This window comes from Bradyrhizobium sp. CCBAU 11386 (assembly GCF_028128955.1).
In the GTDB taxonomy this organism is placed as follows: Bacteria; Pseudomonadota; Alphaproteobacteria; order Rhizobiales; family Xanthobacteraceae; genus Bradyrhizobium.
This window is the reverse complement of sequence record NZ_LBKA01000211.1, coordinates 1-42,647: the sequence shown is the minus strand read 5'-3', so window position 1 is coordinate 42,647 and position 42,647 is coordinate 1. Positions and strand designations below refer to the sequence as shown.

At 64.1% G+C, this 42,647-nt stretch carries 39 protein-coding genes and 1 pseudogene; 22 read left to right on the top strand and 18 right to left on the bottom strand.

Annotation, left to right across the window (positions count from 1 at the left end; genetic code table 11):
• The first annotated feature begins 122 nt into the window (after positions 1-122).
• Positions 123-578 (top strand): TfoX/Sxy family protein, encoded by a 456-nt coding sequence (locus tag XI09_RS16880; protein WP_271567821.1) that lies wholly within the window; start codon positions 123-125, stop codon positions 576-578.
• A 2-nt stretch (positions 579-580) separates the two neighbouring features.
• Here XI09_RS16880 and fabA read toward each other — a convergent pair whose 3' ends face one another.
• From fabA to XI09_RS16865, 3 genes are all read right to left on the bottom strand, one after another.
• Positions 581-1,111 (bottom strand): bifunctional 3-hydroxydecanoyl-ACP dehydratase/trans-2-decenoyl-ACP isomerase, encoded by a 531-nt coding sequence (gene fabA / locus XI09_RS16875; RefSeq protein WP_271567820.1) that lies wholly within the window; start codon positions 1,109-1,111, stop codon positions 581-583.
• Between the two features lie 112 nt (positions 1,112-1,223).
• Positions 1,224-2,291 (bottom strand): GGDEF domain-containing protein, encoded by a 1,068-nt coding sequence (locus XI09_RS16870; protein ID WP_271567819.1) that lies wholly within the window; start codon positions 2,289-2,291, stop codon positions 1,224-1,226.
• 179 nt (positions 2,292-2,470) lie between these two features.
• Positions 2,471-3,985 carry a DEAD/DEAH box helicase gene (locus XI09_RS16865; protein ID WP_271567818.1) on the bottom strand — a complete coding sequence of 505 codons (1,515 nt, stop codon included), beginning with the start codon at positions 3,983-3,985 and terminating at the stop codon, positions 2,471-2,473.
• A gap of 421 nt (positions 3,986-4,406) precedes the next feature.
• Here XI09_RS16865 and XI09_RS16860 point away from each other — a divergent pair, with 421 nt between their 5' ends.
• The gene (locus XI09_RS16860; protein WP_271567817.1) at positions 4,407-6,275 is read left to right on the top strand and encodes a lipase/acyltransferase domain-containing protein; all 1,869 of its coding nucleotides are present in this window, start codon (positions 4,407-4,409) and stop codon (positions 6,273-6,275) included.
• A gap of 1 nt (position 6,276) precedes the next feature.
• Here the strand turns inward: XI09_RS16860 and XI09_RS16855 are convergent, their stop codons facing one another.
• Positions 6,277-7,320 carry a helix-turn-helix transcriptional regulator gene (locus tag XI09_RS16855; RefSeq protein WP_271567816.1) on the bottom strand — a complete coding sequence of 348 codons (1,044 nt, stop codon included), beginning with the start codon at positions 7,318-7,320 and terminating at the stop codon, positions 6,277-6,279.
• A gap of 208 nt (positions 7,321-7,528) precedes the next feature.
• On the opposite strand from XI09_RS16855, the gene XI09_RS16850 reads away from it, so the two are divergent.
• On the top strand, positions 7,529-9,043 hold the full coding sequence (locus tag XI09_RS16850; RefSeq protein ID WP_271567815.1) for a caspase family protein: 1,515 nt from the start codon (positions 7,529-7,531) through the stop codon (positions 9,041-9,043).
• A 28-nt stretch (positions 9,044-9,071) separates the two neighbouring features.
• On the opposite strand, the gene XI09_RS16845 is transcribed toward XI09_RS16850, so the two are convergent.
• Positions 9,072-9,347, bottom strand: a complete 276-nt coding sequence (locus XI09_RS16845) for a hypothetical protein (RefSeq protein WP_271567814.1) — start codon at positions 9,345-9,347, stop codon at positions 9,072-9,074.
• A gap of 120 nt (positions 9,348-9,467) precedes the next feature.
• Between XI09_RS16845 and XI09_RS16840 the strand changes: the two genes are divergently transcribed.
• Both XI09_RS16840 and XI09_RS16835 read left to right on the top strand, forming a co-directional pair.
• Complete coding sequence (locus XI09_RS16840) at positions 9,468-10,703, top strand: FAD-dependent oxidoreductase (RefSeq protein ID WP_271567813.1); 1,236 nt, start codon at positions 9,468-9,470, stop codon at positions 10,701-10,703.
• A 179-nt stretch (positions 10,704-10,882) separates the two neighbouring features.
• Positions 10,883-11,656 carry an outer membrane protein gene (locus tag XI09_RS16835; RefSeq protein WP_271567812.1) on the top strand — a complete coding sequence of 258 codons (774 nt, stop codon included), beginning with the start codon at positions 10,883-10,885 and terminating at the stop codon, positions 11,654-11,656.
• Between the two features lie 97 nt (positions 11,657-11,753).
• Here the strand turns inward: XI09_RS16835 and XI09_RS16830 are convergent, their stop codons facing one another.
• Both XI09_RS16830 and XI09_RS16825 read right to left on the bottom strand, forming a co-directional pair.
• The gene (locus XI09_RS16830; RefSeq protein WP_271567811.1) at positions 11,754-12,524 is read right to left on the bottom strand and encodes an SDR family NAD(P)-dependent oxidoreductase; all 771 of its coding nucleotides are present in this window, start codon (positions 12,522-12,524) and stop codon (positions 11,754-11,756) included.
• Between the two features lie 21 nt (positions 12,525-12,545).
• A complete protein-coding gene (locus XI09_RS16825; protein ID WP_027542625.1) occupies positions 12,546-12,731 on the bottom strand; it encodes a hypothetical protein in 186 nt (61 codons plus the stop codon).
• 140 nt (positions 12,732-12,871) lie between these two features.
• Here XI09_RS16825 and XI09_RS16820 point away from each other — a divergent pair, with 140 nt between their 5' ends.
• Positions 12,872-13,510, top strand: coding sequence for a hypothetical protein (locus XI09_RS16820; RefSeq protein ID WP_271567810.1), 639 nt, complete (start codon positions 12,872-12,874; stop codon positions 13,508-13,510).
• A 72-nt stretch (positions 13,511-13,582) separates the two neighbouring features.
• On the opposite strand, the gene XI09_RS16815 is transcribed toward XI09_RS16820, so the two are convergent.
• Positions 13,583-14,365 (bottom strand): outer membrane protein, encoded by a 783-nt coding sequence (locus XI09_RS16815; RefSeq protein ID WP_271567809.1) that lies wholly within the window; start codon positions 14,363-14,365, stop codon positions 13,583-13,585.
• A gap of 427 nt (positions 14,366-14,792) precedes the next feature.
• Positions 14,793-16,835 carry a DNA topoisomerase IV subunit B gene (gene parE / locus XI09_RS16810; RefSeq protein WP_271567808.1) on the bottom strand — a complete coding sequence of 681 codons (2,043 nt, stop codon included), beginning with the start codon at positions 16,833-16,835 and terminating at the stop codon, positions 14,793-14,795.
• A gap of 273 nt (positions 16,836-17,108) precedes the next feature.
• Between parE and XI09_RS16805 the strand changes: the two genes are divergently transcribed.
• The 5 genes from XI09_RS16805 to XI09_RS16785 all read left to right on the top strand — a co-directional run bounded on the left by XI09_RS16805 (position 17,109) and on the right by XI09_RS16785 (position 21,983).
• Positions 17,109-17,639 (top strand): DedA family protein, encoded by a 531-nt coding sequence (locus XI09_RS16805; protein WP_271567807.1) that lies wholly within the window; start codon positions 17,109-17,111, stop codon positions 17,637-17,639.
• 381 nt (positions 17,640-18,020) lie between these two features.
• Complete coding sequence (locus tag XI09_RS16800; protein ID WP_271567806.1) at positions 18,021-18,689, top strand: FMN-binding negative transcriptional regulator; 669 nt, start codon at positions 18,021-18,023, stop codon at positions 18,687-18,689.
• The gene (gene argC, locus XI09_RS16795) at positions 18,686-19,669 is read left to right on the top strand and encodes an N-acetyl-gamma-glutamyl-phosphate reductase (RefSeq protein WP_271567805.1); all 984 of its coding nucleotides are present in this window, start codon (positions 18,686-18,688) and stop codon (positions 19,667-19,669) included. Before XI09_RS16800 ends, argC begins: the two co-directional genes overlap by 4 nt.
• Positions 19,670-19,912: 243 nt before the next feature.
• Positions 19,913-21,346 (top strand): outer membrane protein, encoded by a 1,434-nt coding sequence (locus XI09_RS16790; RefSeq protein WP_271567804.1) that lies wholly within the window; start codon positions 19,913-19,915, stop codon positions 21,344-21,346.
• 43 nt (positions 21,347-21,389) lie between these two features.
• The gene (locus XI09_RS16785; protein ID WP_271567803.1) at positions 21,390-21,983 is read left to right on the top strand and encodes a class I SAM-dependent methyltransferase; all 594 of its coding nucleotides are present in this window, start codon (positions 21,390-21,392) and stop codon (positions 21,981-21,983) included.
• Between the two features lie 33 nt (positions 21,984-22,016).
• On the opposite strand, the pseudogene XI09_RS16780 reads toward XI09_RS16785, so the two are convergent.
• From XI09_RS16780 to XI09_RS16770, 3 genes and pseudogenes are all read right to left on the bottom strand, one after another.
• Positions 22,017-22,882: pseudogene (locus tag XI09_RS16780) on the bottom strand (ornithine carbamoyltransferase).
• Positions 22,883-22,912: 30 nt separating this feature from the next.
• Positions 22,913-23,311, bottom strand: a complete 399-nt coding sequence (locus XI09_RS16775) for an MAPEG family protein (RefSeq protein WP_271567802.1) — start codon at positions 23,309-23,311, stop codon at positions 22,913-22,915.
• A 61-nt stretch (positions 23,312-23,372) separates the two neighbouring features.
• Positions 23,373-25,181 carry a PHA/PHB synthase family protein gene (locus XI09_RS16770; RefSeq protein ID WP_271567801.1) on the bottom strand — a complete coding sequence of 603 codons (1,809 nt, stop codon included), beginning with the start codon at positions 25,179-25,181 and terminating at the stop codon, positions 23,373-23,375.
• A gap of 254 nt (positions 25,182-25,435) precedes the next feature.
• Here XI09_RS16770 and XI09_RS16765 point away from each other — a divergent pair, with 254 nt between their 5' ends.
• From XI09_RS16765 to XI09_RS16745, 5 genes are all read left to right on the top strand, one after another.
• Positions 25,436-25,711, top strand: a complete 276-nt coding sequence (locus XI09_RS16765; protein WP_049823187.1) for a hypothetical protein — start codon at positions 25,436-25,438, stop codon at positions 25,709-25,711.
• A gap of 215 nt (positions 25,712-25,926) precedes the next feature.
• Positions 25,927-27,147 carry an LL-diaminopimelate aminotransferase gene (locus XI09_RS16760; RefSeq protein WP_271567800.1) on the top strand — a complete coding sequence of 407 codons (1,221 nt, stop codon included), beginning with the start codon at positions 25,927-25,929 and terminating at the stop codon, positions 27,145-27,147.
• A 29-nt stretch (positions 27,148-27,176) separates the two neighbouring features.
• Complete coding sequence (locus tag XI09_RS16755; RefSeq protein WP_271567799.1) at positions 27,177-28,493, top strand: homoserine dehydrogenase; 1,317 nt, start codon at positions 27,177-27,179, stop codon at positions 28,491-28,493.
• 115 nt (positions 28,494-28,608) lie between these two features.
• Complete coding sequence (gene glpX / locus XI09_RS16750; protein ID WP_271567798.1) at positions 28,609-29,610, top strand: class II fructose-bisphosphatase; 1,002 nt, start codon at positions 28,609-28,611, stop codon at positions 29,608-29,610.
• 135 nt (positions 29,611-29,745) lie between these two features.
• On the top strand, positions 29,746-30,465 hold the full coding sequence (locus tag XI09_RS16745) for a haloacid dehalogenase type II (protein WP_271567797.1): 720 nt from the start codon (positions 29,746-29,748) through the stop codon (positions 30,463-30,465).
• Positions 30,466-30,500: 35 nt separating this feature from the next.
• Here XI09_RS16745 and XI09_RS16740 read toward each other — a convergent pair whose 3' ends face one another.
• The 4 genes from XI09_RS16740 to XI09_RS16725 form a co-directional block, all read right to left on the bottom strand.
• Positions 30,501-30,923, bottom strand: coding sequence for a cupin domain-containing protein (locus XI09_RS16740; RefSeq protein WP_271567796.1), 423 nt, complete (start codon positions 30,921-30,923; stop codon positions 30,501-30,503).
• A gap of 41 nt (positions 30,924-30,964) precedes the next feature.
• Complete coding sequence (locus XI09_RS16735) at positions 30,965-31,708, bottom strand: SDR family oxidoreductase (RefSeq protein ID WP_271567795.1); 744 nt, start codon at positions 31,706-31,708, stop codon at positions 30,965-30,967.
• 265 nt (positions 31,709-31,973) lie between these two features.
• Positions 31,974-32,945: an MBL fold metallo-hydrolase gene (locus XI09_RS16730; RefSeq protein ID WP_271567794.1), complete on the bottom strand. Its 972-nt coding sequence runs from the start codon at positions 32,943-32,945 to the stop codon at positions 31,974-31,976.
• Positions 32,946-33,280: 335 nt separating this feature from the next.
• Positions 33,281-33,946 carry a GntR family transcriptional regulator gene (locus XI09_RS16725; protein WP_271567793.1) on the bottom strand — a complete coding sequence of 222 codons (666 nt, stop codon included), beginning with the start codon at positions 33,944-33,946 and terminating at the stop codon, positions 33,281-33,283.
• A 118-nt stretch (positions 33,947-34,064) separates the two neighbouring features.
• Between XI09_RS16725 and XI09_RS16720 the strand changes: the two genes are divergently transcribed.
• The 6 genes from XI09_RS16720 (at position 34,065) to XI09_RS16695 (ending at position 40,486) form a co-directional block, all read left to right on the top strand.
• Positions 34,065-34,859 carry an enoyl-CoA hydratase/isomerase family protein gene (locus XI09_RS16720; protein ID WP_271567792.1) on the top strand — a complete coding sequence of 265 codons (795 nt, stop codon included), beginning with the start codon at positions 34,065-34,067 and terminating at the stop codon, positions 34,857-34,859.
• A 9-nt stretch (positions 34,860-34,868) separates the two neighbouring features.
• On the top strand, positions 34,869-36,128 hold the full coding sequence (locus XI09_RS16715; protein ID WP_271567791.1) for a CaiB/BaiF CoA transferase family protein: 1,260 nt from the start codon (positions 34,869-34,871) through the stop codon (positions 36,126-36,128).
• Between the two features lie 51 nt (positions 36,129-36,179).
• The gene (locus XI09_RS16710) at positions 36,180-37,172 is read left to right on the top strand and encodes a Bug family tripartite tricarboxylate transporter substrate binding protein (RefSeq protein WP_271567790.1); all 993 of its coding nucleotides are present in this window, start codon (positions 36,180-36,182) and stop codon (positions 37,170-37,172) included.
• Between the two features lie 277 nt (positions 37,173-37,449).
• Complete coding sequence (locus tag XI09_RS16705) at positions 37,450-37,932, top strand: tripartite tricarboxylate transporter TctB family protein (protein ID WP_271567789.1); 483 nt, start codon at positions 37,450-37,452, stop codon at positions 37,930-37,932.
• Between the two features lie 11 nt (positions 37,933-37,943).
• Complete coding sequence (locus tag XI09_RS16700) at positions 37,944-39,485, top strand: tripartite tricarboxylate transporter permease (RefSeq protein ID WP_271567788.1); 1,542 nt, start codon at positions 37,944-37,946, stop codon at positions 39,483-39,485.
• Positions 39,482-40,486 (top strand): 4-hydroxythreonine-4-phosphate dehydrogenase PdxA, encoded by a 1,005-nt coding sequence (locus XI09_RS16695; protein ID WP_271567787.1) that lies wholly within the window; start codon positions 39,482-39,484, stop codon positions 40,484-40,486. The genes XI09_RS16700 and XI09_RS16695 overlap by 4 nt, the downstream gene beginning before the upstream one ends.
• 50 nt (positions 40,487-40,536) lie before the next feature.
• Here XI09_RS16695 and XI09_RS16690 read toward each other — a convergent pair whose 3' ends face one another.
• Together XI09_RS16690 and XI09_RS16685 are read right to left on the bottom strand one after the other, a co-directional pair.
• Entirely contained in the window at positions 40,537-40,998 is a 462-nt protein-coding gene (locus XI09_RS16690) for a transposase (RefSeq protein ID WP_442869601.1), read from the bottom strand.
• Between the two features lie 197 nt (positions 40,999-41,195).
• Complete coding sequence (locus tag XI09_RS16685; protein ID WP_271567785.1) at positions 41,196-42,272, bottom strand: hypothetical protein; 1,077 nt, start codon at positions 42,270-42,272, stop codon at positions 41,196-41,198.
• Positions 42,273-42,647 lie beyond the last annotated feature (375 nt).

Here is a 42,647-nt window from a genome sequence, read left to right as displayed (position 1 = left end):
TGATCTCTCGATAGGGGGAGATGTTCGTACCGCGTGGCGTGACTTCCAGTCTTCGCTAAACTACTCCCTGGGATAATGGGTCCTGGCTTTCGCCAGGACGACCATGCGGAGAGAGCACGCCCATGGACCGCGAATTCCTGATCGACCTGTTCGCTGATTTCGGCCCTGTCACCATCCGCAAGATGTTCTCCGGCTACGGCATCTCCGCCGACGGCACCAATTTCGCGCTCGCCTTGCGCGCCGGCCTGTTCCTCCGCGCCGACGAATTGACCATCCCGGACTTCGAGGCAGAAGGCTCGAAGCCGTTCCAGTATTCGACCCGCGCCAAGACCGTGACGGTCAACTCCTATTGGGAGCTGCCCGCGCGGCTGTTCGACGATTCCCAGGAGCTCGCGCAATGGGCGAGGGCGGCCCTTGCCGCCGCCCAGCGCGCCAAGGTGAAGCAGCGGCCCAGGGGTAAGAAGGCGGCGAAGAGGGCGGCGACCAAACCGGCGAAGAAAGCCGTCAAGCCTGCGAAAGCGCCGAAGAAGGCGAGCAAGAAGAGCCCGGTTCGCAAGCGCGCCAGGCGAAGCGGCTGAGTTCAGTCCGCGGCCTTGGTGAGGCCAACCCTCATGTCCTTGGCCATGAAGACGCAGGTGCCGTCGGCAAGCACCCGACCGTCGGCAATTCCCAGCACCAGCTTGCCGCGCCGGACCATGCGCATGGCGACCTCGTAGCGCACGCGCTGCGCGGTCGGTGTGATCTCGCCCGTGCACTCGACTTCGCCGACCCCGATGGCGCGGCCCTTGCCGGGTGAGCCCGACCAGCCGAGCCAATAGCCGATCATCTGCCACATGGCATCGAGCCCGAGAGAGGACGGCATCATCGGATCGCCGCGAAAGTGGCAATCGAAGAACCAATGGCCCGGTACAATATCGAGTTCGCCGACGATATGGCCCTTGCCGAACGCGCCGCCGTCCAGGCTGATCTCGGAGATGCGGTCCATCATCAGCATCGGCGGTGCCGGCAATTGCGCATTGCCGGGGCCGAAATAGCCGCCTTCGCTCGATCGCAGCAACTCGTCCCTGGTGTAGGACGGTTGCGGGCTGTGAAAATCATGAGGGTTGGGCAAGACGACAAGTCCTCTGGCCGCTCGCGGTCAGGCACCGTAAGGCGGCGAGGAAGATGTTGCTCGTCGGGAGAGAATGTCAAGCGCGCATGGTCTTCTGCGCGCAGCGTCCGCGTCACGCCACGCGACTGTGGCTCTCGATGGCAAATTCCGGATCGGCTTCGCAGATCACGCGGTTGCGGCCGTTGCGCTTGGCGGCGTAGAGGCAGGCATCGGCGCGTTCGATCAGCGCGTCGGTGTCGTCGCCCGGCTTGAGCATGGAGACGCCGACGGAGATGGTGACGCGGCCGAGGATCTCGCCGGTGGATTTCTTCTTCAACTCCTTCGCCATGACGGCGCGGCGGATGTGATCGGCGACCGTGAGGGCCTGGCGCAGCGCGGTGTTGGGCAGCAGCACGGCGAACTCCTCGCCACCATAGCGCGCGGTGATGTCCTGGCCCTTGATGGTCTGCTTCATGGACAAGCCGACCAGGCGCAGCACCTGGTCGCCGGTGAGATGGCCGTAGGAATCGTTGAACGACTTGAAGTGGTCGATGTCGAACAGCAGCAGCGACAGCGGCTCGCCACTGGCTAGCGCGCTCTGTACGGCCATGCCGATCATGCGGTCGAAATATTTGCGGTTGCCGAGGCCCGTCAGCGGGTCGGTCAGGCTCTCGGCGCGGATCGCCTCCAGGCTCTGCTGGAGATTGCTGATCTCGTTCTTGGACAGCGTCAGCCGGTCTTCCAGCGCCTTGTTGGTCTCCCGCATCTCGCTAGTCGAGCGCACCAGCGTCTCGACGATCGCCTTGATCTGCTCGCGGCTCTTGGCCGACGACAGCCTTTCGGTCGCGCCCGACAGGCTGGCGTCATAGGAGCCGGTCATGCCGAGCGCATCGCTCAGCACCTTCATCACGTCGTCGATCTCGCCGATGACGCGCGCGCCGACCTTGTCGATGCGGTCGGTGGTCTTGATGTGGGAGAGATAGGTCTCGTAGATCTGCTCGAGATCGGCTTCGGTCAGCCTGCCGTGGCGGGCCAGCGTCTCGTTGATGATCTTGTTGAGCGGCGCGTTGTAGCCGGTGGCGTAGACGTACCAGATCTCGTAATTGCGGGGAATTGCGGTTTGGCGGAGCGAGCGGATCTGACCGAGCGCCACCTCGGCGAACGCCATTGTGCGTTCGTGTTCGTCGAGCACCTTGACCACGGAACATACCCCACAGCGGTCGGTGCGCCATCGACCGCAGCAATGCTTAAATTATGTTCGTAGGCTAACGGACGATCGTGAACACCCCGTAAATATACGTTCACGAATGCGTCTGAAAACGTGTGCGTCTGAAAACGTGTGCGGCAGTCTGTCTCAACCGACCTGAAGCGCGTCGCGCTTCAGGCGCCGGCGGGGGAGCGGACCGGCCGCAACAGAAACGCCGGAAGGTGCGAATGATCGCCCGGCTCGGTGTCGACCTCGCGCTGGCGGCGCGGTTCGGGACGGCCGATCGACGGCACATGCGACGCATTGGCCTGCGGGCGCGCGCCGTGACGTGGCTCGGATGATTGCCTGGCTTCGCGCGGAGGCCTTGCCTCGCGTGCGGGCCTCGCCTCGGGAGCGGGCCGTGCTTCGGCTGAAGGCCGCGCCTCGCCACGCGCCTCGCGCGGCTCGTGGCTGCGCTCACGGTCGCGGCCGCGTTGCGGCTTGCCGCGTCCGCCGCGCGAACGTTCGCGGCCGCGCTGCTCGCGCGGACGGTCGGTCGCATCGCCGGCTTCTGCGTGGACTTCGTAGTCGCCCTCGGCGCGCGGAATGCTCTGGCCGATCAGCTTTTCGATCGCGACCATCGACTTCTGGTCGAGCGGCGTGACGATCGAGATCGCCGTACCGCTGCGGCCGGCGCGGCCGGTGCGGCCGACGCGATGGACATAGTCGTCGGGATGGTGAGGGACGTCGAAATTGAAGACGTGGCTGACCTCGGGAATGTCGAGGCCGCGGGCGGCGACGTCGGAGGCGACCAGCAACGGCAGCTCACCCTTGCGGAACTGCTCCAGCGCGGCCATGCGGGCCGGCTGGTCCATGTCGCCGTGCAGCGCGCCGACGCTGAAGCCGTGCTTCTGGAGCGATTTGTGAACGATCGCGACTTCGCGCTTGCGATTGCAGAAGATGATCGCGTTCTTGAGATCCTTGGCCTCGCGCAGCAGGCGGCGGAGCAATTCGCGCTTTTCATGCGCCTCGCGCCCGGCCGGAACCTGGGACTGCGTGACGGTGACGGCGGTAGTGGCGGGCTTGGAGACTTCGACCTTCTGCGGGTTGTGCAGGAAGGTCTCGGTGATGCGCCGGATTTCCGGCGGCATGGTCGCGGTGAAGAACAGGGTCTGCCGCGTGAACGGGACGAGCTTGCAGATGCGCTCGATGTCGGGAATGAAGCCCATGTCCAGCATGCGGTCGGCTTCGTCGATGACGAGCAGCTCGACGCCGGTGAGCAGGAGGCCGCCGCGCTCGGTGTGGTCGAGCAGGCGGCCCGGGGTTGCGATCAGCACGTCGACGCCGCGCGTCAGCTTGGCATCCTGGTCGCCGAACGAAACGCCGCCGATCAGCAGCGCGACGTTGAGCTTCTGGCCGGCGCCGTAGCGGTCAAAATTCTCTTTGACCTGTGCCGCGAGCTCGCGGGTCGGCTCCAGGATCAGGGTGCGCGGCATGCGCGCCCGGGCTCTGCCCTTTTCGAGAATGGTGAGCATCGGCAGCACGAAGGCCGCGGTCTTGCCGGTGCCGGTCTGGGCGATGCCGAGGACGTCCTTGCGTGCGAGGACGTGGGGGATCGCCTGTTCCTGAATGGGGGTGGGGGTGGTGTAACCGGTGGCCGCCACTGCGGCTAGGACTTTTTCGGATAGTCCGAGATTTGAAAAGGACATTGAGCCTCTGGTCGAAACCGCCGTTCGGAATCGAGGGTAATAAGGCTGGTCGCGTTCCACCCCGAAACGGCGCGCTCTCAAGGAAGCTGGGGGTGCTGACTCACGCGAACAAAGCGCAAGGCTCAAGAATCGCTCTTCGATCTGAGCTGCGTCGCTCCGGAACATAGGCGGGAATTGGCCAAAGTCAATGGAGCAGGCGCGGGAAGACCGTAAAAACCCTAAGGTTTTACCCAAATAGCGGGCGTGGCTGGGGTTTTCCGCCCGGATGGCAGGGGCGCGCGTCTAAGAGGTTCCGGGGCGAGGGCAACTCACGGAATTGTTCTGATTTCAAGATTCGCCCCAGAGTTGAGGGTAGGTAAACTCACAGCCAGTGTTGAAGTGGTGTCGGCATCTCGGATATTCTGGAGAGGGGGAGAAGCCCATGTTGCTGATCAAGTACATCCGTGGTCCGCTTTTGATCGTTGCAATGCTGGTGCAAGGGCACACCGCCGGTGCCGATCCAGTCAGCCTTCGCCTCCCCGCGGGGAGCGAGATCCGGGCTGCCATCAAGCAACTGCCGGACTCGCAAAGATCGGTGATGGAAGCGGCCGCTGCCGAAACCTTTCCACTGTTTATCTTTGTCCCGGGGGTCATGGGGTCGCGTCTGACCAAGATGCTGCCGAACGGCAAGACGGCTCTGATCTGGGGGCGGGCAGACGGGGTCTTTTCCACGCCAAACAAGCTTCTGCTGTATGATGAAACGGATCAGGTCACCGCTGAGCCGTTGGAGGATTACTACGTCTTCAACAAGGCATTCGACGTCTACGGAAGAGCCGTTGCCAAGCTCGCATTCCTGGATCTTTCTGCAGGCAACAGCTTGCGCAAGTTCGGCTACGATTGGCGTCAGCCAAATGCTCGGAGCGCGAAGAAGTTTGCAGCATGGATGTGTGACAATAAGGCCGAGTTCGCAACGCGGCCGCTCGTGCTCATAGCGCACAGTATGGGCGGACTGGTCGTCAAGTCGTGGCTGAAGGATCTGTACGAATCGTCGGGGTGTTCGCAGGGAGAAACGTTTGCCAGTTGGGCAAAGATCAAGCGCATCATCTTCGTGGGAACACCCCACTATGGAGCGCCGAAGGCAATCACTGCATTCGCCGACAATTATTCTCTGTTCGTTGACCGCGACGACACAACGTTGAATGCAATCCTGGGCTTCGCGGATTCAACGACCTTCTCGAAGTCGCTGAATGCCTTTGGCGCAACCTTCCCGAGTGCCTATGAACTGCTGCCGATCGTCAACACGAACAAGTGCTTCGTCGACCCAAAATGGCCGTCGCAGGTTTTTGTCAAATCGACGAATGGCAGTACGTCCTCGCAAATCGATCTGTTCGAACCCAGTACATGGAAGCTGTTTCGCTGGCCTAAGATTATCGATCCGTCGATCGATCGGGGTGGTTTCGTGGACAAGCAGTTGCCGAAGCTGCTGAGTTCGGCCCGCGAATTTGCCTGCGAGATCAGTCACTACCGGCCCGAGCAGAAGTTTGATGTGGTCTGGCTTTCGGGGATGCGTCGCAAGACCATTTGCGAGGTGACGATCAACCAGCCGGCTACCCTGAACGAGACTGCGACGATTGACACGAAGCTGTGTGACGACGGCGACGGAACTGTACCGAAATGGATAGCGTCGGAACGCATGTACTCCACGGCAAATACGTCGCGATCGACCGGCGAGGGACACCTTCACCTGGTCGGATCGGACGAATTCATGGATTATCTCGACGACTATCGCGATGAGTTACATCGTGAGATGCAACGGAAATTTGCCGCCAAGGCTGGAAATGTCGATGGCCTTATCACTCTTTACGCGTCCCTGCATGCCGCCGTTCCCTCGCTCCCCGGCGATCCGAACGACGTAACGGTTAGAACGACACAAGGTGTGCTTGCGGCGCTAAACGTTCAACCGGACGATCTCTTCGCGACGGCAATGACGGACAAGGATCCGCTTGCGCGTGCCAGCGCATACCGTTTGTTCGCCGACGTTGCGCAGAAGGGCGACCAGCGTCGGGCCTGGGCGTTCAACAATTCGGCGCACATCTACCTCAATCGAAACGACTCAGTGTCAGCGTTCAGTTTCGGTAAGCGCGCGCTGGCGGCAGGCGCTGCAAGCAAGGCGGGTGACGACCTGATGCGGAAATCCGGATCAATCTCCGCTTATGCTGCCGAGCAGCTTGGCGAATGGGACTCAGCCAAGTCGCTGCGGGCCCTTTCGGCTGGAAAAGTTGACTACCTCACGATTGAGGGAAAAATCTAGCTCATGGTTCCCGCGTGGAGCGCGAGCCGAGCAGAGCGAATTCCTCCTGATAGCGCCCTTCGGACCCCCGGGCCCGGAAGTCGCCGGGGGCCATGCCATAGGCGGCGTTGAAGACCCGGTAATAGGTCGCCAGGCTCTCGAAGCCGCAGGAGGTCGCGATGTCGGCGATCAGCCGCTCCGGCGTCTCGCGCAGCAGGCGGCGGCTTCTCTTCAGGCGCTCTTCGGTCACGGTCTGCGAGAAGCTCTTCTCGGCGGCCTCGAACAGCATGTGCAGGTGACGCACGGAAACGCCGAGTAGATCGGCCACCATCGCCGGCGCCAGATCCGGGTTTTCCAGGTGACGCGCGATCAGGCGCCGCGCCTGCGAGAGACGGGCGGTCCGCAGCGCAGCCTGTCCGAGCCGGCTGCCGGGGCGCACGATGCCGCGCTCGATCAGCGCCAGATGGGCCAGGGCTTGAACTAAGGAGGCTTGAACTAGGGAGGCTTGAACTAGGGAGCTCGCGTCGGCCGCGCCGTCATCACCAGCTGCGGCCTCGCCGAGATCGGCAAAGCAGGCCGCGAGCAGAGGCGCCAGAGCGTGGTCATTGAAGGTCTTCGGCGCGAGTTCGCGGATGCGCCTGTCCTGCGCCGGGATGTGGCTCACGGGGATCTTCAGGATGCGCAGGTGGAAGCCCCCGGCGCCGAGCGGCGCGGTGCGGTAGGGCAGGTCGGTATGGCTGGTGGCGAAGCTGCCATTGGCGATCGCGAAGTCGTTTCCGCGCATGCCGCCGAACCAGCCGCCGCTGCCGAGCTGCTGATAGACGCAGATGCTGTCGCCGGGCGCGTAGGCGATGTCGGAGGTGCTGCGCTCGACCGTGTAGTGCGAGGCCTTCAGCTCGACGAGACCGCCGCCGCCGAGCTGGCGCAGCGAGAATTCGCCGAAGAAGTCCGCGCGCCGCTCGCGCTCGAGTTCGGCGGTGACGCCGAACAGGCCCTTGGCGCGCACCTCGCGCCAATAGTCGAAGCGGTCATGCGGCTCGACCTCGTCGGTGCACCAGCGATACACGATAGCCCCTCGTCCCCGAACGGAATTACGCCTAAGAAAAAGCAGATTCCAGCTGTTCTTGCCATAGGGCCCGGACGATGGAACCGGTGGCCCATGCCGGTTGAACCGCCGCTATGGCTGGACCGACTATGACAACAACGGCCGAAGATCGCCAATGGACTGTACGACGGGCGCCGGCGGTAAGCCGTTCTGCAACGGGAATTTTTCGATGACGCGTCGGCTTTTCAGAATTCTGGCGACCCTTGGCCTCGCGGCGAGCCTGGCCGGCTTCGCGCTTCCTGCTCATGCCGAGAAGCGCGTTGCGCTCGTCGTCGGCAACAACGACTACAGGAACGTCCCGAAACTGCTCAAGGCGGTCAACGACGCCCGCACCATGGGCGACACGCTGAAGCAGCTCGGCTTCTCGGTGATGGTCGCGGAGAACCAGAGCCGCCAGCAATTCTCCGAGACGCTGCTCGCGTTCGACCGGGCGATCGAGCCCGGCGACACCGCGTTCTTCTTCTATGCCGGCCACGGTTTCGAGATCGCGGGCCAGAACTACCTGCTGCCGACCGACGTGCCGGCGGCGACGGAAGGGCAGGAAGAGCTGGTGCGCGACGCCTCCATCCTGGCGGACCGCATCGTCGAGCGCCTTCAGAACAAGAAGGCGCGGACCTCGATCCTGGTGTTCGATGCCTGCCGCAACAATCCGTTCGAGCGCAAAGGGACCCGCGCGGTCGCCGGCGCCGGCGGGCTCGCGCCGATGACGCAGCTGCCCGAAGGCGTGTTCTCCGTGTTCTCGGCCGGTCCCCGCCAGACTGCGCTGGATCGCCTCTCCAACGACGACGCCAATCCCAATTCGGTGTTCACGCGCACCTTCGCCAAGGAGCTGCTGCAACCCGGCGAGAACCTCGTGCAGGTGGCGCAGCGCACCCGCCGTCTCGTCAGCGAGATGGCCGACACCGTCAAGCACAGGCAGGTGCCGGTCTATTTCGACCAGATGGTCGACGACGTCTTCTTGAGCGGCGTCGCGAAGGATGCGGCGGCACGCCCGGCCGATCCGCCGCCGCAGAAGCTTGCGGCGCTGCCGCCGGTGTCGGTGCCGCGTGTGCCGAAGGAGGAAACCACCAATGCGCCGATCGCGAGCTTCTCGCGCCACAATGGCGGCTGGAGCGTGGTGTTCTCCTTCGCCGATCCGACGCTCGGCATTTCCTGGCGCATGGCCGGCAATGGCGATTTCCGCGAGACCGGATTCATCGACACGCTCGATCCGCGCACGCGCAAGCGGATGCCGAACCCGTCGATCGAATTGCCGCCGGATGCGCAGGCCGGCACCATCGAGGTCCGCTATGTCGATCAGTCCGGCGACATGCAGGGGCCGTTCCCGATCAGGTTCGATCCCGAGGCCGCGCTGATCCGCGACCAGCGCAAGATCCTGGACATGACGGCGACGAGCTGGCTGTCATTCCGCGAGTTCAACGGGCTGCTCGTCTACTACACGCACCTCGTGTCCTACCGCTGCGCCATCCGCGAGGTGCGCATCGGCATCGACACCGCCGTTCCCAACCAGGTGCTGAAGATGCCGGGGTGTGACATGCGCGACCCCAGCGCGATCACCGCCGGCATGCCGCTCTACATGAAGCTCGCGCCGGCGACGCAGTTCGTCTCGGTGGAGCTGACCTATCGCGACGGCAGCGTGTCGGAGATCAAGAGTTTTCGCGCGGCGAACCGCAGCAACAACTGAGGTGTCGAGCAGGCGGCGTCCGCCGCCGCTACGCGCGGCGCTTCCTGATGAGGCGCTTGACGGACTCGACGGCTTCGATCAAGGGGGGAGCCAGCGAGAAGAACGTGCCCATCGCGATCGAGATGATGACGTGGCGCAGCAGGAGCTTCTCCTGCTCCTCGAACGGATAGCCGTTCTGGTTGATGGGCACCGGCGCAAGCGTGCCGGTCTGCCGTGGATGCGACTTTCGCGGCGGGATCATGATCACGACGAAAAGCACGTTGATCAGGATCCAGACGCCGAGCAGTATGAGGATCGTCCGCACTGCACTTTCCTGAAAGAAATCGAAATTTGCTGCGACGCTAACGGGCATTCACAGCTGCGGCAAATTAAACCTGCTTGCTGCACCGCACAGAAAACTTAAGTCGTAAACGGGGACTCTGCCGTGACACCAGATACGCCCGTAAAAGTCCGGTGTTGCATCGTCGGCGGCGGACCCGCCGGGATGATGCTCGGCTACCTCCTGGGGCGCGCGGGCATCGACGTCGTGGTGCTGGAGAAGCATGCGGATTTCTTTCGCGACTTTCGCGGCGACACCGTGCATCCCTCGACGCTCCAGGTGATGGACGAGCTCGGCCTGATCGACGGCTTCCTGAAGCTGCCGCATCAGCGCTTGCAGAAGATGGACGGCCTGTTCGGCGGTACGCCGGTGCGGATCGCCGATCTGAGCCGGCTGCACACGAAGTACCCGTTCATCGCCTTCATGCCGCAATGGGATTTCCTGAACTTCCTGCGCGAGGCGGGCAAGCGCTTCGCCTCGCTCAAGGTGATGATGAACACGGAAGCCGTCGACCTGATCCGCCGCGGCGAGACGATCGCCGGCGTGCGGGCAAAGACGCCGGAGGGACCGATCGACATCGAGGCGGATCTCACCATCGCCTGCGACGGCCGGCATTCGACGGTGCGCGAGCGCGCCGGTATCGAGGTCGAGGAAATCGGCGCACCGATGGACGTGCTGTGGTTCCGCGCCGGCCGCAAGGCGGACGAAACGGAAAACGTGTTCGCGCGCGTCGAGCCCGGCAAGATGATGGTCACCTTCGACCGCGGCGACTACTGGCAATGCGCCTATGTCATCGCCAAGGGGCAGCACGATGCGGTGAAGGCGAGGGGATTGCAGGCGCTGCTCGACGATGTCGTGCGGATGGCGCCGATCCTCAGAAACGGCATTGCGGACGTGAAGAGCTTCGACGACGTCAAGCTGCTCACCGTCGCGATCAACCGCCTGGCGCGCTGGACGCGGCCGGGCCTGCTGCTCATCGGCGACGCCGCGCATGCGATGTCGCCGGTCGGCGGCGTCGGCATCAATCTCGCCGTGCAGGATGCGGTCGCGACCGCCAACCTGCTCGCGGACAAGCTTCGGCACGGCTGCCCGTCCGAGGATGAGCTCGACGCCGTGCGCCGCCGGCGCGAGTTCCCGGTGAAGGTGACGCAAGCCATGCAGGTGACCGTGCAGAACAACATCATCAGCGGCGCCTTGCAGGGCGGCGACCGGCCGCTGAAGGTGCCGCTGATCGTGCGCCTCATCACCGCGCTGCCATGGCTCCAGGGCATTCCGGCGCGCCTGCTCGCGCTCGGCGTGCGGCCCGAGCACGTGCAGTCGAAGGCCGCGCCGGCATCGTAGCGCTGCAATTCGGTAGGGATAACGTCGCGTTAAATCGCGCGCGGCGCGTTGCGGGCGCGCAACAGCGCAAACGGATTCACGGACCGCAACCTGCCAATCCGGCGTCTTAACTCTGTTGATTCAAATTTGAGTAAGAACTGCGTGTGAGCGTGCGCCCATCAAAGGACACGGGGTGTACCATGCGTAACAAATTGATTGCCGCCTTCGCCTGCACGACCGCTCTGGTTTCGACCGGCGCTGCGTCCGCCGCCGATCTCGGTGCGCGCTACACGAAGGCGCCGGCCTATGCCGAGCCGCTGTTCAACTGGACCGGTTTCTATGTCGGCGGCCACATCGGTGGCGCCTGGACCAACGAGCAGTTCATCAACAACGGGACCGGTGCGCCGTTCGCGGATCTTTCGCCGGGCCAAGGCTTCCGTCAGCGCAATTCGGGCATCATGGGCGGCGCCCAGATCGGCTACAATTGGCAGGCCAACAACTACGTGTTCGGCATGGAAGGCACGATCTCCGGCCTCGACAACAAGGGCTCGTTCACGAACACCGTGTTTGGTGTCGGCCTCGACGATCAATTTAGCTGGCGCGCCAACGTGCTCGCGACGGTCGTCGGCCGTGCGGGCTTTGCCGTGCAGAACAACCTGTTCTACTTCAAGGGCGGCTATGCCGGCGTGAACAATCGTCTCTCGGTGATCGACAATGTTGCGAACCCGTCCACGGGCTCCGGCGGTCAGACCCATTGGCACAACGGCTGGACGGTCGGCGCCGGCTGGGAATACGGCGTCACCCGCAACTGGATCGTCGGCCTCGAATACAACTACGCGGCCTTCGGCAGCCAGACCTATCAGCTCGGCGGCACCTCGGGCAACTACACCTTCGATGCCAAGCCGCGCGACATCCAGTGGGCCGTCGTGCGCGCGAGCTACAAGTTCGACGCGCCGGTCATCGCGCGCTACTGAGCAACGAACGACCAAGCAGCAAAAAAAGACGATCACTGACAAATTTAAAGCCCCGGCATCGCCGGGGCTTCTTTTTTGCGTGCAGCGCGTGTGCGTCTCAGGCCATCACCGAGAACCCGCCGTCGACGGGGATCGCGGTGCCCGTGACGAAGTTCGAGGCGGGCGAGGCCAGGAACACCGCGATGCCGGCGAAGTCGTCGATGTCGCCCCAGCGCCCCGCAGGCGTGCGCGCCAGCACGCGCTCGTGCAGTCCCGACACTTGCTGCCGCGCGCCGCGGGTAAGGTCGGTGTCGATCCAGCCGGGCAGGATCGCGTTGACCTGGATGTTGTCGGGCGCCCAGGCATTGGCGCAGGCGCGCGTGTACTGCACGATGCCGCCCTTGCTCGCCGCGTAGGCCGTCGCGAAGCTGGCGCCGAAGATCGACATCATCGAGCCGATATTGATCACCTTGCCGTTGCCGGACGCCTTCAGCGCCGGATAGGCCAGCTTCGAACACACGAAGGCGCTGGTGAGGTTGGTGTCGATCACCTTGTTCCACTCGTCGAGCTCGAGCTCGTGCGGCGGCTTGCGGATGCTCATGCCGGCATTGTTGATGAGGATGTCGATGCGGCCGAACTCCTTGACGACGCGGTCGATCATGGCTGCGACCGCCGCCTGGTCGGTCACGTCGGTGGTGACGGCGATCGCCTTCACGCCGCGCTGCCCGAGATCGGCGATTGCAGCAGCCGACTTGGTTTCGTTGCGCCCGACCACGGCGATATTGGCGCCGGCATCGGCGAGCCCGTGCGCCAGGCCGAGCCCGATGCCGCCATTGCCTCCTGTGACGATCGCGACCTTGCCGCGCAGATCGAACCGGCTGGATGTCATGCTTTCACTTCCTGGTTTCTTCTATTGGTTGCTTTGCCAGATCAGGACCAGCCCGAAACCGGCCATGGCTGCGCCATAGCCGGCCCATTGCAGCTGGTTGACCATGAAGCTCGATCGCGGCCAGGGAACCGTGCCCGTGCCCTGTCCGATCCAGAGCAGCCCGACGGCGAGGACAAACAGGCCTGCGATCAGCAGAAATCTGCGCATGCGTTCCTCCCCGTTGGTCTGCTTCGTCGCGGCCCACGGGCATGAACGTTTGCCGCGGCCACGAAAACTTCCGGCCAGACTAGCCGTAGCTTCGGTCCGGATACAATGGCCGTGGATGCAAGACTGCCGGGAGAGGACGCATGCTCGTGCGCAAGATGATCCTGGGGATCGCGGCTGCGGCCGCGCTGGTTGCGGCCTATGCCGTCATTCCGCGTCATGCGGATCTGCGGGCGTTCGATCCGGCCGAAATGGCGCGGCTGGAGACCGCGATGTGGCGCGACTATTACGACAAGCGCTATGGCGCGTTGTTCTACCATCTCTACGAATCGACGCGGACGCAGTTCGGCTTTTCTCCGCTTCAAAGCCTGCATGTCGCGTTCAGCGCGGCCGAGGCCGCCAGGACGTTCCAGCCGACGCGGTCGCGCCGGGAGGCCGATGCGGCCCTGCCGGCCCTCGTGGCGTACTACCGCAACTTTGCGTCGGCCGCGTCTGGGGCATTCGACGTCGAGGAGGCCGCCCGTCTCGAACTCGACTGGTGGCAGGCGCGCCGCGAAGCGGTGGCTCCGCGCGACTATGGCCTCACCATCGCACGCGTGGCCGCGCTGACCTACGGCAGGAGCGCCGATGATTCCGGCATCAGACGGTTCGGCATCGCCCGGGCGGAAGCCATGGCGTTTCGCGATGCGCGGGGTGAGGCGATCAACGATGCCGACTGGACGAGGATCGAGAAGCAGCTCGGGGAGGCGTATCGGACGCTCAAGGCAAGCATCGGCCGCTAGACCCCGGGAGCATCGCACAACGAAAAAGCCCCGGACGATGCCGGGGCTTTGACGTCTGAACTTGCGTTCGGATCAGTACTTCGCGACGACCGGACCGGTCCAGTTGAAGCGGTAGACCAGCGAGGTCGAGATCGTCTGGTTCCAGCTGTTGGCGCGGATGCTGTTGACCAGCGGAACGTTGCCGGCGTCGAGCAGCTCGGTCTGGGTCTTGGCATTGTAGAAGGCCGAGCGATACTCGGTCTTCATGAACCAGCCGGGCGAGGTGATGCCGAAGATATTCAGGCTGTTCTCGACGCCGCCACCGACGAACCAGCCGTTGCGGTTGTAGCTGGCGAGATGAACGCCGACGGGCACGCCTGCGAGGTTCGTGAAGTTGGTCTGGCCGAAGTGAGCGCCGGAGTAACCGCCATTGACGTAGGAGAGAACGTTCGGGGCGACCAGCCAGCCGAGGCGCACGCCCGCGGCCCAGGAGTCTTCCAGCTTCTGGTTGCCGGTGATGCCGAAGATCGGATCCTGGATCGTGGCGCGGATGCTGCCGAACTGACCGTCAGCGAACACACCGGCGACCCAGGTGCTGTTGAACTGCCAGTCGTAGCCGAGACCGACGGTGCCGAACCAGCCCGAGCCACCTTGGCGCTGCGTGATCGTCAACGGCGTGCCGGTTACCGTATCAACGACGCTCTGGTCAGCGTTCGACAGGCCACCGCCGCCACCGCCGAAGATGTAGAAGCCGGTCCAGTTGGCGACGGGCGCCGCCACCGGGGCCTTCACGTAGGGACGGGCCGCAAGGTCAGCCGCCGAGGCCGAACCGGTCATCGCCGCAGCTGCGGTCAGAGCCAGCAAAATCTTCTTCATGATAAAATCCCCAACCTTGGTCTGTAGCAGGCGCGAGCGCACTGAAGTTCGTGTCATCTGATGCCCGGACTATAGACGGTTCTCGCCGAAATGCTGTTGCCGGGCAGGCACACTCGCCGGAAAACGCCCGCCGGTTGGGTTTGTAAGCGGTTACGCCCGAACCGCAAAAAGTTGTGTTATTTCAATTTCTTGCCGGAATTTCCAAATCGCCGACTAGGGTAAGGTTTCGTTAGTGAATTCAGCTTTGTCCGAAACGGAGGCAGTCCTGCCTCAGCCTTGGCGGCTGTGAGTCGCTGGCCGAGTCGCGGGCTGGCGTGCGGCGTGCCGCGGCGGCGTGGCGCATGAAGCGCCGGGACAGGGCGGTATCGTCTCCACAAATGAAAAAGCCCCGGACTTGAGCCGGGGCTTTTGACAGGGGCGCGCGAGGTCAGACGTCCAGCAGATCCTCATTGGCAAACTCGGCCTTGTCCGAGATGAACGCGAAGCGCGCCTCGGCCTTGGTTCCCATCAGGCGCTCCACCGAATCCGCCGTGGTGTCGCGGTCGTCGGCCAGCAGGACCACCTTCAGCATGGTCCGCTTGGCCGGATCCATGGTGGTCTCCTTGAGCTGCGCCGGCATCATCTCGCCGAGGCCTTTGAAGCGGTTCACCTCAACCTTGGCGTTGGCGTTGAACTCGCTCTTGATCAGCGCCTCCTTGTGTGCGTCGTCGCGGGCGTAGACCGACTTGGAGCCGTGCGTGAGCTTGTAGAGCGGCGGCACCGCCAGGAAGAGGTGGCCCTGGTCGATCAGCGGCCGCATCTGCTGGTAGAAGAAGGTGATCAGCAGCGAAGCGATGTGGGCGCCGTCGACGTCGGCGTCGGTCATGATGATGATGCGCTGGTAGCGCAGATCCTCTTCGCGATACTGCGCGAGCATGCCGCAGCCGATCGCCTGCACGAGGTCGGAGAGCTGGGCGTTCGCCGCCAGCTTGTCCTTGCCGGCGGAGGCGACGTTGAGGATCTTGCCGCGCAGCGGCAGCACGGCCTGGGTCTTGCGGTCGCGTGCCTGCTTGGCGCTGCCGCCGGCCGAGTCGCCCTCGACGATGAAGAGCTCGGAGCCTTCGGTGCCGGCGTCGCTGCAGTCGGCGAGCTTGCCGGGCAGGCGCAGCTTCTTGCCCGCGGTTTTCCGCGCGGTCTCTTTCTCCTGGCGGCGGCGCAGGCGCTCCTCGGCGCGGTCGATCACGAAGTCGAGCAGCTTGTTGGCCTGGTTCGGATTGCCCGACAGCCAATGGTCGAACGGATCCTTCATCGCCTGCTCGACGATGCGCTGCGCTTCCGCGGTGGCGAGCCGATCCTTGGTCTGGCCCTGGAATTCAGGCTCGCGCACGAACACCGAGAGCATCACCGCCGCACCCACCATCACGTCTTCCGACGTGATGGACGAGGCGCGCTTGCCCTGGCCGACGCGCTCGGCGTGATCCTTCAGGCCGCGCAGCAGCGCGCTGCGCAGGCCTGATTCATGCGTGCCGCCATCGGGCGTCGGCACCGTGTTGGTGTAGGAGGAGAGGAAGCCGTCGGCATCCGCGGTCCAGGCGACCGCCCATTCGCAGGCGCCATGCGCGCCGTTGCGGCCCGACTTGCCGGAGAAGATGTCGGGATGCACCAGCGTGTCGGCGTGGATCGCGGCGGCGAGATAATCCTTCAACCCGCCGGGGAAGTGGAACGTCGCTTCCGCTGGCACGTCCTCGATGCCCTTGAGCAGCTCGGGCGCGCAGTTCCAGCGGATCTCGACGCCGCCGAACAGATAGGCCTTGGAACGCGTCATCTTGAACAGGCGCTGCGGCTTGAACGCGGCCTTGGCGCCGAAGATGTCGGTATCGGGCTTGAAGCGCACGCGCGTGCCGCGGCGGTTGTTGATCTTGCCGAGATCCTCGAGCTTGCCCTTGGGGTGCCCGCGCTCGAACGTCATGCGGTAGAGTTTCTGGCTGCGCGCGACCTCGACCTCGAGAAGGGAGGAGAGGGCGTTCACCACGGAGATGCCGACGCCGTGCAGGCCGCCCGAGGTCTCGTAGACCTTGCTGTCGAACTTACCGCCCGAGTGCAGCGTGCACATGATGACTTCGAGTGCCGACTTCTTCGGGAACTTCGGATGCGGATCGATCGGGATGCCGCGACCGTTGTCAGTGACGGTGAGAAAGCCGTCCGCGCTGAGTTCGACGCCGATGAAGGTCGCGTGCCCGGCCAGCGCCTCGTCCATCGAGTTGTCGATGACTTCGGCGAACAGGTGATGCAGCGCCTTCTCGTCGGTTCCGCCGATATACATGCCGGGCCGGCGCCGCACCGGTTCCAGGCCTTCGAGCACCTCGATGTCCGCCGCGGTGTAATCGGCTTCCGCGCCGCCCGCGCGTGGCGCCGCCTTGGCGGCGCGGGGCTTTGGCTCGTCGCCACCGAAAAAGTCGTCTTTTGCTTTGGGTTTCAACTGCTTGGACATGAATCTTGATGTGTTTTGAGGGCCGCGCTGGCGGCGAATCGGTTCGGGCGACTATGACACGGCTGGCCTGGAAAGGTCACCGCAGGGCCGGCCGGCGCAGGGGTTGGGAGCTAATCCCGGCGATTTTACGCCGCGGGTCGCTCAGTTGCCGGCAATTTGACAGCGAGGTCCACGCTCAGCCGGGCTTTGTGACTTGATGTCACACAAGTCCCTGGCTTACCAGTCTTTTTCACTGAACAGGACCTTGAGACGGGGCGGGAAGGCTATTCTGGCATGGAGCAGTTTGCGCACGCACTGGCCGACTTCGTGCGCGCACACGAGGCTTGGGCGGCTCCGATCGTCTTCCTGCTGGCGTTCGGGGAGTCGCTCGCCTTCATCTCGCTGCTGATCCCGGCCTGGGGCGCATTGGTGGCGATCGGCGCTCTCATCGGGGTGAGCGGCATCAGCTTCTATCCGGTGTGGATTGCCGGCGGCATCGGCGCGGCGCTCGGCGACTGGGTCTCCTATTGGTTCGGCTACCGCTACAAGGAGAAGGTCGCGCAGATGTGGCCGCTCTCGCGTTACCCGGAACTCCTGCCCAGGGGCGAGGCCTTCGTGCGCAGCTGGGGCGTGCCCAGCATCTTCATCGGCCGGTTCTTCGGCCCCTTGCGCGCCTCCGTGCCGCTCGCCGCCGGCATTTTTGAGATGCCCTATTGGAGCTTCCAGGTCGCCAATTTCGTCTCGGCGCTGGTCTGGTCGGCGGCGCTGCTGCTGTTTGGCGACGTGATCGCCAAGCTGATGGAATGGATCTGGCGCGTGATCTAATCGTAGTCATTCCGGGGCGCTCGCAAAGCGAGCGAACCCGGAATCTCGAAGTTGCGGCGCGAGATTCTCGGGTGCGCGAGGGCGCACCCCAGTTCGATGCGGAGCCTGTCATCGGGCCGGCCGAAGGCTGGACCCGGTGGCATCGCCCCGGAACGACAACGGTCGCCTTGACGGGAACCAGATCTGGCCTTATAGCCGCGCGCCATGATCAACGCCGCGACCATCCTGTTCGCCCGTCGCCGCCGCCGCTCTTTAGCGGTTTGGGCGGTCGATCGCGTTTGAGATCATCGTCTTTGCCGCTGGACCCGATCCGCGGCATCCTCTCTCCTGTCAGCGCGATCTGATCCGGCGGCCCCCAAGGAGGCCCAGCAGGAGACCACGATGTACATCCCACCCTTTTTCAAGCAGGACCGCGCCGCGAGCCTGAAATTCGCGGGCGAGCGCGGCTTCGGCACCATGTGCGCCTTCGACGGCCACAAGCCGCTCGCCTCGCCGCTGCCGTTTTACCTGACCTATGCCGCCGACGGCACGCCGCAGGCCGCCTTTCATGTCGCCCGTCACAATCCGCTGCTAAAGCTTGCGGACGGCGCGACCTCCTGGCTGCTCGTGGTCAACGGCCCTGATGCCTATGTATCGCCGGACTGGTACGTCTCGCCGGACCAGGTGCCGACCTGGCTCTACCAGTCGGTGCATCTGACCGGGCCGGTGCGGCTCCTGTCGGATGACGAGCTGTCGGTGCAGATCGATACGCTCAGCGACAAGTTCGAGAGCTGGCTGCTGCCGAAGAAGCCGTGGACGTCGGGCAAGATGACGGCGGGCCGGCTTGAAGCAATGAAGAAGGGGATCGTGGGCCTGGTGATGACGGTTGAAGAGGTCGAGGGCAGCTTCAAGCTCAACCAGCACAAATCGGACGCCGACTATACGGCGATCGCCAACGCGCTCGGTGCGCAACCCGCCGCCGACGCCAGACAGATCGCGCAACTGATGCAGGACGTGAGGCCGGAAGCCTTCGCGGCCGAAACCAACAAGCTCGAAAGGAGCGTGCCATGAGCCTTACTGAAACCAAACAGGCCCCGAAGGCGGGCGCTGCCACCAAGCCCGCCACCGTCTTCGTCGACGGCGGCTCCGGCACCACCGGGCTCGGCATCAACGAGCGGCTGAAGCTCCAGAGCGACGTTGTCGTGAAGACGATCGCCGACGACAAGCGCAAGGATCCCGCGGCGAAGAAGGCGCTGATGGAGGAGGTCGATCTCGTCATCCTCTGCCTGCCCGACGAGGCCGCCAAGGAGACGGTTGCGCTCATCGACAGCATGGGGCCGTCGGGCCCGAAGGTGCTGGACGCCTCGACCGCCTACCGGGTTGCGCCCGACTGGGCCTACGGCTTTCCGGAGCTGACGCCGGATCAGCCCGCCAGGATCAAGGCCGCGAAGAAGGTCTCCAATCCCGGCTGCTATCCGACCGGTGCGATCGCGCTGTTGCGGCCGATCGTCGATGCCGGGCTGCTGCCATCAGACTATCCCGTCACGGTGAACGCGGTGAGCGGCTATTCCGGCGGCGGCAAGTCGATGATCGCGAGTTTTGAAGACGGCAGCGCGCCGTCCTTCGAGCTCTATGGCCTCGGCTTCGAGCACAAACATCTGCCGGAGATGCAGCTCTATTCGAACCTGACGCGGCGGCCGATCTTCATCCCCTCGGTCGGCAACTACCGGCAGGGCATGCTGGTCTCGGTGCCGCTCCAGCTCGACATGCTGCCGGGCAAGCCCAGCGGTGCCGATCTCCAGGCTGCGCTGGCAAAACGCTACGCCGGCTCGACATACGTCTCGGTGATGCCGCTCCAGAACGAGGCGACCAAGGGCGGCCGGCTCGAGCCGGAGGCGCTGAACGAGACCAACATGCTCGAGCTCTACGTCTTCGCCAGCGACAAATATCACCAGGCCGTGCTGGTCGCGCGGCTCGACAATCTCGGCAAGGGCGCCTCGGGCGCGGCCGTGCAGAACATGCGCCTGATGCTGGGATTGCCGGAGGAGTAGCCGCTGCTCTCGCGAGGCGTCATGGCCGGGCTTGTCCCGGCCATCCACGCGTTGCCGCGATCGAGGAAGAACGTGGATGGCCGGGACAAGCCCGGGCATGACCGCTAGGAGCTTCATTCATCCGCGCCAAAATTGGTGCGAGTGTGTCGCGCCCGCTACAGCCATTTTGTGTGCCCCAAAGCACGTTGCGTCTACTGACTCACTCGCAATTCGGTGGGTAGGCATTTGGGGTTCGGAATGGCAATGAAGAGAATTCTACTGGCGACGGCGTCCGTCGTGACGCTCGGTGTTGGCCCAGTCTTCGCAGCTGATCTTGCCCCCAGACGCTACACCAAGGCGCCACCCCTGGCCGCCGTGTACGACTGGACAGGCTTCTATGTCGGCGTCAACGTCGGCGGTGGCGTCGGGCGCAACCGCACGCTGAATGACCCGTTTGGGTTCGGGGCTCCTTATTCGTTCTACCTCCAGCCCCAGGGCCTGATTGGCGGCGCGCAGGTCGGATACAACTGGCAGACAAGTTCCGTGCTGGGCCCACTCGTCTTCGGCGTCGAAGCCGACATTCAGGGCAGCGGGCTCAAGGATGACCGTACCAACACTAACTTTGGCGGTCTCGGCTTCACGAGCTACGGCCAGAAGCTCGATTGGTTCGGTACCGCGCGTGGGCGTGTCGGCTTGGCGAATGGTCCGGTGCTGGCCTACGTGACGGGTGGCCTCGCCTACGGAGGCGTCAAGGACACCGTTTCTCAGACGGTCGCCGGTGTCGCGCTCCCGACATTCACGTCGGACCGCACCCAGGTGGGATGGACCATCGGCAGCGGCGTCGAGGCAGCCTTGGGCGGCAATTGGACCGGGAAGATCGAATATCTCTATCTCAACCTCGGCAACCGCACCGACGTTGGAGCCGCGGCGGTGGGTGCCACCAACCTCCTGACCGAGGTGAAGCAGAACATCTTTCGCGCGGGCCTGAACTACCGGATTGGCGGGTCGTCGAACTACCAGCCGGTGGTCGCGGCCAATTGGGCCGGGTTCTATCTGGGCGGCAATTTGGGATCGGCAACCGGCCGGGACCGAAGCTCTCTGAACGTGCCCATCGGTCCTTTCGCGGACGCATTCAATCTCGCGCCTGACGGCATCATCGGCGGCGCTCAGGCCGGCTATAACTGGCAGGTGGCCAACTGGGTGTTTGGTGTCGAGACGGATTTCCAGGGATCAAGCCAGAAAGACAACAAGACCTGCGTTTTGACCTGCGGCGGGCCTGCCGCTGGCGGCGTCCTTGCGGCCTACGACGCCACCTTGCCGTGGTTGGGCACCGTCCGCGGCCGCTTCGGCTATTCGGTCGGATCGACCCTGTTCTACGTCACCGGCGGCTACGCCTACGGTGACGTCAAGACCAAGGTCACGACGAATTCGTTCGTCGGCATTGTCACGACCACGTTCGACTCGACGAAGAGCGGCTGGACGGCAGGCGCGGGCATCGAGAGCCCGTTCACGCTGCTCGGATTGCTCGGGCCGAACTGGACGACCAAGACCGAATATCTCTATGTCGATCTCGGCACGCGGGCGGACAATTTCATCATCGGCGCGGTGCCGGCAACGACGACGCGCTCGGTCACCGAGCACATCTTCCGCACCGGCCTCAACTATCACTTCAACTCGCCGGTCGTCGCGAAGTATTGAGTGCCGGTTCGAGGCCGCGTGATCGGTCGCTGCGAGTGACGCCATGGACGAGCCCACGCTGCAATTCTATCGGCAGAATGCCGAGGCCTATGCCGGGTGGGCAAAGGCGCCCTCGGCGCGGCTGGGCGGCTTTCTCGCTTTGCTGCCGCCCGCAGGCGCGATCCTCGAGCTCGGCTGCGGCGCCGGCAATCATTCGGCGGTGATGCTGGCCGAAGGTTTTTCGGTGCGTGCGACCGACGGCTCGCCCGAAATGGCAGAGATCGCCTCGCAGCGACTCGGTCATCCCGTCGAGGCGATGCGGTTCGACGAACTGGATGCGCACGATGCCTATGACGGCGTCTGGGCGAGCGCCTGTCTTCTGCATGTGCCGCGCAACGAGCTCGCCGGCATTCTTGCGCGGATTCATCGTGCGCTCAGGCCATCAGGCGTGTTCTACGCCAGCTACAAGATGGGTGAGGGCGACGGCAGGGACAGCCTCGGGCGCTACTACAACTATCCGCCGCGAGATTGGCTCGAGACGACTTACGCCAGCGCAGGTCCGTGGATCACGCTGTCATCCGACACCAACGTGATCCAGAGTTTCGACGAGACGCCCGCCAACATGCTGAATCTCGTCGTTCGCAAGGTTGCATCCTGATCGTTCGGACGTCCTGAAGATCGCCGGCGCCAACTACGCTGCGGTCCATTCCAGCAGCGCGTTTTGCGCGTGCAGAAGGTACGCCTTCGCCGCCGTGCTCTGGCAAGTGCAGTGGCTCATCGCGTCGGCCGTGACTTCCTCGCCCCTGGTGACGGCGGGCAGGGGAGGAAAATCGCATCCGGGCGGCATTTGTCGAGGAGCGAGGCAGATATCCGGTAGCTTCCGAGTTGCTCGTCATGCGCTCCGCCGGGCCAGCAGTCCGTGATGATCACGTCCGCATCGTACAATGCGTCCAGATCGGTACTGACGGAGAATCCCGGACTTGCGATGTCGCGGATATGCCAATCCACCGGATAGGCCTGGGTGACCTTGACCGGCAAGGCGATGGACGCTTCAACCCAGGAGCGGAGGATGTTGGCATCGGGGGCCACGCCAACGACCTTCAAGCCTTCGAGCGTTCCGCGCCTGCTCTTGACATAAGCGAGATCGCCCAGCGTCTCGCAGGGATGGTTCGATCGCGTTCTCGCATTGACGACCGGCGCGGTCGCGTTCGACGCAAGCTCGTGCAAGGTCGACAATTCGGGGGTGCGCACGATCAGGATGTCGAACCAGTTGTCGAGGTATTTGGCGAGATCAGCCGTTGTCTCACGGACGTTGAACCTGACCGGGGGCTGGACGCAGATGCCTCCCATGGCCTTCACGCCAAGATCGAAGGCGGTCGTATTCCGCCATCCACCGTCGTCAGCGATAACGGCCACGCGCTTGCCGGCGAGGCTCTGAGGCATGGCACGGTCGTGCCAGGCCTTCGCCAGGACCTGCGTCCGGTCGATGATCGACAGGATCGTGTCCGCGCCGAGGTCGTGGAATTGGAGGAAATCCCGACTGGCTTCGCTATGCATTGCGCCGCATTGCCGCCCGCCCGGAGGCCTTCAAACCACCTTGAAGATCGCCAGTGCCAGCACGGCCTGCGCGAGGAAGCCGACGGTGAAGGCCAGCGTGCGGAACACCGGGATTCCCATCGCGTAGACGATCAGATGTGCGACGCGCGACCAGAAATAGATGGCGCAGGCGAGCACGGTCCATTTCGTGGAATAGTCGATCGCGTTCAGGATCAGCACCAGCGGTGCGAAGAGCACGAGGTTCTCGACGGCGTTGTCATGCGCGAACATCAGCCGGTTCGCCCATTCCGACTGCGGCTTGTCGCCGCGCGAGGGATTGGCCAGCGCGCCACTGAGACCTCGAACCTGGCAGCGGTTGATGGTGTAGGGAATCCAGAGGATCCCGGTCAGGATCACCGTCAGTGTCAGCCAGAACAATTCGCGCGTCATGGTGCGTCCCCTCTCTCGTCGCAGTGCTGAAGGCGAGCTTATACAAGCGCAGGAGATTCCGCTATGCGCGAACCCTGACATAGCTGCCGGGCGCATCCTCGATCGGGGGGAGCGCCTCGCTGCCGACTGCGCGCGCCGGGACTTCCTCGGGATCGAGCTCGCCCAGCCATTGCCGCCAGTCCGGCCACCACGAGCCCTTGTGCTCGACCGCGCCCTTCATCCACTCGGCGACGTTGACGTCCTTGATGTTGTCGTTGGTCCAGTACTGGTACTTGTTCGAGGCGGGCGGGTTGACCACGCCGGCGATGTGGCCCGAGCCGGACAGCACGTATTTCACCGGGCCACCGAAGAACTGCGAGCCGTACAGCACCGACTCGGCCGGCGCGATGTGGTCCTCGCGGGTGGCGAGGTTGTAGACGGGCACCTTGACCTTGGAGAGATCGAGCAGCGTGTTGTCGAGCACCATCGTGCCGGTCGACAGCCGGTTCTCCAGATAGCAATTGCGCAGGTAATAGGAATGGTTCGACGCGGTCATGCGCGTCGCATCCGAATTCCAGTGCAACAGGTCGAACGCGCTCGGCTGCTGGCCCTTCAAATAGTTGCTGACGACATAGGACCAGATCAGATCGTTGGAGCGCAGCATGTTGAAGGCCATCGCCATCTTCGAGCCTTCGAGCACGCCGGCGGTCTTCATGTCCTGCTCGAGCGATGCGATCTGATCCTCGTCGACGAACACGAGGAGATCGCCGGCATGGGTGAAGTCCACCTGCGCCGCGAAGAACGTGGCGGACGACACGCGCTGGCGGCGCTTCTCGGCGAGCCAGGCCAGCGTGGTCGCGAGCATCGTGCCGCCGACGCAATAGCCGGCGGTGTGCACCTTCATCTCGCCGGTGACCTTCTCGATCACGTCCATTGCCGTGAGCGGGCCTTCCTTCATGTAGTCTTCCCAGCTCTTGTTGCCGAGCCGCTTGTCGGGATTGACCCATGAGATCACGAACACGGTGATGCCCTGATCGACGCACCACTTGATGTAGGATTTCTCCGGCTTGAGATCGAGGATGTAGAACTTGTTGATCCAGGGCGGCACGATCAGGAGCGGGGTGCGCAGCACGTTCTCCGTGGTCGGAGAATACTGGATGAGCTGCATCATCTCGTTCTGGTAGATCACCTTGCCCGGCGTCGTCGCCATGTTGACGCCGACGACGAGATTGTCCGGGTTGGACTGGCGGATCTTCAGCATGCCCTTGCCGGCGGCGATGTCCTCCGCCAGCATCTTCAGGCCGCGCGCGAGATTTTCGCCGCTGCTCGCCACCGTCTCGCGCAGCACCTCCGGATTGGTCAGCACGAAATTCGAGGGCGACAGCGCGTTGGTGACCTGCTGGACGTAGAACTCCGCCTTGCGGCGCGTCTGCGGATCAAGCCCGTCGGCGTCACGCACCAGCTCCTGCGCCCATTTGGTCGTGAGCAGATAGAGCTGCATCACGAAATCGAAGAACTGGTTCGACTTCCATTCCGGGTCGGCAAAGCGCTTGTCGCGCGGCGAGGGCGCGATCGCGGGCGGGGCCTCCTGACCGGCCATGCGGCGCGCCGCCGAACCCCAGAGGTCGAGATAGTCCTTGGCGAGCTTGGTCTGGAGATCGGAAGAGCGGGACGTGTCCGACAGCCAATATTCGGCGACCGAGGTGAAGGTCTTGACGACTTCGGCAAGCTCGGCCGGCGGACGGTCCTGCACCTCGCCGCTCTCGCGCGGCTTGAGGAAGGCGGCCAGCGCCTTGCCGCCGCTCTCCATCGCCCGCGCGACATTCATCGCGAAGGCTTCCGCATCGAACTTCGTCTCGGGTTTGGGCGTGTCGGTCGTGGCCATACTCATGGGCAGAACAGTAACGATTCATTCCGTATTCGTCACCGCGAAGCTCGCATGTTTGACGTTAAACACTCTCGAAGATGTGTTGCACTGCGACAAATTTTCTTGGTTCCGTCACAATCGAGCCGCACCGCTCGGTTTGGTGGTCCCGGGCTGTTTTCTCGCTCGCACCATTTGGGCAGCAATGGTTTGAGCTTGGGCGTGGTCTTGGGTAAGGTTGCCCGGGGCCGTGCTTTGGGACGAGTAGGGGATTTTCCCAAGTGTTGGCGTTGAGGGACCTGCAAAAGTCGCTGCTGATCGGTGGCGCGCTGCTGAGCGTGGCGTTCGCGCTGGGCGGCTGTTCGAGTCAGCTCGCGGATATGACGCCTGCGGATGCGCAGGCGCATCCCCGGGAGCCCGGCAGCTATTTGCCGGTGCATGATCTGCCGCCGGAGCGCGATCAGGCGGTCATTCCGCCGGACCAGCGCGCCAAGATCGAGGCCGAGCTTGCGGCTGCGCGCGACCGCCAGGCGGTCGCCGCCAAGGACGCCAAATGAGGCGGTGCAAGGTAATCGCTGGCGCGACCGCCTTGCCGTGCTAAAAAGACCTCAGTTCAGCCGAGAGTCAGGGCGAACGACTTCAGCCTCCGTCGTCGAAAATTACTCTAAGCATTTGATTTTGAGTAATTTTCGCGAAAGGGGCGGCTCGTCTTCGAACGGCCGTCCCAGCCTGTCGATTCTGTCCTGACCGGGTGCCCGGAGCCCAGAGAGCCATGGAAGAGTTTTACCGCATCCGCCGCCTTCCGCCTTACGTGTTCGAGCAGGTCAACCGGGCCAAGGCGGCCGCGCGGAACGCCGGCGCCGACATCATCGACCTCGGCATGGGCAATCCGGACCTGCCGGCACCGCCGCACGTGCTGGAGAAGCTCAAGGAGACGCTCGGCAAGCCGCGCACCGACCGCTATTCGGCCTCCCGCGGCATCCCTGGCTTGCGCAGGGCTCAGGCCGGCTACTACGCCCGCCGCTTCGGCGTGAAGCTCAACCCCGACACCCAGGTGGTGGCGACGCTGGGCTCGAAGGAGGGCTTTGCCAACGTGGCGCAGGCGATCACCGCGCCGGGCGACGTCATCCTCTGCCCCAACCCGAGCTACCCGATTCACGCCTTCGGCTTTTTGATGGCGGGCGGCGTGATCCGCTCGGTGCCCTCCGAGCCGACGCCGCAGTTCTTCGAGGCGGTGGAACGGGCGATCGTGCATTCGATCCCGAAGCCGCTGGCGCTCGTGGTCTGCTACCCCTCGAACCCGACCGCCTATGTCGCGAGCCTCGACTTCTACAAGGACCTCGTCGCCTTCGCGAAGAAGCACGAGATTCTGATCCTGTCCGATCTCGCCTATGCCGAGGTCTATTTCGACGAGAACAACCCGCCGCCCTCGGTGCTCCAGGTGCCCGGCGCGATCGACGTCACCGTCGAGTTCACCTCGATGTCGAAGACCTATTCGATGGCCGGCTGGCGCATGGGCTTTGCGGTCGGCAATGAGCGCGTGATCGCGGCGCTCGCCCGCGTCAAATCCTATCTCGACTACGGCGCCTTCACGCCGGTGCAGGTCGCCGCGACCGCCGCGCTGAACGGCCCCGACGATTGCATCAAGGAGATGCGCGACACCTACCGCAAGCGCCGCGATGCGCTGGTGGAATCGTTCGGCCGCGCCGGCTGGGAGATTCCGCCGCCGGAAGCCTCGATGTTCGCCTGGGTGCCGCTGCCGGAAGCGTTCCGCAGCGTCGGCAGCATGCAGTTCGCGACCCTGATGGTGGAAAAATCCGGCGTCGCGGTGTCGCCCGGCGTCGGCTTCGGCGAGCATGGTGAAGGATATGTCCGCATCGCCATGGTGGAAAACGAGCAGCGGATCAGGCAGGCCGCGCGCGGCGTGCGTCGCTTCCTTGAAAGCGGCATCGAAACGTTGCACAACGTCGTTCCGCTCGCCAACCGGCGCTAATTCTCTTCGACAGGTTTTCTGAAGGCATCATGGTCGCACCCCTGAAAGTGGGCATAGCGGGGCTCGGCACCGTGGGTGCCGAAGTCGTCCGTTTGATTGAAACACAGGGACGCGTGCTCGCGGGCCGCAGCGGCCGCGGCATTCGCGTCGTCGCCGTCACCGCGCGCTCGAAGGCCAAGAAGCGCGGTGTCGACCTGCGCGGCGTCGAATGGGCGAAGGATCCGATGGCGCTGGCCACGCATCCGGAGGTCGACTGCTTCGTCGAGTTGATGGGCGGCGCCGGCGATCCCGCGCTCTCCGCGGTCGAGGCCGCGCTCAATGCCGGCAAGTCCGTCGTCACCGCCAACAAGGCGCTGCTGGCCAAGCACGGCCTGAAGCTCGCCAAGGCCGCCGAAAAGCACGGCGGCGCGCTGAATTTCGAGGCAGCCGTCGGCGCCGCGATCCCCGTCATCAAAACGTTACGCGAGGGCCTGGCGGGAACCGGCATCAACCGCGTCTACGGCATCCTCAACGGCACCTGCAATTACATCCTGACGCGGATGGAGCAGGAGGGCCTGTCATTTGCCGAATGCCTCAAGGACGCGCAGCGGCTCGGCTATGCCGAGGCCAATCCGTCCTTCGACGTCGACGGCCACGACACCGCGCAAAAACTCGCCATTCTCGCCAGCCTCGCTTTCGGCACGAAAGTTGCTCAAAGCGCGGTGTATGTCGAAGGTATCTCCTCCATTGCGCCGGAAGATCTTCGCGCGGCTGCCGATCTCGGTTACCGCGTCAAGCTGCTCGGCGTTGCGGTCCGCACCGCCAAGGGCATCGAGCAGCGCGTGCATCCGACCATGGTTCCAAAATCCTCCTCGATCGCGCAGGTGATGGGTGTCACCAATGCGGTCACGATCGATGGCGAGGGCATTCCGCCGATCACGCTGGTCGGCCCCGGTGCAGGTGGTGCTGCGACCGCATCCGCCGTCGTCGCCGACATCGCCGACGTCGCGCGCGGCATCCGCGCCAATCCGTTCGGCCGGCCGATCTCGCACCTGCGCGACACCAGGAAGGCGCCGATGGAGCGGCACGAGGGCGGCTACTACATCCGCCTCCTGGCGCGTGATTTCCCGGGCACTGCGGCTGCGATCGCGACCCGGCTGGCAGAACAGAAGATATCGATCGAGTCGATCGTGCAGCGCCATCCCAATGGCGGCGCTGCGTCGGCGAACGGCAAGGCGGTGCCCGTGCCCGTCATCCTGATCACCTACGCGACGCACGAAGACGCCGTGCGCCGCGCGCTCGCCGCCGTGCAGCGCGACAAGGTGATCAGCGGACGGCCGCAGGTGATCCGGATCGAGAAGAACTAGAGCATGCTCGAATAGAAGAGCAGGAAACACGGAGCGCGGTTCGAACGAACCGCTGATGTTGCGAGTTGATGTGGACGGAGATTTCCGTCCAAAACTGTCTTGAAGGAGTGAGCCGATGTCGACCCATATTTCAGTCCCGCCGCATGCGTTGCTCGAGCGCATTCTCACGCTGGAGATCGTGCGCGTGACGGAGCGGGCGGCGGTGTCTTCGGCGCGACTGCGCGGGCACGGCAATGAGAAGGCGGCCGACCAGGCCGCGGTGGACGCGATGCGGCGCGAGCTCAACAAGCTGCCGATCGAGGGCACCATCGTGATCGGCGAGGGCGAGCGCGACGAGGCGCCGATGCTCTTCATCGGCGAGAAGGTTGGCATGAACGCCGGCCCGCAAGTCGACATTGCGGTCGACCCGCTCGAAGGCACCACGCTGTGCGCCAAGAACATGCCGGGCTCGATTGCCACCATGGCGATGGCCGACGGCGGCACGCTGCTGCACGCGCCCGACGTTTACATGCAGAAGCTCGCGATCGGCCCCGGTTACGCCAAGGGTGTCGTCGATCTCGATGCGACGCCGGCTGACAACGTCCGCCGCCTCGCCAAGGCCAAGGGTGTCCAACCGGACGGCATCACCGTTCTCGTACTCGACCGTCCGCGCCATGCCAGCATCATCGAGAGCGTGCGCTCGACGGGTGCCGCCGTGCGCCTCATCACCGACGGCGACGTCGCCGGCGTGATCCACTGCGCCGACCCCGACAACACCGGCGTCGACATGTATCTCGGCACCGGCGGTGCGCCGGAAGGCGTGCTCGCGGCCGTGGCGCTGCGCTGCATCGGCGGCCAGATGCAGTGCCGCCTCATCCTCGATTCCGACGAGAAGCGCGAGCGCGCCGCCAAGATGGGCGTCAACGATCCCAAGATGATCTACGGCATCGAGGACATGGCGCGCGGCGACTGCCTGTTCGCCGCCACCGGCGTCACCACGGGCTCGCTGCTCTCGGGCGTCAAGTTCCGCAAGGACGGCGTGATCGAGACCGAGACGGTGGTGATGCGCTCCGTCACCGGCACCGTGCGCTACATCAAGGCCGAGCACCGCGAGCTGGCGAAGTTCCACCTGGACTAAGAAGTCTGTCATTCCGGGGATCGCGCAGCGAGAGCCCGGAATCCATCGGGCGGCAGAGTCCGAGGTGAAATGGATTCCGGGCTCGATGCTGCGCATCGCCCCGGAATGACAACAAGAACAATCAGGGAAGCGCACATGTCCGATCTCTCCGCCGTCAAAGCCCTGGTCTTCGACGTGTTCGGCACCGTGGTCGACTGGCGCACCAGCCTGATCACCGACTTCATGTGGTGGAGCAAGCAGCGCGGCATCAGCGCCGACTGGACCGCACTGGTCGACGGCTGGCGCGGCATGTACATGGCCTCGATGGACGACGTGCGCAAACATCCCGAGCGCGGCTACGTCATGCTCGACGATCTGCACCGCCGCTCGCTGGAAAAGCTGGTCGCGCAATTCTCGATCAAGGGCCTCACCGACGCCGATCTCGATTACCTCACCAAGGGCTGGCATCGCCTGCATCCCTGGCCCGACAGCGTCGCGGGGCTAACGCGGCTGAAGTCGAAATTCGTCATCTCGCCGCTGTCGAACGGCAACGTTGCGCTGCTCACCAACATGGCGAAGTTCGCCGGCCTGCCGTGGGACCTCGTCATGTCCGCGGAGCTGTTCGAGCACTACAAGCCCGATCCCGAGACCTATCTCGGCGCCGCGCGCCTGCTCGGCCTCAAGCCGGGCGAGGTGATGATGGTCGCCGCCCACAACGGCGATCTCGCCGCCGCGCAGAAGAACGGGCTGAAGACCGCGTTCGTGGCGCGGCCGACCGAGTACGGGCCGCTTCAGAAGGTGGACTTCGAGGCGACTGGCAATTGGGACATCGTCGCCAGGGATTTTGGCGGCATCGCCGACAAGCTCGGCTGCTGATATCTTGCGCTGAAGCGGGGACGACGGCCCGCGCTCTACTTCGCGATCGGCGTTGTCAGCTCTGTATCGGTTGTGTCCACCACGAAGACGGCCAGCAGCTTCGCCGGCTCGGTATCGCTGGCGTTGGTGCTGACGGCATGGCGATCGCCGGGCTTCTCGAAGAAGTTCTCTCCCTTGTGAAAGACCTTGGCGGGCTCGTCATTGACCTGACTTCGAATGGCTCCCTCCAGCACCGTGGCATAGATGAACGCGGAGCGCGCGTGGGTGTGAGCAGGTGAGGAGCCTCCGGGACCATACTCGACCAGCACGCCCTTCATGCTCTTGCCGGGAGCGTTCGGCAGGACCTGGTCCAACACGACGGTCACCTTGGCCGACTTTGCGGCCGGCTGCGTCTCGGCTGCATGGGCCGCGAGGAGGAATGCGGCGTAAGCCGCCGTTGCGATCAGCAATCTGCGCATGGGATTTCCTTCATTGCCGTGGTTGCCGCGACCTTGGGACCTCAGGCCGTCGCGAGCCATGTTGCGAGCGGTGTTTTCCCGAGCCGCGCCTCGCCGAGCGGGACCAGCGAGGTATCCGCGATGGGAGAGCCGTAATACGGCGCCTTGGCGTCGCCCACCACCGGACGGCTATCGCCGGACGCTTTCAGGCGGCGCGCAACGAACTCGTTGAAGGGGGCTTTTTCCGGTCCCGCGATATCGATCGTGCCGTTGAGCGGACGTCCCGTCGCGACTTCCGCGAGGGAAGCGACCACGTCGTCGGATGCGATCGGCTGAAACAACGCCGATGGCACGACGATCCGGCCGTCGGCCGCGCCCGTCTCCGCAATGGCGCCGAGGAATTCAAAAAACTGCGTGGCGCGAACGATCGAGTAGGGGACCGGAGATGCCTTGACGATGGTCTCCTGCGCGAGCTTGGCACGAAAATAGGCGATGTCGGGCGAGCGATCGGTTCCCACGATCGACAGCGCGACATGATGCTTGACGGAAGCTGCAGCCTCGGTCGCGGCGAGGTTTTGGCTCGAACGCTGGAAGAATTCGAGCACGGCGGCGGGCTCCCAGGACGGCGCGTTGGCGACGTCGACCACGACATCCGCACCCGCCAGCGCGGCAGCGAGGCCTTCCCCGGTCACGGCGTTCACGCCTGTTTTCGGGGAGGCCGCGATGACCACGTGGCCTTGCTGCTTGAGCCTCGCAACGAGCTTGGATCCGATCAGTCCGCTGCCGCCGATCACGACGATCTTCATGGCATGTCTCCTGAGCATTTTGCGAGCGTGAGCGGCGTAAGACCAAAGCGGCGTCACGCGCTCACGTCGATGAATGTGATGCGAAGGGACTCTTACCCGAGCAGTGAGGCGGGCTCTTGCCTGGAACGGGCCTGCCTTGCCGGAAAATGCTCCAGAAGTGTCGTTGCGCCGCGACAGGAACCGGTCAGGGATCATTCCCCTCCGTCGGGTAGATCAAGCGACCGGCCCGGGCCGCACATGCGCGACCCGGGCTTGATGTCGCCGACTACAACGTCATCTGCATCGGTTCGGGATAGTAGTGGAAGCCGTCGCCGGCCTTGGCGACGTGGCCGTAGCCGGGCCAGGCGAAGTGATAGGACATCACGGGCGTCTTGTTGGCCGCCAGCATGGTGAGCAGCTTGACGCGTGACTCGGCTGCCTGTTTCGGGTCGGTGTCGTAGGAGAATTCCATCCGCGGCCGCTCCAGCAGCAGCACGGAATGGTGCGAGAGGTCGCCGAGGAAGGCGAAGGACTTGCCAGCCGAGCTGACCATGAAGATGGTGTGGCCGACGGTGTGACCGGGCGCCGCGATTGCCTGCACGCCGGGCAGGAATTCCTGGCCGTCCCTGAAGAACACGATGCGGTCGCGGACCGGCAGCAGGTTCTTGCGGGCGTGCACGACGAAGTCCTTGGCCGGGCTCGCCATCTTGCCTTCATCGGTCCAGAAGTCGAAATCGGTCTGGGAGATGTAGATCTGCGCGTTCGGAAACAGCGGCTTGTTGTTGGCATCCACGATGCCGCCAATGTGGTCGATATGCGCGTGCGAGCAGACCACGGCATCGATGTCCTCCGGCTTGATACCGGCTTCCGCCATGCTCTTCTGTTGGCGGCCGGTGGTGGCGCCGAACATCTTGGAGCTGCCCATGCCGGTATCGAACAGGATGAGCTTGTCGCCGGTGTTCACGATCGGGGAGTTCTGCTCGAGCACGACGTTGTCCGGCGACAGGAAATTGTCGGCGAGCATCTTCTTCACCTCTTCCTTCGGGACGCCGGTGAAGGTGCCGGAGGGATCGCCGAGCGGCAGCGGCCCGTCGGAGACGACGGTCACCTCGGTGTCGCCGAGAACGAAGCGATGCCAGTAGGGTGTCTGGGTGCCGAGCTTGGGAGCGCGTGCCATCGCACTGCTGCCGAGCATTGTGCTGGCGCCAAGGCCGGCACCGAGTGCGAGCAGGGATCGACGTGAGACATCAAGTGTCATTCGTTTCCTCCATTCTTCTTTTTGAGCTGCGCGATTGTATCGCGCGTGATGTTCGGCCTGAGGCCAGCAGTGGAATGCTGCGCCGGTTCAGGCAAGCTAGCAAGTGGAATTGGTTTGCGAGCAAGCGCGGCTTGTCAAAGTGAGCAGCGCAATTCCGGAGCGAGACAAAAACCATCGCTTGCCGACATTGCTCTGGTCAGCACGATCCAGCCGGGTGGTGCCGCAATGCAATCAACGATTGTGTCGCGATTGTGTCTCCTGACCGCGCGACGCGGCGGGACTGCAAGAATCTTTTTGCGTCAGCATCGAGCGCAGGGGATAGGCCTGACGTGATCTCACGCGATCCGCAGCGCGAGGTCGCTTGCTTCCGTCTCGGCAAAGCCCGCCTGCAAGACCTCTTCGCGCTTGTGACGGAGATGCGCACGCAGGATGTGCGAGAGGCCGGCACCGTCGCGCCGCTGCAGCGCGTTCAGGATCGCCTCGTGCTCCATCACGGCGAACGCCCAGCGTTGCGGCGTCATCGGCGTGACGTAGCGCGCGCGGCGAATGCGCGCGGTCACGGAGGCGTAGAGCCCGGTCAGTGCGGGATTTCCGGCCGCGGCGACGATGGCTTCGTGAATGGCGCGGTTGCCGCGATAATACTGGATCAGGTCGCCCTCGCGATAACGCTGCACCATGTCCGTGTGCGCAGCGGCGATCTCGCCGATCTCGGCGTCGGTGATGCGCTCGCAGGCGAGCTCGCCGGCGAGGGCTTCGAGGCCCTGGCAGACTTCGAACAGGTCGCGCATGTCCTTGTCGGTCAGCTTTGCCGCGCGCGAGCCGCGATGGGGCAGGAGCTGCACGAGGCCTTCGGCCGCGAGCACCTTGAGCGCTTCGCGCAGCGGCGTGCGCGAGATCTGGAGCCGGTCGCACAGCTCGCGCTCGGGAATCCGCGCGCCCGGCGGGATTTCGCCGTCGAGCAGGATGGCGCGGATGCGGCCGACGACCTCCTCATGAAGCATGGCACCGTCGCTCCAGTTTGAATGCAAAAACGAAGTAATCAGTCGAAATATGGAAATTCCAGCTTGCTAATCCCAAATTTTGCATTCAAAAATGTAAAAAACAAGAGGAGATGAGGAAATGGACCTGGCTGCGGAGGCGGACGACCTCGTTTTTGAATGCAACGACGGCATCGGGCGGATCACCTTCAACCGCCCGCAGGCGCGCAACGCCTTCACCTTCGCCATGTACGAGCGCCTCGCGGCGATCTGCGAAGAGGCCAACCGCGATCATTCGCTCAAGGTGCTGGTGTTGCGTGGGGCCGGCGACAAGGCCTTCGCCTCGGGCACCGACATCAACCAGTTCCGCGCGTTCAAGACGCCGCAGGACGCGATCGATTACGAGAACCGCATCGACCGCGTGCTCACTACGCTCGAGCAGTGCCGGGTCCCGACCATCGCCGCGATCAACGGGTTCTGCACCGGCGGCGGGGCGGGCATCGCCGCAGCCTGCGACCTGCGCATCGGCACCAGAAGCGCCAAAATCGGATTTCCGATCGCCCGGACGCTCGGCAACTGCCTCTCGATGTCCAATGTCAGCCGTCTCACCGCGCTCATCGGCGCCGCGCGCGTCAAGGATCTGATCTTCACCGCGCGTCTCATTGACGCCACCGAAGCCGTCGGCGTCGGGCTGCTCGGCGAGGTCGTCGAGGATCTTGCCGCCCTCGACAGGCGCGCCGACGAAGTAGCCCGGCTGCTGGCCGGTCACGCACCGCTGACGCTGACCGCGACCAAGCAGGCGGTGGCCCGCCTGCAAAGGCGGCTGACGCAGGACGAGGGCGAAGACCTCATCCTGATGTGCTACACGAGCCAGGATTTTCGCGAAGGGCTCGATGCTTTCCTCAACAAGCGCGCGCCGCAATGGCGCGGCCAATAGGACGGGCCGATGCAAAGCGATCGATCGCAATCCACCTCTCGCCGTTCGGGACCGCTCGCCGGCCTCAAGGTCATCGATCTCACCCATGTCATGGCGGGGCCGACCTGCACTTTGATGCTCGCCGACATGGGCGCTGATGTCATCAAGATCGAGAAATGGCCGAACGGCGACGACACCCGCCATTCGGTGCCGCCGAAGATCGGCGAGGAGGCGGCCTCCTTCCTGATGATGAACCGCAACAAGCGCGGCATCGTGCTGGACCTCAAGACGGATGGCGGCAAGAAGGTGCTGCGGCGGCTGATCGCGGACGCCGACGTGCTGGTCGAGAATTTCGCGCCGGGCGCCATGGAGCGCCTCGGCTTCGGCTACGAGGAGCTGCATGAGCAGTTTCCGACGCTGATCTACTGCTCGCTGTCGGGTTTCGGCCGCACCGGCCCCTACAAGCACCGCCGCGGCTTCGATCTGGTCGCGCAGGCGATGAGCGGCATCATGAGCTTCACCGGTGAGCGTCCGGATGGGCCGCCGGTGAAGTGCGGCCCGCCGTTGTCCGACATCACCGCCGGCCTGCTCGCGAGCATGGGCATCCTTGCCGCCTATACGCATCGCCTGAAGACCGGCGAAGGGCAGTGGGTCGAGACCTCGCTTTACGAGGCGGCCCTGGTGCAGACCTACTGGCAGTCCACGATCGCGCTGGCCGCAGGCACCGCGCCGCGCGCGATGGGCTCGGCCCATCCGCTCAACGCGCCGTATCAGGCCCTCGAGGCGTCGGACGGCTGGCTGGTGGTCGGCGGCGCCAACAAGAAGCATTGGCTCCTGATGCTCGAAGCGCTCGGTGCAAGCGAGCTTGCCGCCGATCCGCGCTTCGTCACCGGGGCCGACCGCATGGCGCATCTGAAGGAGCTCGAGGCCGTCCTGAGCGAGCGCTTTCGCACCCGGTCGCGGGCACATTGGCTCGCGGCGCTCGACGAGAAGGGCGTGCCGTGCGGCCCCGTGCACGACATGCTGGAGGCGCTCCGCGATCCGCAGACGCTGGCGCGCGAGATGGTCGTCGAGGTCGAGCATTCCACGCTCGGCCCCGTGAAGACGATCGGGCTTCCGGTCAAGTTTTCGGAGACCCCAGGCAAAGTGCGCATCGGCGCGCCGGTCTACGGTGAGCACACAAGCGAGGTGCTGGCCGAGCACGGGTTCGACCAGAAGCAGATCGAAGCGCTCGAACAGGAAGGCGCAATCGTTTTAGCCGCGAACAGACGCGAGGAACGCGTCGCCTGACCGGACGTCGATACAACAAATAAAACAGAACATAAAAAGCTGGAGGAAATCATGGGCCGGACGTCAACACTTCTGCTTTCCGCAGCCGCGACCGTGCTCGCCGGCACAGTCCCGGCGTTTGCGGCCTGGCAACCGCAAAAGCCGATCGAGTTCGTGGCCACCGCCGGGCCGGGCGGCGGCACCGACAATCTCGCCCGCGCGGTGCAGAACATCGTCACCAAGTACAAGCTGACGGAGCAGCCGATCGTCGTCGTCAACAAGGGCGGCGGCAGCGGCGCCGAAGGCTATGTCTACGGCAAGGCGTCCGCAGGCGACCCCTACAAGGTGATCTTCGGAACGTCGAACGCCTGGCAGCAGCCGCTCGTCTCCAAGGTCGCCTTCAACTACACCGATCTCACCCCGATCGCGGCGATGGCGCAGGACGAGTTCCTGCTCTGGGTCAAGCAGGACGCGCCCTACAAGACGGCAGGGGATTATCTGAAGGCGGCCGCATCGGGCGAATTCAAGATGGGCGGCGCGCAATCGAAGGACACCGACGAGGTGCTGACCCGCATGATCGAGAAGGCCGGTCAGGTCAAACTGACCTACATCCCTTTCAAGAGCGGCGCCGAGACCGCCGTGCAGCTCGCCGGCGGACACCTCGACTCCCACGTCAACAATCCCAGCGAGAGCCTTGGGCAATGGCGCGGCGGCACGCAGCGACCGCTTTGCGTTTTCAGCCCGAAGCGGCTGCCGCAGGGCCCAAAGGTCACCGCGACCGAAGGCTGGAGCGACGTTCCGACCTGCCTCGAGCAGGGGCTCGACATCAAGCAATATGAGCAGCCGCGGACGGTGTGGCTGCCCGGCAAGGTCACGCCGGACCAGGCCGCGTTCTATGTCGACCTCATGAAGAAGGTGCAGGCGACGCCGGAATGGAAGGACTACATCGAGAAGACCTCGCAGGTCGACACGTTCCTGACCGGTGCCGAGTTCGACAAGTTCATCAAGGAGGACCTCGAGCACGTCAAGCAGGTTGCGGGCGAGCAGGGCTGGCTGGTCAAGTGAGGCTGGGCTGTTGCATCGGCAGTGACGATGGGGGCGGGGCTTCCTGCCGCATCTCGCCCATCGCGCCACAAACTCCACCGTCGTCCCGGCGAACGCCGGGACCCATACCGCGTGATCTCTCGATGAGTGTTGGTGGTGGTACCGACTTGGCTTCCAGTCCTCGTCAAACTTCTCCCTGGGGTTATGGGTCCCGGCTTTCGCCGGGACGACACTTGATGGGCTGGAAAACGCGTGCGTCATTCACCGGTCGCTGCACGCCGCTCGAACGGAGCCCCCGATGATATCGCGCCGCGCGCTTGAACTTGCGACCGCCGTCCTCACCGGCAGCTTTGGTGCGGCCGTCGTCGTCTCCAGCCTCGACAACGGCATCGGCTGGTCGAGCGCGGGGGTGGACGCCGGCACGTTCCCGTTCCTGACCGGCATCATCATCGTGCTCGGGAGCCTCTACAATCTGGTGCGGGGTCTTCTGCCGGCAACCACGCTCGCAAGCGTTCCCATCGCGATCACACCGATCGAGCTGCGCCGGCTTGCCGGCCTGTTCGTGCCGGCCGCGATCTTCGTGGCCGCAATCCCGCTGGTCGGGATGTACCTCGCCTCAAGCCTGTACGTCTTCGCGGTGCTGGCGATCCCGAGGCACCAATCCGTGCCGCGCGCGCTGGCGATGGCGGCGGCAACGGCGCTCGCGCTCTACGTCGTGTTCGAGCGCATGTTCCAGGTCAGCCTGCCGCATGGCGCGCTCGCCGCCGCGTTCGGCATCTGACGGAGAGGCCGATGGATAATCTCCAGCAACTCCTGCACGGCTTCACCATCGCGATCACCGTGCCGCATCTGGTCCTGATGGCGGTCGGCGTCCTGCTCGGCATTCTCGTCGGCGTGCTGCCGGGGCTGGGCGCTCCGAACGGGGTGTCGCTGCTCCTGCCGCTGACCTTCGGCATGCAGCCGGTGTCGGCGATCATCCTGCTCTCCAGCATGTATTGGGGCGCGCTGTTCGGCGGCTCGGTGACCTCGATCCTGTTCAACATCCCCGGTGAGCCGTCCTCTGTCGCAACCACCTTCGACGGCTATCCGATGGCGCGCGACGGCCGGCCGACGACGGCGCTCGCGACCGCCTTCGGCTCGGCTGCGTTCGGCGCGCTGATCGGCGTCATCCTGATCACCTTCCTCGCATCCTGGGTGGCGCAGGTCGCGCTTGCCTTCGGGCCGCCGGAATATTTTGCGGTCTATTTCCTCGCCTTTGCGAGCTTCGTCGGCATGGGCGGGGCGGCACCGATCAAGACCGTCGTCGCGCTCGCGATCGGTTTTGCGATCGCCGCCATCGGCATCGATACCGTCTCGGGCAGCGTCCGCCTGACCATGGGCATCGACGAGCTGGTCAAGGGGGTGAACTTCGTCGTCGCCGTGATGGGCCTGTTCGGCATCGGCGAACTGTTGGTGGCCGTCGAGGAGGAATTTCATGCCCGCGCCGTCTCCTCGAAGATCGATTGGCGCGAGGTGTTTCGCGCGGTCGGCCGCCTGCCGCGGCACAGCGTTGCGCTGCTGCGCAGCGCCGCAATCGGCTGCTGGATGGGGATCACGCCGGGCGGCCCGACCGCCGCATCCTTCATGAGCTACGGCATCGCCCGCCGCTTCTCGCGCCGCGGCCGATATTTCGGCACCGGCGAGGTCGAAGGCATCATCTCGCCGGAGACGGCCGATCATGCCGCCGGCACCAGTGCGCTGCTGCCGATGCTCTCGCTCGGCATTCCCGGCTCGGCGACCGCGGCCGTCATGATGGGCGGGCTCATGATCTGGGGCCTCAATCCCGGGCCGATGCTGTTCGTCGACCAGAAGGATTTCGTCTGGGGCCTGATCGCCTCGATGTATGTCGGCAATATCGTCGCGGTCGCGCTGGTGCTGCTGACCGTTCCGGTCTTCGCCGCCCTGATGCGAATTCCGTTCGTGGTCATCGCGCCCCTGATCGTGATCATCTGCGTCGTCGGCGCCTATTCGGTGTCGAACTCCTATCTCGACGTGGTCATGATGCTCGGCTTCGGAATCGTCGGCTATCTCTTCAAGAAGCTGTTCTATCCGCTGGCGCCGCTGGTGCTCGCGATCGTCATCGGCGACAAGGCCGAGGATGCGTTCCGGCAGTCGATGCTGATGTCGAAGGGATCGCTCGGGATCTTCTTTGCGAACAAGCTGGTGACGTGCCTGATCGTGGCCGGCATCGCGCTGCTGCTGCTTCCGCTCGCGTTGCAGCTCGCGCGTTTGCTGCGCAAGCCGACGCCATCCGCCAGGAATGAGACGACAGCTCAGGAGAAGGTGATCATATGACCGCAAAGCCGCTCATTGCATTGGCGATGGGAGATCCCGCCGGCATCAGCCCGGAGCTGACCACGAAGCTCGTGGCGGAGAACGACATCCGCGCGAGCTGCCGGCTCGTGGTGATCGGCGACCGCCGCATCTTCGACGAGGGCGCGCGCGTTGCGGGCGTCAAGCCGGACCTGACCATGGTGGAGCAGGGGGCCGACCTTCGATCGGCGCAGGGCGAGGCGCTGTTTGTCGATCTTCGCCACCTCGATCCCAAGGACGTCGAGCCGAAGACCGCGACCCTCGCCGGCGGAAAATTCACGCTGGCAAACTACAAGCTGGCGCTCGAACTCGGCCGCGACGGCCGCGTCGATGCCGTCTGCTTCACCCCCTTCAACAAGCAGGCGATGCGGCTTGCCCGCGCCGAGTATGACGACGAGATCGCGTTTTCCGCGGAGGTGGTCGGCCTCGAGACCGCGGCAAGCGAGTTCAATGTGCTGGACCGGCTCTGGAATGCACGGGTCACGTCCCACATCCCGCTGAAGGACGTCGCCGCGCGACTGTCCAGCGAGCGCATCCATCGTGCGCTCAAGCTGACCGATTCCTGCATGCGCAACGCCGGCTTCGCGGAGCCGCGGATTGCGGTTGCGGGTCTCAATCCTCACGCCGGCGACGGCGGCAATTTCGGCCGCGAGGAGATCGACATGATTGCGCCGGTGGTCGCGGCCGGCCAACGCGAGGGCATTGCCGCGGAGGGGCCGTTCCCGGCCGACACCGTGTTCCTACGCGCCAAGGGCGGTGCCTTCGATGCGGTGCTGACGATGTATCATGACCAGGGCCAGATCGCGATGAAGCTGATGGGCTTCGATCGCGGCGTGACCTTGCTCGGCGGCTTTCCATTCCCGATCTGCACGCCCGCGCACGGCACCGCCTACGACATCGCGGGCCAGGGGATCGCATCGATCGGCGCCAGCCGCGCCGCGCTGCTGCTCGCGGTGGAGATGGCGACGCGCCGTGCTGGGTGATCGCCAACGGGCACTAGCTCGTCGGCTGCGCCAGTCGTCCTCGGGAAAAACTAGGGCGTGGACTCATTACGCGCAGCCAGCCATAGACGGATGGATGCGAGCTGGACGAAAGCAAGATAGTTGGCGGCTAGCTTATCGTAGCGTGTAGCGACCAGACGACATTGCTTGATCCGATTAAAGAACCGTTCGACCCTGTTGCGGGCGCGGTAGAGATTAGGGCTGAAGCAGATTGGATCGATGCGATTGCGTTTGGGTGGGATGTTGGCCCATGCCATGGCGAGCTCCCTGATCCAATCGGCGTCGTAGCCACGGTCAGCAAGCAGCATTGACACGGATTTCAGATGAGACAGCAATTTTCCAGCAAGCAGATCGCGCCATGGCGCTCCAGATCGCAAGACCCAGAAGATGCCATTGAGGACACGACGATCATTCACCCGCGGCACACCGCGCGGCTTGTTCGGTAGCATCGGCTTGATTGCAGCCCACTCTTCGTCGGTGAGTTCGTAGCGCATGATTCGTCCCATCGATAGGAACTTGAATCACGGCAAGACGGTCCGGCTCAACGTGGCCCGCGAGGGACGGTCGGCCGCTATGCAACCGAAAGCGGACCTATTACGCTCACCTCGAGTTTTGTCGTTCATGACCCTTTGCGGACATATCGAAATCAAAACAGACCGAAATGGCCGAGACGAGAAGCACCGCGGCTCAACTACGGAAGTCCATTTGTCACCGTAAAGGGATTGAAGCCACGTTCCGCGAGGGCAGCCCACGAAGCTGCGCCAAGATGTGACAATCGGAAATAGTGTCGCGGCTTGGTCGGATCGGTGTCCAACACGAACCCGGTCGGTAACTCGCGGACACTTGTGGCATAGAACCCACCATCCGGCGACCTCTGGGATTCGATTACAGCGATCAACGAGTTTGCCCTCCCAGTCCTGCCGAGCAATTTCATTAAGAGAGCCATTTGGCCCGTCCCTTCGGTCCACACACCGTCTCGGTCTTCACCGTAAGAAAAGCCCTCGTCGACACTCATTCGCTGTTCGGCGGTCGTAATTGCCGATGCAAATTTCTCGACCGCTCCGTGGAGCGCTATTAAAGGCCAGACCTGAGCATCGAGAGCCAAAATCGGATTGTGGGTGACGCCGTCTTCAGCGGTCCCTGCAGCGAAACAGGCGCATGCCGGATTCCACATCGTATTTACGAAGTACTCAGCGCCCGTTGCCTTATCGCGCCAGCGCGAATCGCCTGTACGGATCGCAAGAAGGCCAAACGCGGCGGCGAGGTCAGTATTATGTTCAGTCGATTTCCACGTCCGCACTTCCGGCGTCGGTTCGTGCCCAAACGTACCACCCGTGAAACCGCCAGTACCGCGCGTATCGGCCCATTGCGCGACCCAGGCGCCAAGCCGTGCTGCACCATCGCGGAACCGAGAGCCGGTGTTCACATCATCAATCGACAGCAACGCCAACATGGCCCATGCCATGTTACCAACATCGCTGCCCACCTGATATCGATCCTCTAACCATTTGTTCTGAGTATTGTCCCACCACCCTGGAAGTTTGACGGGGCCATTCGCCACCACACCCGCGGCGTAAGCGTTCCTGAGCCGTCCATCATGCCAGGTGCGGTCGTTGTCGATGGCCCAGAGAATCGCCGAGCCAATCCGATGCGCTTTGTCTTGCTCACCGCAACCGACCAATGCGATGGCGGCTACCGCATTGTCATAGAGGTAGGCGGCGCCATGCAGAGGCCCCGATTCGACGGTCGGATAGCTGGGCAGGAACAACGGCCCTGATGGCGGTGCCTTATCAATTAGACCAGCGAGGTATCCGCACGCTGACGTTTTTGGTGCTGTTGAAGCCTGCAGTGGAGCGGAGGCCATCATGATTGCGAAAGTCGCGACGACCCAAGTGTGAAGGCAGAGCCCGCGACAACGGTAGAAGCAATAAGTGATTGGTGCCGGTAGCATTTCGCTGCCTCTCATGTCTTTTCAACCAAGATAGGCTTTAGGACATCGGGAGGAAAGCCGGTCAGGATCGAGTAAAAAATGTGCCTTCGTCTTCAATGGCAGCTTATGACCCAGGCTGTGTGATAACCCCTTTGTCGACTGACAGGTCGAGAGGCCCGGGATCGGGCTTCGGGTCTGGAGTTGGCTCCAGTG

Excerpts from the sequence above, each read along its gene's own strand:
- XI09_RS16785 (WP_271567803.1), top strand. The coding sequence starts at position 21,390 with ATGGACGAGCCCACGCTGCAATTCTATCGGCAGAATGCCGAGGCCTAT.
- XI09_RS16700 (WP_271567788.1), top strand. The coding sequence starts at position 37,944 with ATGGATAATCTCCAGCAACTCCTGCACGGCTTCACCATCGCGATCACC.
- XI09_RS16775 (WP_271567802.1), bottom strand. The coding sequence starts at position 23,311 with ATGACGCGCGAATTGTTCTGGCTGACACTGACGGTGATCCTGACCGGG.
- XI09_RS16715 (WP_271567791.1), top strand. The coding sequence starts at position 34,869 with ATGCAAAGCGATCGATCGCAATCCACCTCTCGCCGTTCGGGACCGCTC.
- XI09_RS16805 (WP_271567807.1), top strand. The coding sequence starts at position 17,109 with ATGGAGCAGTTTGCGCACGCACTGGCCGACTTCGTGCGCGCACACGAG.
- glpX (WP_271567798.1), top strand. The coding sequence starts at position 28,609 with ATGTCGACCCATATTTCAGTCCCGCCGCATGCGTTGCTCGAGCGCATT.
- XI09_RS16865 (WP_271567818.1), bottom strand. The coding sequence starts at position 3,985 with ATGTCCTTTTCAAATCTCGGACTATCCGAAAAAGTCCTAGCCGCAGTG.
- XI09_RS16690 (WP_442869601.1), bottom strand. The coding sequence starts at position 40,998 with ATGCGCTACGAACTCACCGACGAAGAGTGGGCTGCAATCAAGCCGATG.
- XI09_RS16760 (WP_271567800.1), top strand. The coding sequence starts at position 25,927 with ATGGAAGAGTTTTACCGCATCCGCCGCCTTCCGCCTTACGTGTTCGAG.
- XI09_RS16835 (WP_271567812.1), top strand. The coding sequence starts at position 10,883 with ATGCGTAACAAATTGATTGCCGCCTTCGCCTGCACGACCGCTCTGGTT.
- XI09_RS16850 (WP_271567815.1), top strand. The coding sequence starts at position 7,529 with ATGACGCGTCGGCTTTTCAGAATTCTGGCGACCCTTGGCCTCGCGGCG.
- XI09_RS16755 (WP_271567799.1), top strand. The coding sequence starts at position 27,177 with ATGGTCGCACCCCTGAAAGTGGGCATAGCGGGGCTCGGCACCGTGGGT.
- XI09_RS16745 (WP_271567797.1), top strand. The coding sequence starts at position 29,746 with ATGTCCGATCTCTCCGCCGTCAAAGCCCTGGTCTTCGACGTGTTCGGC.
- XI09_RS16770 (WP_271567801.1), bottom strand. The coding sequence starts at position 25,181 with ATGAGTATGGCCACGACCGACACGCCCAAACCCGAGACGAAGTTCGAT.
- parE (WP_271567808.1), bottom strand. The coding sequence starts at position 16,835 with ATGTCCAAGCAGTTGAAACCCAAAGCAAAAGACGACTTTTTCGGTGGC.
- XI09_RS16820 (WP_271567810.1), top strand. The coding sequence starts at position 12,872 with ATGCTCGTGCGCAAGATGATCCTGGGGATCGCGGCTGCGGCCGCGCTG.
- XI09_RS16730 (WP_271567794.1), bottom strand. The coding sequence starts at position 32,945 with ATGACACTTGATGTCTCACGTCGATCCCTGCTCGCACTCGGTGCCGGC.
- XI09_RS16710 (WP_271567790.1), top strand. The coding sequence starts at position 36,180 with ATGGGCCGGACGTCAACACTTCTGCTTTCCGCAGCCGCGACCGTGCTC.
- XI09_RS16735 (WP_271567795.1), bottom strand. The coding sequence starts at position 31,708 with ATGAAGATCGTCGTGATCGGCGGCAGCGGACTGATCGGATCCAAGCTC.
- XI09_RS16720 (WP_271567792.1), top strand. The coding sequence starts at position 34,065 with ATGGACCTGGCTGCGGAGGCGGACGACCTCGTTTTTGAATGCAACGAC.
- XI09_RS16790 (WP_271567804.1), top strand. The coding sequence starts at position 19,913 with ATGAAGAGAATTCTACTGGCGACGGCGTCCGTCGTGACGCTCGGTGTT.
- XI09_RS16725 (WP_271567793.1), bottom strand. The coding sequence starts at position 33,946 with ATGCTTCATGAGGAGGTCGTCGGCCGCATCCGCGCCATCCTGCTCGAC.
- XI09_RS16860 (WP_271567817.1), top strand. The coding sequence starts at position 4,407 with ATGTTGCTGATCAAGTACATCCGTGGTCCGCTTTTGATCGTTGCAATG.
- XI09_RS16880 (WP_271567821.1), top strand. The coding sequence starts at position 123 with ATGGACCGCGAATTCCTGATCGACCTGTTCGCTGATTTCGGCCCTGTC.
- XI09_RS16815 (WP_271567809.1), bottom strand. The coding sequence starts at position 14,365 with ATGAAGAAGATTTTGCTGGCTCTGACCGCAGCTGCGGCGATGACCGGT.
- XI09_RS16830 (WP_271567811.1), bottom strand. The coding sequence starts at position 12,524 with ATGACATCCAGCCGGTTCGATCTGCGCGGCAAGGTCGCGATCGTCACA.
- argC (WP_271567805.1), top strand. The coding sequence starts at position 18,686 with ATGAGCCTTACTGAAACCAAACAGGCCCCGAAGGCGGGCGCTGCCACC.
- XI09_RS16705 (WP_271567789.1), top strand. The coding sequence starts at position 37,450 with ATGATATCGCGCCGCGCGCTTGAACTTGCGACCGCCGTCCTCACCGGC.
- XI09_RS16825 (WP_027542625.1), bottom strand. The coding sequence starts at position 12,731 with ATGCGCAGATTTCTGCTGATCGCAGGCCTGTTTGTCCTCGCCGTCGGG.
- XI09_RS16740 (WP_271567796.1), bottom strand. The coding sequence starts at position 30,923 with ATGCGCAGATTGCTGATCGCAACGGCGGCTTACGCCGCATTCCTCCTC.
- XI09_RS16695 (WP_271567787.1), top strand. The coding sequence starts at position 39,482 with ATGACCGCAAAGCCGCTCATTGCATTGGCGATGGGAGATCCCGCCGGC.
- XI09_RS16800 (WP_271567806.1), top strand. The coding sequence starts at position 18,021 with ATGTACATCCCACCCTTTTTCAAGCAGGACCGCGCCGCGAGCCTGAAA.